Source organism: Kitasatospora aureofaciens, assembly GCF_019192735.1.
In the GTDB taxonomy this organism is placed as follows: domain Bacteria; phylum Actinomycetota; class Actinomycetes; order Streptomycetales; family Streptomycetaceae; genus Kitasatospora; species Kitasatospora aureofaciens_A.
The window spans coordinates 1-51,220 of the sequence record NZ_JAHTKP010000056.1; the positions used below are offsets into that span (position 1 = coordinate 1).

The following is a 51,220-nucleotide window of genomic DNA, read 5'->3' on the forward strand; positions in this document are numbered from 1 at the left end:
TGTGCAGGCGGCGGGCGACCGGTGTCGGCGCCCGGCCGGCGAGGTGGTCGAGTTCGTCGGCGCGTTGGCGGAGCAGGCGGGCGTGGGTGTCGGTGCGGACGGTGTTCGCGCAGCCGGGGCGGCAGTCCTATCCGCGGCGCGGTGACCCCATGAGGTCGGCCAGGGAGTACCCGGACGCCTTGGTCAGCTTGGCCGCGATCATCGGTTCCATTCCGTACCGCTCGGCTTCCGCAGCGATCGCCGTCACCTCGGCCACGGTGACCTCGGTCGCGTACATCTGAGTCAGCTTCTCGACGTGCTGGGCTGGCAGGGTGAGCCTGTGGCCTCCGCCGCTGAGGGTCATGCTGCCGTCGTCGTGGTGCACGACCTTGTCCGCCACGCGCCCGGGCGGGTCGAGGGCCCCAGTGACGATCTCGACCTGCGAGCTGTCCGGCATGGTGGTGACGATCGTGCCCATGTCCGGGTGGAGTGGCTTCCACATCTGGATGACGTGCGCGTCCGCCGGCCGGTGGAGTGCCATGCCCATCGGGTCGAGCACGGCGATCGACTCGCCTGGCCCGCGGACGGTGAAGCCGGCCTGCTGGTAGTACGGCACCAGGTGCTCGAAGGTGCTGGTGGTGAACGTCCCGAGCACGAGACGGTACCCGAGGCCACGGTAATGGTCGCAGGCACGGTCGATCAGACGGTGCCCCAGACGTTCGCCGCGCGCCGACGGCGCCACCGCCGGGGCCGCCAGCTGTTCAGACACCTCCTGTCGGGCGGATTCCGGCCCCTCCGTGCCCGACCAGCGCGGTCTGTGCGGTATCCGTCGTCCCGGGCGGCTGACCAGGCGTCAGGCGGTTCGGACTGCCTGCGGGGGTTGGGCCGGTCTGGTGGGGGTGTTCTCCGTCGGCTGCCTGTGAGTTCTCACCGTGAGGGTGTAGGTGCTGCGGCGTCTGGTGTGCTGTCTCGTCGGTCGAGTGAGAATCCTGTCGGGACGCTGTCACGGGTCCAGGACTGCTGATCGGCACGTGTGACCTGCAGTCCCGGAAGTAGAACGGGAATCCCGGAACTGCCGCGAGAATCCCTATGGATCTGGCGATCAGGTCCTGCCTGCCGGAGACGGCCGTGCACCGACCCGTCGAAGCAGCCCGGTGCGCAACGCCGCGACGTGATCGGGTCGGGTCTACCAGGCGACGCCCAGGGCTTCCAGTTGCCCGAGCTGTTCGGCGCCGAGTTTCGCCCGGCGGGCCTTCGTGTTGTTGAGCCAGGCGCCCAGCGACAGCCCCTCGGGAGTCTTGTGCGCCCGCGGAACGCGGGCGTGGCCCTCCCGCTCGACGAAGGCCGTCAGCGCCGCCAGATGGAGCTGGAACCGGTCCGTGCGGGACACCTTCGGCTTCGCCTCGGCGGCGGCCTTGGCGGCCATCAGCTCCTGGTCCTCCTCGATCCCGATCGCCGCGAGCAAGTCCTGCTGGTCGTCTTCCAAGCCCGGCCAGCCGGCCCGCTGCGTCTGCACCCAGCGTCCGAGCTGCTCGCCCTCGAACACGGTCTCCACGGGCAACACAGTCCAGTCGACGCGGCCGTCGGACTCCAGCCACCACTGCCGGGCGGTCGCGTACGCGCGCTGCCAGGTGATCGGCCAGGCCGGGCACCAGAAGGGGTCGATCTCCTCCAGCGCCTGGCGCCGCTCCGGCACGAGCGCCTACACACCCGAGCTGAACGCGGTCGAGTACCTGTGGGCCCACGTCAAGCACAGCCTCGCGGACCTCGCCAGCGTCGCCTTGGACCGACTCGCCACGCTCGTCCGCAACCGACTCAAACGACTCCAGTACCGCCCCGACGTCCTCGACGGCTTCCTCGCCGGAACCGGACTCTCCCTCGACCTACCACCCTGAAAAGCCGAAGTCAGTATTGCACCCCTTCCGGGGATGGAGCGCGGGGCATCTTAAACTCCGCCCGGGCCAACGACCTGGGCGGCGACCGATACGGCGCGCTGCGCGCCCGCACCGGCAGCGAGTACTGCCGGGCCCCCTCAAGGCCCGGGCCGACGTGGAGCTGCAGCACGCTCACCACGGCGACCCGGCCGGCGTCGAGATGGCCGACCGGGCTGTATGGGCACTGGCGTGGTGGGTTCGCCTCCCGTTACGAGGACCCACCGCTGAACGCGGGCCGCACCGGCCTCCGCACCACAGCTCCTCGTCCGCCTCGACCGTCTCCGGCTCGTCCGGCTCCGGACAGGCCCGTGTGAGGACCCCGGGCGGCGCTGTCGGCCGCCCGGGGTGGGATGGCGCGGGTGGGTTACTTGTCGTACAGGGTCCAGACCTGGTTGGCCGTGCTGGCGGCCGGCACCAGCGTCACGGCCGTGTCGCTTCCGTTGCCCTGGAGGACCTCGGCGGGGTTCTTCGCACTGGCGATGGTGGTCGCCGGCTGGCCGAAATCGACGACCCAGCGCTGTGCGAGATTGGTGCCGTCGCAGGTCTGCTGTTTCACGGCGGAGCCCACGCCGACGTCCTGGAGGCAGGTGCCGTAGGTGGTGCTGCTGATGGTGTAGATGCCGACGCCCGTGAAGGTGGTGCCGACCTGCGTGAAGGTCCATACCTGGAAGTTCATGCTGGAGTCGCGGGTCCACACCTGCTGTCCGTAGTAGGCGTCGAGGTTGGTGTTGTCGGCGTAGTTCTGGACGGACTTGGTGATCGCGGTGCTGGCGTGCGCCGGGGCGGCGAACAGCGCCATGCCGGCCAGCGCGCTGGCCACGGCGGCGAGGGACGCCGCCTTACGTCCGATGGTCATGACTGCACTCCTGTTCAACTCTCAGGGAGAGTGGGTCGATTGACTACGATGACTGCGTGTGTGAGGTTCGGTTGTGATGTCACTGGAATGTTCGGCGGCTCGTGTCATTGAGGTGTAGGTGTGTCAGCGCTGTCCAGGGTTGGTTGGCTGAGTCGATCATGGTGACAACTTCCCGAATATTGCGGTGACATGAGGCCGTGTTGACCGGTGCCGTGTTCGCCGTATCTCCTCTATGTGTTGATCTTGCTTGTTGCTCGGCGGCCGAGGGGGCGGCCTGTCGGTGGTTCGCCTGTGTGTCGGGTACCCGGGTGGTTCCCGCTCCGGTTGCTGTCGGACCGTCACGGGGTTGGGGTGGTTGTTGGTGGGTCGCGGTCCTGGTTGGCTGTGGCGGAAGACTGCGAGCGGTCGGATAGCGCATGTGTACGCCGGACTGGTGGGAACGGCAGGGTGCCACTCGTTCGAGTGAACGGCTGGATGAGATGGCCACTCCCGGCTCGTAGGCTCGCGTCGGGTCTATCCGTCACAGAGGACGGGCCTCTGGCTGAACTGTCCTGCGTGCCAGCGCTGTTCGACGTGGAGGCTGTGCTTGATCGCCGTGTCGTTGTCCGCCTCGCGCGTGCCGTTACCGGTGACGATGCTGGAGGACACCTCGGCGGAGGGGCTGGGTCGGCATCGGGATGAGTTGCGGCCTGCTGCTGTGGCTCAGTTGCTCAGGTTGCGTGGTGTGGGGGAGTTGACCACCGCGCATGTGAGGTTGGTTGCCGAGTCGGCGGGCGTGAGCGTGCGTACGGTTTGGCGCTGGCTGGCGCAGGCCGAGGAGAGCGGTACGCCGGAGAAACCCAGCCGAAAGCGCCTGCGGGTCACCGACGAGATCATCGATGTCCTTGCCGACTACCAGGGCAACGTCAAGCGCGCCCACGAGCATCTGGTGCGCGCCGCCTTGGCAGCGGGGGAGGAGCCGGTGGGGCTGACCACGCTGCACGACGCGATCGCCCGGGACCTCGACCCGGGCTTCATGGCGGGCCTACGCGAGGGCGTTCCGGTCGCACGCGGCTTCGACCCGGCCTTCAAAAGGCCCGCGGTGGCCCGCAACCACGTGTGGGAGGGCGACCACAAGCAGGCGCCGCTGGTGGTGATGATGCCCGATAGGACCGTCTCGAAGGTGTGGGTGACGTGGTTCGAGGACCGCAGCACCAGCCACGTGATGGGCTGGGCGGTCACGGCCGGTTCCGCGCACCGAGGATCGGTTCTGGCGGCGGTGCGCTCGGCGGTGCTGCGCGAGGATCCGTACGGGCCGGCCGGCGGGCTGCCGCACCTGGTGCGCGTCGACGGCGGCGCCGACTTCCTGTCCAAGACGGTCCGGCGGGCCTTCGGACTGCTCGGTGTGCCGGTCCACCGAGTGAGAAGCGCCCGCCACAAGGGCGGAGTGGAGCGGCTGAACCGTACCGGCGTGACCCGCTTCTTCGCCGATCTGCCCCGGTACACCAAGGCGCCTCTGCTCGATCACCGCCGGCGCGTGGGTGAGAAGGACCCGCCGCTGACCTTTGAGGCGTTCGTCGACCTGCTGCGCGAGTGGGTACGCGAGCACAACACCCAGCACGTGGTGGAGCGCACCGGTATGACGCCGCTTCAGGCGTGGCTGTCCGACCCGACCGAGATCCGTCCTGAGCCCAGCGCAGCCGAGCTGCGCGCGTTCATGCTGGAGAGCGACCACCGGGTGCGCAAGATCACCAGCCACGGTGTGGAGTTCGCGGGCCGCTCCTACATGCCCGAGAACGGCGTCGGCCGTATCGGCGTCGAGGTACGGGTGCGGTGGATGCCGCACCACACCCACGAGATCGACCTGTACTCCTTCCGCGGCGACCGCTTCCTCGGCCGGGCGTTCCTCAGCGACGAGGCCACCGAGGAACTGCGCGCCAAGATCCTGGCCGACCGTGACGAGCACAGCGCGGCCCTGCGCCGGGCCCTGAAGCGCTCGGGCGAGCGGAAACGGGAACGCTACCTGCCCTCCACCCAGCCCGAACTCCCCGTCCGGGCCATGCGCATGACCGAGCGCGAGGCCCTGGACGAACTCGCTGGCCCCGATCGAAGAAGCGCTGCCGCGCCGCGCCGCCGTGCGGAGCCGTACACACCCCTGACCCCCGTCCCGGCCGGCTGGGCACGTCCCGGCCAAGCCGCCGCCACCGCCCCCTCGGACTCGTCTTTGGAGGACGCATGACCACCACCGCGCCGCAGCGCCGTCCCGACCTGCGCCCTCAGTTCTTCCTCGGCCTTCAGCAGTCGCAGCTGGTCGCCACCGACACGCTGCTGCAGATCAAGGACACTGTCGTCGACACCGTCGAATCGAGGGCGATGTCGGTGATCTACGGGGATGCCGGGCTCGGCAAGAGCTTCGGCACTCGCGCCACGATCCAGGAGATGAACCCCGACCTGATCCTGCCGCTGGACTTCGCCCGCTCCCGCCCCGGCCCGAAGGACCTGCGCGAGGAGCTGTTCCACCAGATGAACCTGAGCTGCAAGATGCCCGGCACCCCTACCGCGTTCGACAAGCTGCTGCGCGAGACCCTGCCCAGGCGCCCGTACGTGATCGTGTGCGACGAGGCCCAGCAGTACCGACGGGAGAACTTCGAGTTCCTGCGCAAGCTGTGGGACAACTGCGACCCGAAGCCCGCCATCGTGTTCGTCGGCGGCCGGGAGGCGTACGCGACGCTGCAGAGCGACCCGGCACTGGCCTCGCGGATCTACATCCGCCTGGAGATCCTGGCGATGACCGAGGACGAGATCCTCAAGGCCGTGCCCGACTCCCATCCCGTGTGGCGAGGCGTGGACGAGGCACTGCTGAAGCGGGTCGACACCCAGTACGCGCTCGGTTCGTTCCGCGAGTGGGTGAAGGTCACCAAGCACGTGCTGAAGGGCATGGAGCACTTCAAGACCGACAGGGTCGACGACCGCATCGTGGACTGGGCCCTGGCACGGTGCTGACTACCCCGCCGCCGGTCGGCCAGGGTCCGGCCACCACCCAGGAGTTGTTCGCTGTCGTGGAAGACGCCGCCGCGCCAGACCTGCACTTCCTCGCCACCCCGGGCCTGCGGACACTGCTCACCCCGGGCATGCTCGCCGTGGCCGGTGCGCTCGCCGACGGGTATGCCCAGGGCCGGTTCGTGTGCCTGCTCGGCGATGCCGGGGTCGGCAAGACCTTCGCCGTTCACGCTGCCGCCCGCCGTCTCGGTGAGCTGTTGCCGCTGAATGTCGGGGCTCAGCCGGCGCCGGCGGACCTGCGCGCCTGCCTGCACAAGGCGCTGAAGCTCAGCGGCGAGGCACCTGCCGACCCCGGGGCCGCCGACACCCTGATCCGCCGCGCCCTGGCCCAGGGGCCGCGGATCGTCGTGGTCGAGGACGCCGACCGGCTGTCGGCGTCGTGTTTCGAGTACCTGCGTTTCCTGCACGACGACCTCCCCCACGGGCTGTGCGTGGTGCTGACCGCCCAGCCGCGCGGCGAACGGCACCTGCGCGCCCAGCGGATGCTCGCCACCCGCACCGCCGGTTGGCCTTTCATCCGACCGCTCACCCGCGACCAGGTTCCCCAGGCAGTTCCCGCCCTGCACCCGCTGTGGCAAAGCGTCGCGCCCCAGGACCTGCAGGTGCTGGACGCCCGTATGGCGGGCGGGTGCCTGCGCCGCTGGGTCGTGCTCACCCTGCACACCCAGCGGGCCATGGCCGCCACCGGGACGCAGAAGCCCGACCAGAGTCTGCTACAGGCTGTGGCCGACCGGATCGACGGCGGGCGGCGCGCATGACCGCCCCCACCTCGCCCGCCACGCCGCAACAGGCGATCCCCGCAGTGCGGCCGGTGAGGCTGCTACTGGACGCCGACGACGACCGCGCGGTGCACGCCGCCGCCTACCAGTGGGCCGATCCCGTCCGCGGCCGGATCACCGCCGATCCCACCCCGCACACCACCAGCCCGGCCTACCTCGCACTGGACCTGCTGCGGGCCATGGGCCGTGACGGGTTCTCCCGCGCCGGCGCCGAGCGGATGTCTACCGACCCGGCCTGGCGGGCGGTGACCTGCTGGGCACTGGCCTGCGGCCTCGACCAGGCCGTCGTGCTGCGCGCGCACCGGCTGACCACCGAGCGGCTGCGCCGCCTCGCCACCTGGCGCGAGGCCACCGGTATCCGCCTGACCCTGATCGCTCACACCCCGGAGTTGGCCGACGAGCAGCACCTACTGGCGCGCCTGAACGACGTCGGCCTCACCGAGGTGCAGACCGTACGGGGCGCGGCAGCCGTCCTCGACGCGATCGGACCACCAGCCATCGGCCGCCGCCACGGCCCGCCGCCGGGCGACCACGCCCACCCGCTGCCCACCGTGCCCCGCAGCGGCGTTGTCGCGTTCCGAGCGGACTGCTGGCGCCGGCAGAACGACGTCGACTTCACTCACACAGACGGCCAGTACCGCGCCGGCTACACCGCGGCCCGCGCCTGGCTGGCCCGCGCCCTGACCTCCCCACCACCAACTGAGGAAACCACCGACGGGCATCCTGTGGAGCCCACCGCCTTCACTCTCCCAGAGACCGAGGCCGTACGGCTGTTCCTGGCCCGTCTGACCGTCTCCAGCCCCAGCCCCCAGCACACCGTGGCCCGTGTGCGCGGAGCCCAGGCCGGCTTCCTCAGCCGCTCCATCCTGCTCGACGTACCGGACGACCTCACCACCTGCGCAGGGCCCGGCCTCACCACCGTGCCCCTCACCCCGCGTACCGTGCACACGATCACCTGGCGCCTGCCCAACCCGCTGCGCGCCGCCGCGCTGGCTGCCCTGCTGTTCACCGGGACCAGCCGTGGCCTGCTCTCGATGACCCAGATCGAAAGCGTCGACCACCACAACGCCGCGCTGGCCATCGACCGCGACTCACGTATCAACATCGGCCAGGAACCGGGCCCCCGGCACATGTACGCCGTCCCGCCCCGCGCCCGCCCGCTGCTGCACGCCGCCGTCGAGTTCCGCCGCCGCTCTCCGCGCACCGCCGACCACCACGGCCTGTTCGCGAACTGCTTCGGCACCACACCACGCCTCGAAAGCCTCATCGCCGACGCGGGCCTCGCGATTCCCGCGCTGGTCCATCCCCACCCCGGTGACGACTGGCACACCGCCGCCCGCTGCTGGCGCCTGCACACCCCGGCCCCGCCCGCCCCGGACGTCCTGCCGCGCCTTCAGGAGCTGCGCCCGTGACCGCCCCAGCCCCGCCACCAGACGCTGGCCCGCTCGCCTTCGATCTCGCATTCCTGCGCGAGCGCGCCATGGACTGCCGGCTCGGTGACGACGAGCTGACCGCGCTGACCGGCATCCCCACCGCCGACTGGGACACCCACCTCACCCCGCAGACTCTCCCGGCCGCGGCTTTGATCCATCTGGCCCGCGCCCTCGCCACCTCCCCGGAATCCCTCCTGCGCACCCCTGTCCAGGACAACCGCCCCGCCCCGCAGACGGCCACCCACGCCACCGTGCTGCACGCGGCCCTTATGGAGGCCGGCCGCATCCACCCCGACGACCTGGCCGGCGCCCTGGAATGGCCCCCGCACCGTCTTGAACGCGTCGCCACCGCCCTGGCCGCACACCTCGAGCAGCACAACAGCCCCCACCGGCTCGTCCACACCGACACCGGCATCCACCTGACCACCACACCCGGGCTGCTCACCGGCAGACAACGGCAGAACCTGCACGGCGCCGGCCACACGGCCGCCTCCCTCAGCCCACCCGAGGCAGCAGCTGTCACTCGCATGTTGCACCGCACCGCCAGCGGCCTGCCCCTGGACCTGCCATCCGAGCAGATCCCGCGCCTGGCCAACCGTCGCCTGCTCGCTCCCACGGGAGGGAATCCGACCGTCCATCCCGACCTGCTGTTTGCCCTCGGGCTGGCCCGCCATCCCCTCACAGACACTCCAGCTCCAGCCGACAGCCAAGTCCTCGGCCACCGAGCCACCGTGGCAGATCCGCCGGAGCCCGGGCGTGTCGACCACCCGGCCGCGGCACTCGCTGTTCCCGTGGCCGTGCCTGCCGGCACCGTACCGCGGCTATCGGGATCGCGATGACGACGCGTCCGGCCGCCGCGCAGGCCACTGCTGCCGGGCAGTGGCGGCCCACCTGGTCGCCGGGGCCAGGTAATCCGGATCTGCCCGCGCTCACCGTGGTGCACGACGCACACGACGACCACGCGTTCATGTCGGCGGCTCTGACTGCCCACGCACCGGCGCTGGGCCGCATCACCGTCCACCCCACCCCTGTGGCCACCGCTCCCGCATCTCTGGCCCACGATCTCCTGCGCAGTCTGAACAAGCACCTGCTCCCGGGGAACGAGGAGGCCGCCCACTGGGCCGGTGGAACCGACACCGCCTGGCGCGTTGTCGCTGCCTGGACCACCGCTCTGCACATCGGGCACGTCATCGTCACCCGCGCCCACCGCATCAGCTCCCGCCACTTCGAGCACCTCTTCGCCTTGCGGGAACTCACCGGGATCCACCTGACCCTGCTGTGCCATGGTCCCCTCCCGCCCGCACTTGCCTCCGCCCTGGCCTTCCTGCCGCACCACGGCGTGCACACCCTGGATGGCGCCCGCCGTGCCGTCAGCACACCGCTCCCGCCACCGCCGGCCGACCGGTACGCCTGGTGGGAGGCCGCCACGCACATCCCACCCCACGCGGATGAGCCGGGCTTCATCCGGCCCACGTCCAGCCCGCTCGACCACAGCCGCTTGGCCGCCGCAGGCCGCCGCTTGGGCCGCACGCTGCTCGCACTGCCCGCCGGCGGGCGATTTCCACCCGAGCTCGACCATGCGACGGTCCTGCTCGCCCACCGGCTTCACACACGCGTCGCCCACCCTCTGCACGCCGCCGCGCTGGCACAGCGGATTGTCACCGGACGCTCCGACGCGCCGCTTCGGCTGTCCGTCGCCCGCACCGGCGGCGGCGATCTTCCCGCACCGCCCTGGGCAGCCGACCTGATCTCCGCAGCCGGCCGCTTCGCGGAGCTGGACGGGAGACCGCCCGGCCGCCAAAGCATGCAACTCGCCCCGTGGGACAGGAGAGCCGTGGACGAAGCAGCCCACATCTGCGGCCTGTTCGAGCGTCAGGTTCTCAACAGGAGCCAAGCGCGTTCCAACCCGCCGCGTACACGGGCTCACCCGAAAGAATGAACCAACCGGATAGAGCCCAACACACCACCCCGCCTACCCGATGCTGGGGGCATGGCAGAACGTCCCCGGGACTTGTGGGCTCAGCTCAACATGGCGGTCACGCACATCGGCCTGTCAGCGCCTGGCAAGGTGAGCGCCCGAGCCCAAGGCAAGACAACCGTCATCACGGCAAATCAGGTGCGCACCGTCACCCTGGTGCTGTCCGGCCACACATCCGCAACGACCACCGCTGTGCAGGACCACTTCGGCTGGCCCGTGTGGGACGCGCCCGCCGTGCCCGCCCAGGACCACGGCTGGAAGGCCGTCTTCAACTCGGCCAACCGTACCTTCGAAGGCTTCTACGACGAGTCAAAGCACAGCACCGCCCCGGAGATCGTCCGCATCGCAGTACCTGTTCGCCTCACCGACGACATGTGGCACATGCTCGAGAAGACCGGAGCCGTCGTCATGTGTATCGGCCTGACAGGGGATCCAGCACCGCAGGCCATCGCCACTGGAGTCCGGCAGCGTCAGTTCCGCGCAGCCCTGGTCGAAGCACTGTTCCACTGAGCAACCCCAGCCCTGACGTACCCCAGCGGCACTTGTCCAGCACCACGTTGAGCGGGCCGCGTCCCCGAGCCCAACCCCAGCGCGGTTCCAACTCTCGCACCGGCGAACAACAAGGGCTCCCTGGCCCTCAGCGGTACACCGGAACACCAGCGGGATAGCATCACCACCTTGAACCGCGCCGGCCGCATCCCGCCCGGCAGCGAAGGCGGCCAAATCGGCGCTGAGCACGAAGGTTCGGCCCCTGCCGCTGACGGCGCTACCGGCACGGGGCCGCGACACTGTCCGAGTGCCTCTGGTACGGGCGGCTACCCGGCTGCCACAGTGAGCACCGTGCACGAAACAGACACCGAGGCCAGCGATCTGACGGTCCAACAGCTCGTCCGTGACAAGTGGGGGAGCGACCTGCCGGCCACAGGGCTGCAGCAGCGGTTCACCGAGCCGGGCTGGACCTACCAGGAGCAGGTGCCACGCCCATGCCCGCAGTGCGACGGCCTACTGCACTCGCTTCGCCGCCCGTACGAGTCCGCAGGGCGCAAGTACCGGTACGTCGCCATCGTCTGCCCCGCCTGCCCAACTGCGTTCACGCTCGCCGACCTCGGCGTGAAGACCTACGACAAACTCCTGCGCCCCACCACCCCGGCCACACCCGCGGCGGCCGCCGCCCCCGGACCTCGGCGTACAAAAACCCCTCCTGCGGTGACCGCCCGCGCCGCGGCACGGCCGGCGGCCGGGCTCGACATGGGCCCGTGCCCGAGCGGGCCCGGCGTGACCGTCACGGCGATCCGCCTGCCCCACCCCTCCCGCGAACCCGCCCCCGTGGGCCCGGCGTGGCCCGAAGACCTGCCCCTGCCCGCCCAGAAGGAGACGCGGGCCCTGTGGTGGGGAAAGATCACCAACCCCGCCTGGAACGTGCCCGAGCCCGCGCTGCGCGCCGCCACCGACGTGAGGGCCATCACCCCGGCGGGGGAGCGATTCGACACCCTGCGCGACACCCTCACCGGCCTCGGCGCCCAGGTGCGAACCGCTGCGCACTGGGTTGAGGACGAGTTCGTCACGACGGTGTCCGACCTCAGCGCGTCCGTCGAGCTGGCCGCCTGGCCCGGCGGCGTGGCGACACCGGCCGCTGGCCCCGCCGCATACGCGGCCCGGGACGCGTTCGCCGCCCAGTGGGACGCCCTGGACGAGCTCCCCGCCGGCGACACCGAGGCGTTCGTGCCCGTGGAGGACCTCGTCCCCGAGGCGTGGAAGGCGCTGCTGCCGCACCCGGCGTTCAACCCGGTCCAGGCCGCCGCCGTCCCCACCATCACCGACGGCGACGAGCACGCCATGGTCGTTGCTCCGACCGGAGCCGGGAAGACCGCGATCGGCATGGTCGCCGCCCTCACCGCCCGCCAACGCGGCCGCAAAGCCGCCTGGCTCGTCCCCCAGCGCTCCCTCACCGACGAACTCGACCGCGACCTCACCGCCTGGCGCCGCGCCGGGCTGCGCGTGGTCCGCCTGACTGGCGAAGCCGCCGTCGACACCGACCTCATCCGCGAAGCCGATCTGTGGGTCGCCACCACCGAGAAGTTCGAGGCGATCTGCCGCGCCGGCTCCCTGCGCGCCGCGCTCGCCGAAGTCGGCTGCCTGGTCGTGGACGAGATCCACCTGCTCGGCGACCCTGTCCGAGGCCCGGTCCTGGAGGCACTCCTGGCCCGGGTCCGCGAGGACGCCGCCCGGGTACGGATCGTGGGCCTGTCCGCGACCGTCGCCAACGCCGACCAGCTCGCCGAATGGCTCGGCGCCCGCCTCATCCGCTCGCCCTGGCGCCCTACCCGCCTGACCTGGCAGCTGCCGTCCATGCCACCGGACGCCGACGCCACCGACTGGGCGACCCGCAACAACACCCGCACCCGCCGCACCGTCGACCTCGCCCGCCACCACACCCAAGGCGGCGGAAGCGTCCTGGTGTTCTGCGGCAGCAAACGCTCGGTCCGCACCACCGCCCTCGCCCTGGCCCACGACCGCGGCGTCGACACCACCGGCGCCGACGCGGACGACAGCGACCTCGTGGAACGCCTGTGCACCAAGGCCGGCGTGCGCCTGCACTACCGCGACTGGCCCCACAAACGCGAAGCCGAACAGGCCTTCCGCACCCGCCAGGCCGACATCCTCGTCGCCACCTCCACCGTCGCCGCCGGCGTCAACCTCCCCGCCCGCGCCGTCATCGTCCGCGACACCCAGATCGGCATGAGCCGCATCGAAGTGTCCATGGTCCAGCAGATGTTCGGCCGCGCAGGCCGCATCGGCGCCGGCGAACGCGAAGGCCACGCCTACCTGCTCACCGCCCCCAGCGAACGCCACCACTGGCAGGCACGCCTCGCCGCCGGATACACCGTCACCTCCCGCATCCGCGACTGCCTGCCCGACCACCTTCTCGCCGAGGCCGTCCAGAACCGCCTCGCCACCACCACCCAGGCCGAGAACTGGTGGAAGAGCACCCTCGCCTTCCACCAAGGCCACCACCCCCTCGACCCCCTCCACGACGCCACCGACTTCCTCACCGACACCGCCTACCTCACCCGCACCCCCGACCCCGACGGCGGCGACGACCGCATCGAAGCCACCGAACTCGGCCGCCTCACCAGCCGCTTCATGGTCGACGCCGACCTCGCCTCCACCCTCGCCTACGCCACCGCTCACCTCCCCGTCCCCGACAACCCGGACACCGCGGAAGATGCCCTTATCACCGCCCTCGCCACCCGCCTGCCCGCACTCGAACAAGCCCCCTTCACCGACCGCGCCAAAGCCGAGCTCTACAACGTCCTGCGCGCCCTCGGCCAACCCCACGACGCCGCCCCCGACACGGAGCAGGACGAGGAAGACGACTGGCAGCCTGTCGCCGGCGACCTCGCCCGCGCCGTCCTGCTCCTCGTCGCCCGCGCACCCCGAGCCTTCCGCGGCCGGCCCGCCTACATCCGCGGCATCCCGGCGGACTCCATGGCACCCGTCCTCGACGACGCACAGCGCTACCTCGCCTGGCTCGGCGCCCAAGGCCCCCTCGCCACCGTCCACCCCTGGATCGCCATCACCGCCGCCGACCTCGCCCAGCGCATCCGCTGGCGCACCCTTGGCCCGTCCCGCGGGGCCGGCCGACTGCTGTGGATGTGCGAACAGATGGCCACCCCCGCCCACACCCACGCCCTGGTCCCCACCATGTGGCAGGCCGCCCGCGCCCGCGGCATCGACTCACCGGACTGGCCCGGCACCACGGCGCCCAGCACCTGCCGCCTCACTCCGGCCGACTACCGAACTCTCCTCGCCTCCCGTACCACAGGCACCGAGATCACCCTCCACACCGACCGAGCCCACATCCGGGCACCGCGTGGAGCAACCGTGATCACCTGGACCGGAACCTTGACCAGTTGGCACACCAGCACCGGCACTGTTCTCGAGATCCCGTACCTGGCTCCGCAGCACGATGATCCATCAGCAGGGAAAATCGGCGCCGCCGTCTTCACTCGAGGAGACCGCACCGCGGCTGGCTGGCCCAGCACATACAACAGAACCTCGGTTTGACCAGTACGGGAACGCGAACCGGAAGAGACCCAGACTCCCCTGGTCGGCCGTGTTGTCCGGTTCGGGAGCGTGTTGAGTCGAGCCGGAGCGAGTCGGATCTACTGGTCGGTAGCTGACTGACCGGACCCGCGGCACCCGATGGCGCCCATGGCCCGCAACGCCGACGAGGGGACGTGCCGGAATCGGCGGGCTGTACGACGGGTCGCATCTCAGCTGACACCGATCTGGGGTCGGTGCAACGGATGGCTGTTGGGTGAGACAGGCGTCCCGTCAGAGGCGGTCGGCGCGGTGCGATCTCGGCGACCTCTGACGGATGCCCATGGGGTGTCACGTGACAGGACGGTGCTGGGCGAGTTTTGCGAGCATGGCCTGGTTGGCTTCCCAACCGTCGGGGAACTTGGCCGGTACGGACAGGTGGACGGGGTCGGTGGAAGGGTGGCTGTCGAGGAGGTCAGCGACTCCTGCGCGAGTGACGACGATGCAGGCCTGCCGGTGGCGGGAGGCGAGCACGCACAGCCGTCCGGCCTCGAGGTGGAAGGCGGTGGCGTCGCGGCGTCCGGACAGTGGGTGCACGACGATGACGATTTCGAACTCGCGGCCCTGGAGACGGTTCGCGGTGTCGACCGTCACGCGCGGCGCGTGAGGATGGCCGATGCGGGTCAGGGCTTGCCGGACCAGGTCGGCCTGGTCGCGGTGGGCGACGCCGATGGCGATGTCGCCGGCCCCCAGGAGGCGGCCGTCGCTGTGGCGCTCGCAGGTGGCGAACGCTCCGCGGGCGAGGATGCGGGCAGCGAGGTCCGCAGCGGTCTGCAGGGTTTCGGTGTCGGTGCGCGGGACGTGACGGCGCGGCAGCTCGTGCAGGGCCCAGCCGGTGGTGAAGGCCATCGCGAGTGTCTCGTCCAGGTGGGTTCCGCCGAAGCCGGCGGTGGTGAGTTCCAGGGTGCGTGCTCCTTCGCCGGTTCCGGCGGTGAAGCCGGTGAATGGGTAGAAGGCATGGGAGATGGCGGGGGCGGCGGACGCGGGCAGGCGCCAGGACACCGGCAGCTGGTGCACGGGGATGTCCGGGTTGTGCTCCAGCATCACGGTGACGCCGTTCAGCGTCGGGTTGTGCGGCAGGCCGATCCAGCGTTCGGTGCCGACGACCGTGAATGGGTCCAACTGGCCGGGGTCGCCGACGAACAGGCCGCGGTCGAAACGCTCGACGATCCGCAGGAGCAGGTCGGAGCGCATCTGGTAGGACTCGTCCAGGATCGCCCACCGGAACGTGGTGTCGCGGACGGTGGCCCACTTGGCGGCGGTTCCGACGATGATCTGGCAGCCGGAGAGGTCGTTCAAGGTGCGCCCGATGGTTAGGTTCGTCAGGTTGTTCAGGGCCGGTGGGGCGACGTAGGTGCTGGAGCTCAGCCGGCCGATGGGAATGCCGGGGTCGGATTCGGTGAGTCGTTCGATCAGGTCGTCGACCTGGTTGTTGGTCTGGGCGACGATGATGGGGCGTTCGTTGCTGGTGGCGAGTTCGCGGGCCGCGCGGACGACCAGGGTGCTCTTGCCAGCTCCGGGCGGGGAGTCGACGACGATGGCTCGATGTGTGGTGTGGGCGAGGTCGGCCAGGATCTGCGCGGTGGTGGCATTCGCGGTGGCGACCGGATCCGCGATCGGGTCGGGCGTGGTGGTGTCAGTCGTCATGGCCCCATCCCTCTGCGGCGGCGTTCTCGGATTCGGTGGCATCGGCGTCCGGCACCTGGGCGGGGGAGTGGTGCGTCCACGGGGTGCTGTCGGACGCGGGGAACTCCGCTGCCGGACGCCAGCCCGGGTCCGGCAGGTAGGCGATGTGCCGGTCCAACGCCGGCACGCCGTCCGCCTTCGGGGTACGAGGGGTACCCATGCCGCCGGTAACTTCCACGGTGACCAGCATCGTGCCGCCCTCGGGCAGGACGGAGACGATCCTGGCCTTGTGACTGTCCGGCATGTGCGGGCTGACCAGTTTGGTGCCGGCGGCCAGACGCACGGGGTCGTCGGTGCGGATAGTGACGCGCGGCCGCAGCACCCGCCGGTTGCTGTCGCTGAGGACGACCCTGCCGGGATCGGCGTCCACCACCGTCCCGGCGAACGCCTCCCCCACACTACGCCGGTCCGCCAGCACGAACGGGTCGTCGAAGGCCATGTCGGACTCGAAGTCGACCAACGCCTGCTCGAGCCGGTCCAGGCGCCGTGCCGCGCCGATCGCGGTGTCCCGCTTGCGCTGCGGGAGGCCGCCGCCGTCCCGGTAGTCGGAGTAGGAGGTGAAGGCGGCGCAGTCACGCCCGAAGCGAGCGGCGGCCCTCGGCGCCTCCGGGACCGAGCGCAGCAGCGAGATGGCGTCCCACATCAAGCGCCAGGTGGGCTGGATCTGTTCGGCGATCAGCTCCCGCAGTTCCGCCTGGGCGGCGGCCAAGGCCACAGTGTCGCCGGCAGTGTGCGCGGCGTCGAAGCGCTTGATCGCCGGCGCCAAGTCACGGTTGTCGAACTGGGGGGATGTCGTCGGGCCCGCAGGCGGGCAGATGTCCGGGCTCTCCGCGTCGGCCATGGCCTGCGCGACGTCCGTTCCGGGAGGCGGGGAGATCCAGGCCATGAGGGAGGCGAGGTTCTGGTCCTCCAGGGTGCTCTGGCCGGTGGCCCAGTGCTCGGTGAGCATCCCGGTGACGGGGAGCAGCAGGCAGGTGCCAGCCTGTTCGGCCCGCTCGACCAGGAACGTCAGCCACATGCCGAACTCGGGCACGACGTCCGCGACCGCGTATGGGCCGGTGGTCGAACGGAAGCGGCACATGCGCGCGAGGTCGGCCAACGCCTTGATCCCGCCGGTGTTCGGGACCAGGAGCTGAGGCGCGTCGCTGTACCGGGACTTCTCGCCCTCCCCGCGGCGGTCCTGCCGGAAGGAGTTGAGGTACTCCGTCACGAGCTCGCCCAGGTCGGCGGCGAATGCGAACCGCTGGTCGCGGTTGCGGGGCTGTGCCACGACCAGCAGGGTCGCGTTCCTCTTGGAGGAACCGACCATCGCCGCCAACGGCGCTCCGGCCTCCCCGGCCATCGTCAGTGGGATCACGACCAGCGGCCGGTCCGACAGGCGCCGGTGGCGAAACGCGGTCACCTTGACTGCCGTCATCGACTCCATTGCCTGCACCCGCGCCAACGCCGACACCATGCTCATGCCGCACCCCTGTATGCCTGGTCCAGCTCGGCCCGAAGCCGGGCAGCGTGCCGCAACGCGATAGCCATCTCGCTCTGGTCGGCGGTCGGCGTCAGCTCCCCGCGGGCTAGCCCCATGACCATGGTCGCGGTGTCGACGCCGCCGAACTGCTCGCGCGCCTCCGGTCCCAGGATGTCCAGCGAGGCATCCTCGCGGGCGCGGGCGCGGCAGTAGAACGCCATCTCGCAGTGGTTCAGGCAGTCCGGACGGTACGTCGCATCCACCTGGTCCAGGGCGTCGGTCAGCTCCTCGACGGGACGCTGCGCCTGCCCCCCGTCGGGGGCGAGGTCGAAGGTGAGCCCTTCCGGCAGCAGCTCCACCAAGTCCTTGATGCGCTCGAGGCGGGCCAGCTGTCGGGTCAGGGCGGCGACCTGCTTGCGGGCGTCGACGAACGCCGCCGTGGGGCGGTTGGTGAAGTCCTTCGGCGCGACCAGCACGATCTGGTCCGACACGGCGGCTTCGGGATCGATGCCAGCCTGCCTGAGCATGTCGCGCAGGGCGATGACATACGCGCAGGCCTGCGTGGTCGCTGACTTCACCTGCACCGGGTCGGCCTGGCCGTCGATGATCGGGAAGCTCTTGATCTCCACGATGTAGAAGCGATCGTCCGCACGGAAGGCCACCAGGTCCGGCTCCAGGAACACCGCGTACCCGCCGACCGTCAGGCGCAGCATGGGGTGGTCGTACAGGGTGCTGTCGCCGCTTCCCTGGGCGGCTTTCACCAGCAACCGCGTGGTGTGGGTGTGGCGGATCTCCTGTCGGCTGTCGCCGCCGACGTCGTTCAGGTCCCTGTTGCCCACCTCCGGCACGGTCAGCCCCAGGGTCTCGCGTAGGACGCGAAGGAGTTCGGCGTAGCCGTTGGCCTTGACCAGCGCCTCGAAGGCGTTGCCGCGGGCGAGGGCGAAGGTGGACTGGCCGAAGGCGGACGGGTAGCCGGCGTGCTCGGCGATCGCGGCCTTGTCGGAGCCGGAGGCGTCCAACAGGGCCCGCAGTGTGCAGCGCGGGTTGTTCTCCAAAGCGGCCAGGGACCTGGCGTTGTAAGCCCGGCGCTGTGCGGAGCCCCGCAGCGCTGTCAGGCGGTCATCGACTGGTGCGTTCACGGTGCCGGAAATCCTTGCGGGGGAGATGAGATGAAGGACGGCCGTCAGGCCCGCTGGGCCTGCAACCGCATGACGTTGTGCAACTGGCTGCCGAACAACTGCTGGTCATCACTGAGCGACTTGCGGGCCCGCCGCGCAGCCTCGGCCCGGGTGGCGCGGTCGGCATCGGTATGTACGTCCAGCTCCGCCTGTGCCGCCTCGATCACCCGCTGCGGATCAGGTGCGCTCTCAAGGCCGGAGGCGCTCCTCACTATCGCGTCTGGGATGGTCGCGGCCAAGCGCCACAGCAGCCGCACGGCCGCCGGGGTGGCTGCTTCGCCCGAGGAGCCCACCGCCTGGGCCACGCCGACAGTGCCGGTGAGGAAGTCGGTGCGCTGGGACAGCGGGCCGATGATGCGCTGCTCCAAGGGCCACGTGCTGATCGTCACCAGTGCGCGCACCGGTGACAACAGGTCGTGTGCCAGCGCCGGGCACAGGTAGTACGGGCGGGCTCCGGGGCTGGAGCGGTAGGAGCGTTCCTCATCCCGGCGCAGGCTGGACAGCTTGGAGGCCGACAGCTCCCCGGAGAAGAACGCCTCGTGCACGCTGACGATCAGCTTCGGTGCCGCCGGGGTTCCCAGCAGCATCAAGGCCCGGTGGACGTGCTCGCGAGCCGGGAGCCGGGAACCGTGGACGACCGGGGCTGCCTGCGGTTCCGGCCAAAGAGGCGGGGTGGCCGGCTCGCCGGTGTCGATGAGGGTGTCCCATGCCTTCTCGGCGCGGCGCAACTGCGCCCGTAGCTCGCCGGCCCGTTCGGTGTCACCGGCGGTGGCCGCGTCGCGGATCGCGCGGCGCAGGGTGCTGATGCTCTTCTCCAGTGCGTCCAGCGGATCAGTCATGCTTCACAGGTTACCAGAGTTCCAGAGTTTTCCAGACTTCTTCCTGAGAGTCGGTGTACAGTCGGCAACGCCGGACTCATTCGACCGCTGCGGCGCGGCCCACACCGCCCCGCGCCACCATCTCCGGGAGGCGCCCCGTGACAGGACGCGTATTCCACACTTCCGACTGGCACCTGGGCCGCCAGATCGGCCGCTTCCGGCGCGACCCCGAAGTCGACGCCGTCCTCGACGAGATCATCGAGATCGCCGCCGACTGCGCCCCAGACCTGATCGTGCACAGCGGCGACCTCTTCGACAGTTCCCGGCCGGGCCTGGAGGACATGCGCCGCGCAGCACACGCGCTGCGCCGTCTCGGCACGATCGCCCCGGTGGTCGTCGTTGCCGGCAACCACGACACCCCCCACGTCCTGACATTCCTGGAATTCGTCCTCAACGACATGGGCACCCGCGCAGGAGACCAGGCCAGGGTCCGCTTCGCCACCGACGCCCGCCCCGACCGACTGCTGGTGGCCGAATACCCCACCAAGAACAGCGAGTCGACCCTGCGCATCGGAGCACTGCCCTACCTGCACCCGAACCGCTTCACCTACGACTTCACCGACCCGGCCCTGATGACCGCGGCCTACGCCGAGCGGATGCGTGCCGTCCAGGCCGACGTCTACCGCCGCCTGGCCACCGGGCACCGCGCCCAGGACATCCTCGTCTTCGCCGCCCACCTGTTCGTCGAAGGGGCCACCCCCTCCTACTCGGAACGGCAGATCTCCATCGCCTCCGACTACGCGGCCGCACCCGTGGACCTGCCCGCCGTCGCCTACGGCGCCCTCGGCCACATCCACAAGCCGCAATCCGTCGGCCGGGCCGGATTCCCCGCCCGCTACGCCGGCAGCCCGCTGCAGATGGACTTCGGCGAGGCCGGCGACACCAAGAGCGTTGTGTTGGCCGAGATCGGCCCCGGTACCGAACCGAGCATCGAAGTCGTACCGCTGACCTCCGGCCGCCGCCTGATCCGACTGGAAGGCACCTTGGAAGAGATCGCACAACGTGCCGGTCGCGTCGGAGACGCCTGGGTGAAGGCGGTAGTGACCGTGGAAGCCTTCAACCCGGCCCTGCCCGACACCCTCGCCAAGATGCTGCCCAAAGCGACGATCGTCGCCATCGACGAGCGCCGCGCCGCAGCACCCGACCGCGTCCTGGACCGGAAGACCTCCGCGCAGGAACTGCCCGACATCGAGGATCTGCTGCGCGACTACTTGTCCGGCCACGGCACCACCGGCCCGGCCCTGGACCGCGCCATGGCCGCCTTCGCGCACCTGCAAGCCGAACCCGACCCCGACGACCCCGCACCGTGCTGCGAAGAGACCCTGCTGGCCGCGGCCATCGCAGGCCGGCCCCTCGACGCCATCGACCGCTCAAGTCTGCTGACCGGAACTGACACCACCGTGACCAAGGTGACGGCATGAAGCCACTGACGCTCGACCTCACCGGATTCCGCAGCTACCCCAGCCGGACAACCATCGACTTCACCGGCAAAAGCCTGGTCGCCGCCCTCGGCGACACCGGCGCCGGCAAGAGCAGCCTGCTCGACGCCATCACCTACGCGCTCTTCCGCAAGAGCACCTGGGCCGCCAAGGAATCCCGCCAGCTCATCGCCGACGGAGCCAAGGCCATGAGCGTCGACCTCACCTTCCTCCACGACGGACAACACTGGCACGTCCACCGCACCATGCACGCCACCAACCCGAACGCCGGCCGCCACCACCTGACGAACCTCGACACCGGCGAGGAAACCGACGGCGCCACCGCCGTGGACACCCGCATCCAGACCACGCTGCAGATGGGATACGACACCTTCCTGCGTGTCGGGCTGCTCCCACAGGGCAAGTTCGACCAACTCCTCACCGCTGCCCCCAAGGAGCGGAGTGAGCGGCTGCGCGAACTGTTCGGCGCCGATTCGCTGGAGTCAGTCCACCGGATGGCCGACCGCCACACCCGCACGCTCCAGACACTTCTGGGTGATGCGAAAGCCAAGCGTGCCGGGATGCCGGACAGCCCCGCACAGGACGCCCACCAGGCCGCTTCGGCCGCCGCCGTTGCCGCAGCCCGCGCCGATCGCCTGGGCACCGCCATCGACGGCATCACCGCGTTGCGGAACGAAACCGCCGAAGCCCGCCGCGTCGCGGCCAGCGCCGCCGCCGCCGCCCAAAGCCTTTCGACGCGCACGGTGGCTGACGTCAACACCGTCCTCGACGCACTCGAGCCCGTCGCCGCCGACATCGCCGCGCGGCACGACACCCTGAACCGAAGGGTGGCTCGAGCAGAAGCTCTGGAAGCCGAGCTGACCACAGCGATCACCGCGGCAGACACGCAAGGAGAAGGCAGGGACGCCCTCACCAAGGCCGCCATGCTCCTGGAGACCCTCGCGGCGGACGCCGAGGAACACCGCGGCGAGCGCGACCGACTCGCCACGCTCACCGACCAGATCGCCGACGAACACACCGCCATCGCCACAGCTGAAACGGATCTGGCCGAACGCACCAAGCACGGTGAACCGCTGGCAGAAGCAGCCCGCGCCGCGGCGGTGACGAGCAGGCAGATCCGCACGAGCGCTACCACTGCCCGCACCCGAGTGGCAGAAGCCCTCTCGGTGGCCCGCCGCGTTACCGACACCGCCAGCGCACACACCACCGCAGTAGCCAAACGCGAATCCGCCCGGGAGGCCCTCGGCCCGCTGGAAGAGGAAACAGCCACAGCGAACAGCGACCTCATGGCCGCCCAGACGGTTCTGGAGGCACTCCAACTACGCGACAAGGCCGCCGCGATCGCCGCCGAACTGAGCCCCGAGGGAGACTGCCCCGTATGCCACCGGCAACTCCCGATCGACTTCGAACCCGAAGCCGCGGCCGACACGGCCGAGCTGGCCGCAGCGAGAGAGCAACTGAGCCAGGCGCGCACCACACGTGACGCGACTGCCAACCGACTCGCCAAGGCCCGCGCCGCTGCGGCCGCAGCCGAAGAAACGGTGCGCGAACGCGAGCGGGACCACCAGATCGCTCAGCAGAAGGCGCAAGACGCAACTGCAGAAGCGGTACACGCCTTCGTGCAGTTCGCAGCTCTCGCCGCCGAAACCGGTACCGGATTCGACACCGAGTCAGCTTCGGCGACGCTGGCTACGGCCACCGCTCTCCTGGCTAACCGCACCGCCACCGGTGCCACACAGCCTGACCGCTCCGAGCGAGAAGCGACGCCGGTCACGGACATGATCAGCGCATGCGAAAAGGCAGCCGACAACCACGCTGAGGAACTGCAGGCCGAAGTGCACCGCCACACCGCCAAGATCGAGGCAGACGGCAAGACCCTGGCAGCGCGCAAGAACGCCCACCAGCGCCACACCGACGACACCACGAAAGCCACCGAACGGCACACCCGCGCCGTGGCCAAGACCGCCGCCGAGGTCCGCGCGCTTCCTCTCCGCATCCAAACGATGCTGGCGCACGAGGCAATCGACGTGGCCGCCGACCAGGTCGCCGCTGCCGCCACCACCGTCGCTGCTCGTCAAGCCGAAGTCCAAGAGTTGTTCGACCAGCGGGAAGCCGAACGGACGAAGAAAGCCGGGGCGCTCGCCGACCAGCGCGCCCTCGACCAGGAGACCCGCACCAGACTCGAGCGCCCGCTGACCGAACTGCGCGGCAACCTGGACGCATGGGCCCAGGCCGCTACCGACGCCCTCACGCATCTCGAAGCGGCCGACCGGCACCAGGTGCCGAGAATCTCGGCCGATCCGACGATCGCCGAGGTCCGCCAGTATGCCGCCGAACTGTCGACGACCACCTCGACCCTGAGCGACAAGCTCACCGAACGCGCCAACACCGCCACCGACCGCGTAGCCGCCGCACAGAGCAGCCTTGACCAACACGCCCACGCGCTCGCCGACATCGAAGGGTTCAATCCTGCAGCCGACCTGACGGCACCCCAAGCACTCCACCCCCTCGTCGCCGCAGCGGCACAGGCAACCAAAGAAGCCGAACACCAGCGCCAGAAGAGCCAGGAAGCACAGAACCTGATCAAGCCGGCCGCTGACCTGGACTTTGCCATCACCGCGGGCACCGCCCGCTACGAAGCATCGGAGGTCCTGCGCCGCGAACTGGTCGACGCCAAGTTCCTGGGCCACCTCACCGCACTGCGCACCCACGCGCTGCTCGGCGTGGCCAGCGACCTGCTCGGGCAAATGTCCGACAACCGATTCGGCTTCGCCGACAACCTCGACATCATCAGCCGCAGCTCCGGAGTCGTCCACCACCCGAATCGACTGTCCGGCGGAGAGAAGTTCCTCGCCTCGCTCGCCCTGGCGCTGGCACTGGCCGAGCTGCACTCCCACAGCGGCCCTACCCTCGGCTCCCTGTTCCTTGACGAAGGCTTCGCCGCCCTCGACACCGCCGCCCTTGACGCGGCTCTCGAGGTGCTGCGCACCCAGGTTGGCAGTGACCGGCTCGTCATGGTGATCAGCCACCTGCACGCCGTCGCCGAAGCCGTCGACGACGTGCTCTGGGTGGAACGGTCCCCTGCCGGGTCATCCGCTCGCTGGCTGACACCGGCCGAGCGCGACGAACTGGTGCAGACCGACCTGGCAAGCGGCCTACAGACACTGACTCAGTAGCGCGGAGCGATGCCAAGCCTGACTGCGGTGATATCCGGACGGCGGGAGCCCCCGCACGTGCGGAGCAGACGTCCCAGTCGCCCGGATGTCCGGTCAGCAGTCGGCTTGCTGCCAGTAGGAAGGGGCAGGCCGATTGGCCGTGGTTGGAGCTCTCGATTCGGTCCCGGCTCGACTTGACCCTGGGGCCGGCAGTTGGCGCAACGCCAGCGTGACTCCAGGGCAGAGCGGGGGCAAGCATGGCGGTTGTCAGACTCGGGTTCTCGGCGCAGCCGTCGAACTGGGCGGCGAGGGCCGGGTACTCGGTCTGCAGCGATCGCCCTTGGCGTACGCGGCCCGGTGCATTGGGTAGCTTGGGTGTGATGGGGCTGCATTATTGATATAGAACGCACTATCGAATTCATGGCATGTTTCTCTGCGTGCTAGCCGCTGTCGAGGCCCTCGCGGGAATGGCCGAATTCGATGAGGTGGCACTGCGGCGCCGTGTGCCGAAGTGCCGCTCCGGCTTCGGATGTTGGTGCGTTCAAGTTGGGTAAGCACAGCTCATGAACAGGTCTGAGGCATCCCCGGCGCAGGTGCGGCCCGGTCGCAGTCCTGTTTCCCATTCCGAGCGTCGAGCAGCACATTCCAGCCATGCATAGCGGCGGAGATCTGTGTGAATTGACGGGAACCCCGGTGCGCTGTCAGGGGAGGGGGCTACTTTTCCGTCGGGAGATCGGGCATGCGCTTGTCGGCGCGGCTGGGGGAGTGGTGACAGTAGACGAACTGAGTCCCGAAGCGGCCGGCGGTGCGGGCGACGCGCGCCAGGTCGTGGGATACCTGGTACGGCAGGAGTCCGGCGACTACATCGCGATCATGGATGTGTTGGAGGGGTCGGTCACCGACCTGACGGTCGCTGAGGTCACGGCTGCGCTGGCGGCGACAGGATTGCGCATGGAGGCGCGTCTCGTCGAGGTACGCCTGGGCGCGCTCAAAGCCATGGGGGCGGTCTCCGTGCGGTCCGACACCACCCGGGCCCGCCATTACGTCGAGATCCTCGCCCGGAACTGGCGCTACACCGCCAGTCCCGCAGGCCGACACGTCCAGCGCTTCTACCGGCAGGTCCTGGCGGGGACCGCGACCGTGCGGGAAATCCCGATCGTGTCACTGAGCCGCATCGTCACTCACCTCGAGCAGCTCGCCGCAGCCCTGGGCACAGGGGAGCCGGCCACCACTCGCCTCGACACCGCGATGCTGGACGCGGTCAGCACGGTATTCACCAGCCACGACGACCTCGACGCCGCTCTGGTCGGCGCGGAGGACGCGCTGGTGGGCCTCGCCGACCGGTTCGACCTGGACGAAGAGCGCACCAACGACCTCAAGGGCCTGCTCGTCGACTACGCCACCCGCGTCGCCTCCGAGCTCGACTCCGGCTCCGCACGGGCGGCCGCAGCGCTGGCGGTGCTCCGCCCGTGGTTCGGCCTGCTGGCCCAAGCCGCCGTGGACGCCTCCCAGGCCCGCGACCTCATCGCCGCCGGTGCTCTCAGCGCCTCCCGAGGAGGCCGCGCGGAAGACTGGCAGGGACTGTGTGCCTGGTTCGACGTCCGCGGCGGACGAGCGGCACGGTTCTCGCTGCGCCTGATCCGGGCGCTGCCGAGCATGCACGCCAACCTGCGCCGGCTCCACTCGTCGTCAGGGGTTGTCTCCACCCGTACCCGCGCTCTGAGCCTCGCCCGGGCGGTGCTGACACCGGAGATCGGCGTGCAGATCTTCCAAGCCGCAGTAGGCGACCACTCCTGGCGCAAGCTTTACGGGCAGGCCGACGAGGACGACGCTGGCCGCAACCCTTCCTGGCGCGGCGGGCCGCAAGTCCCGGTACCGACCTTGCTGCGCACTACCGGCCGCTCGGGCCCGCGAGGCGGGGGCGCCAAGCCGCGTGACGACGCGGCGGCCAGGGCGCAGGTCGCCCAGGCGCGGGCACGGCGGCAAGCCGAGCACACGGATGCCGTCGCCAGGGTCCTGGCCTCGATTCCAGGACAGCACCTGGACGAGGCCGCCGCCCGCGCCGCACTGGCGGCTCTCATGGCCGCCGCCCGAACCACCGCAACAGGCCCCCGGCGCACCGGGGCCAGCGACGGGCTCGCCTGCACCCTCGTCCACACCGGCCGTGGTACCGGGGCTCTGACCGCCCCCACCTGGCGCGTCCTGCTGCCCGGCCGCATCGCCCTGTTCCACCAGCCCGGCCGCCGTCCCTCGGCCGCTGCCCTCGCCGCTGTCGCGGGCACCGCGACGACACACGACACCGCCGCGCACGTCACGCTGAGCCTCACTCCGCGCCCCGGCCCATTGATTCCCGTTGCGGATGGGGCCCACGACACCGTGACTCGGCAGGAAGGTGCAGCATGAGCGAGAAGACGGATTCCGGGCCACTCGAGCCCGGACCAGGGCCGGATGCCAGTCCCGCCCGCCAGCCGCTGCGCAGGCGAAAAGCCTGGCGACCCGAGGCCGACACCGAGGTCGCCACGCTTCTGCGTCGCCTGGCCGCCACGCCGTGGCTGGTCGGCGGCCGCCACGACGACCTGATCGCCGCAGTACGCCGCAACGCGCCCGCCCTGCGCTCTGTGGTGGCCCGCATGGGCTGGGTCCTGATCATCGAACGCGACCTGGTGCGGCTGCGGAAGAGTCCGCCCCCGCGTCCGCGGGAATGGGCGACCCAAGGGCCGAGCCCCGCCGTCTGCTCCTGGTTCTTCCTGCTGATGGCGGCCGCCGAGTCGATGCTGCCGCGCATCGCCGTCGGACACCTCGTCACCCAGGCCCGCGCAGCTGCCGCAGAAGCCGGACTTCCCGTCGCCTACGACATGGCCGAACGCCGCGCGATCCTCGCCGGCCTGCGCATGCTCGACGAACGCGGCGTCATCGAGCGCCTCGACGGAGATCTCGACAGCTACCTGTACGACGAGCAGGCCCCCGTGCTGCTCGCCGTCCACCACACCCGGCTGGCCTACGTCATCGCCAACCCCGGCACCCTCGATCCGGCTTCCGACCCGCACGCATGGCTTGAGCAGGTGCAGCGCGAACCGGACGCGGCCCGCCGGATGCGCCGCGCGCTCGTCGACGACACCTGCGTGCACGCCGCGCTCCTGGACGACGCCGAGGCACAGTGGCTGAGCCAGCGGGTACGCGGCGACGACGGCGGCCCCCTGGCCGATGCTTTCGGGCTCGCCCTGGAGCGCCGTGCTGAAGGCGCCGCGTTCGTCGTCCCGGACGACGCTTTCCGGCACTTTCGCGAACTCGGCCCCATCCCCTTCCCTGCACCGGGCACCATCGCGCATGCCGCACTGCTGCTGCTCGACCACGCCGCCCTGGGCGGCACCACCGACGGCGGCCCCGGACCAGGTTGGCGCGGACTGGCCGAGGACCAGGTGCTGGCCGCACTGGCAGGCTTCGCGGACAACAACGCCTCCGGGAAGGGCGGTTGGGGAGCCGAGTACGCGCAGGACCCGGCCCTGCTGGCCGGGAAAGTCCGCGACCTGCTGACCGGCGCCAACCTCGCCCGACTCACTCCGTCGCAGCCTGCAGCCAGCGAACAGGCCAGCCCCACCTGGTGGTTCGCCCCCACTGCTGGCCGCTGGGCGGCGGAGGGCACCGCGGTCCACAAGACCGCGCGGTCCCGCAATACCCCGACCCGTCGCCGAACCGCCACGAAGAACAGCGGGCCCGTCCAAGTCCAGCAGGGACTGTTCAGCGAATCCGCAGCCGACGAGACCCCGGAGAAGCACCTCCTGTGAGCGACATCCTCGACCTTGACTTCAACACCCCCCTGACACCCCCGCCGGCCGGAGACGCAACCCGCTTCGGCGGCCGCTGGCGCCTGACCGGCGCAGGGCTGTCGAACGTATGGCGCTACGGCGATCTGGACCTTCCGGCCGCCTCAGGACGGCTGCTGCTGCGTGGCCCCAACGGGACCGGCAAGACCACCGCACTGGAGGCCCTGTGGCCGTACCTGCTCGATCTGAACGCGGCCAAGCTCGCGGCCGGCAAGGCACGTCCCACCACACTGAAGGGGCTGATGAGCGAAGGAGCGCTCACCAAGGGCCGCCGCTACGGATACCTGTGGCTGACCTTCGCCACCCCGGACGACGAGCCAGCCGCGAGCGCCGCGCAGGCGACCACCGACCCCGTGGTGAGCTTCGGCGTCCGCCTCCAATACTCGCCGAGCTCCACACCTGCCGTGAACGTCGTCCCCTTCACCGTGCCAGGCCGCCCGCTCAAGGAACTGGCGCTGCGCGGCCCCAACGGAGGCGCACTCGAAATCGACGAGTTCACCGCCCGCATCCAGGCCGCCGGCGGACACGTGTTTCCCGACCCCGAGTCCTACGTCGAGCACCTCGCCGCCCGGATCTGGTCCACCACCGCCGACGAACTGCGCCTCCTCGCCTCACGCCTGCGCGAGGTCCGCAACCCGACACTGCTGGGCGACGTCTCCCCGGCCGCGGCCGCCGACGCGCTGCGCCAGTCCCTCCCCGGTGTGGCCGGCGACGTCCTCTCGGCCACCGCCGAGGCCCTCGCCGAATCAAACACCACCCGCGACGCGTTCGAACGTGACGAACACGCCGCCACCCACCTGCAGGACTTCGCCCGCGTGTGGACCGGGCACGTCGTCGACGTCACCCGTGCCGCCTACACCGCCGCCCGCCAGTCGGACACCGACACCCGGGCACGCGAAAAGCGCGTCAAACAGCGCGGCGGTGAACTCTCCGAAGCGCAGTCTGCCGCCGGACGGGCCGCCGCCGAGGTCCAACGACTCGACGACTCCCACACCGCAGCCCAGGCCGCAGCCCGTGCCATCGAAACCAGCGACGCCTACCGGTCCCACGGGCGCGCCATGGACCTCCGCAAGCGACTCAAAGCCGAACAGGGCGCCGCAGCCAGCAGCTACGCCAGCCTGCGCGCCGCAGCCGAGCAGGCCCGCACGCAGACCGCGACAGGCCGAGACGCCCTCGACGACGTCATCGGCGACATCGAAGAGATCGCGGCGACCGCGCAGGAAGCAGGTGCCCGGCCCGTCGCGCTCGAAACCCTCATCGCCCACTACCCCCGGGCCCGCGCCACCCGGACCGTCGCCGACCAAGCCGTCGACCCGGGGCCGGGAATCACCCTCACCCACGACGACGCGAGCCTGCGAAACCTCGCCACCGACTGGACGGCTGCAGCCCAGGAACGTCGCGCCACAGCGGACAAGGCCGCACTCGTCCTGCGGGACCACGAGCGCGTCGCCGCCGCCGACACGGAAGCCCGAACCGCGCATCGCAAGGCGACCGACGCCGAGAACGCCTACGACGAAGCCGACCAGGCCCACGAGCACGCCACCGCGGCCGCCCGCTCGGCCGCCCATCAGACACTCGCCGACGTCGCCCGGTGGGCGCTCGCACACCCACATCTGCGCGGCCTGACCGACGAGCCGGCCACCCACCGCGACGCGCAGCAGATCTGGGACACCGACGACGTCGAAGCCCTCGCCCACGCCGAACCCTCCGCCGTACGCGACCAGCTCAACACCTGGGCCGAGCAGGCCCTGCACACCGGCGAGAGTGCCGCAGCCGCCCACGACAACCAAGCCAAGCAGCACCTCGAAGCCGCAGCCGCCCATGACCACGCGGCTCGACAGAACCGCGACGACGCCCGCCGCCTGCGCGCCGGAAAGCTGCTCCCGCTGCCGCGCCCGGACTGGGCCGGCCCCGGAGACGACGACACCGCGCTCGGCGCGCTGCTCGAATGGCGCCCCGAAGCCGACCACAAGGACGACCAGAAAGCACTCATCGAGCTGGCGCTCGCCAACTCGGGAATCCTCGGAGCCCATCTACACGCGGACGGCGCCGCCACTCACGCCTGGCGAGTCAGCCCTGCGGGCGCCAGCCCGTGCGAGGGCAATCTGACCGCCGTCCTCACCGTCGTCCCCAGCCATCCGCAGGCGGAACTCGCCCGGGCAGTCCTGGAACGCATCGCCCTGGCCGACAGCGCCACCGGCCACCGCGGTACCGCTGCCCCGGTCATCGGGCGCGACGGCACCTTCGCGATCGGCCCCCTCATCGCAGACCCGCGAGTCGCCGTCGCCGAGATCCCCCCTGCCTCGCACATCGGCGCCCGCACGCGCCTGGCAACCGCACGAGCCAGAGCCGACGAACTCGACGCGGCCGCCGAGGAACTCGAAATCCTCGCCGACCACGAGCGCGACACCGCCGCCGATCGAGGACGGCAGCGCGACGCGGTCCGCCGTCAGGCGCGGGCTTTCCCTCCACGAGGCGAGCTGACCAACGCCGAGGCGGAACGGGCCCGCACCGCCAAGGAAGCACACCGACGCCACGACACGGCCCAGGCCCTGCGCCAGCACGCCGCCGACGCCGCGGCCGAGCACAAACGCCGGAACACCGCTTGGACGGCCCGCGCACGGAGCCTGGACCTGCCCGCCGACCCCGACAGCCTGGCCGAACTGATCGAGGACGGCCGCACACGCACCCGGATACTCACCGACTGCTCACAGCAGATGACCTCGCGGCTACTGCCGAGACTTGAGCGCGCCCTTCGGATACTCCCGGACGAAACCGCTCTCGCCGAGCACCTCGCCGAACTTCAGCACACTGCCCGGACTGCACACACCACGGTGCTCCAGACCCAGGCCGAGCTCACCGAGACACAGTCCCACGGCGACTCCGACGACGCGGCACGCCGCTACGAGCAGGCCGTCGCCCAGGCGACGAGCCTTGACTCCGAACTCTCATCAGCCCGCGAACACGCCGTCGAAGCCGAGAAACACCTCACCGCCTGCGAACTCGCGCTCGCCTCCGCCCGGGAACGGCTGGACGATGCGCGCCCCCAGCAGAAGACCACCCGGGCTCGTCTAGCCGCCCTGCTCGCCTGGCCCCCTGCAGCTCAGGCCCTCGGAGCCGACACCGACTGGGCCGGTTTCCGCGAAGACGCCGCCGGGCTCGACCTCCTCGACGCCGTCGAAGAGCACCTCGCCCGACGTCCCACGGCCTCCAAGAAGACCCTCGGCGAACGCTACGACACCCTGCGCGCGGAACTGGCCCAGACCTGGACCGTCGCCCGCGACGAGCCGCCCGCCGGCCTCGAGCAGCTCGAAGCCTTCGTCCTCACCCACGAGGACACCCCCTACAACCCCCTGAGTGCCGCCACCCGCGCGCAGGCCCTCGCCGACAGAGCCCGAGCCGCCCTCGACGCCGCCGAAGCGGCGGCACTACGCGACTTCGTCATCGGACGACTGCCCGCCGCGCTCGGGACCGCATGGGCAACCCTGACGGAGTGGAGGAAGACCGTCAACCGCAAGATGCGTGCAGCCCAGGCATCCTCCGGAGTCGGAGTCCAGGTCCAGATCGCCCTGCGGGACGACCTCGACGCCGCCACCCGCACCGTCTACCACCTGTCATGCGAAGTCGGCGACGCGATCCGCACCGAAGAACAGAAAGAACAGGTCGGCCAAGCACTCCAGGCACTGCTGGCCGCCGCAGACGGCTCCACCATGGAAGAACGCCTCGCCGCCGCCGTCGACATCCGTACCTGGGTCACCGTCCGCTACCTCGTCGAGCGCCCCGGACCCGACGGCACACCCGTCACCGGTCAATGGGGCTCACGCACCGGCCTGTCCGGCGGCGAACGGCGCCTCGTCGTCCTGGCCCCCATGCTCGCCGCCATCGCCGCCAACTACGACCGCCACACACCCACCGGACTGCGCCTGGTCCCGCTCGACGAAGTGCCCGCCGAAGTCGACGAACGCGGACGCGAAGGCCTCGCCCGCTACCTCGCCGAACTCGACCTGGACATCCTGTGCACCTCCTACCTGTGGGACGGCGCCCCCGGCGCATGGGACGGAATCGACGCCCACGACCTCGAAGCAGGCAGCGACGGCACCGTCGTCGCCTTCCCCATGCTGATCCGGACGAACCAGGTCCTGCCTGGCGACCCCGGACAGGACGACGGCCAGGCGGGAGGACCGGCATGAGCTGCCAGCTGTGCAGCGGGGCATGCATGGACGCCGACCTCACCCCGTTGCTGCGGCCCGAACTCGCCTGGCTGTGGCAGGCCCTCGCCGCGACAGCCGACCGCCGCGGCGACGAACACCTCACCACCGGGCCCGCCGTGACGGTGACCGTCCCTGCCGACCCGGCGCAGCGCGCCGCCGCAGCCGGCCTCATCCGGGGAAGACCGCTGGAGCCCGGCCAGCGTCGCCGCATTACCCTCGAGGAACTCACCACAGCGCTCGCCGCCCGCGGGCCCCGGATCACCCCAGGCGCCGTCGCAGCCCACGCCTGCAACCGGCGCCTGGCAGAAAAGGCCCGCGGCCACGCCGAGAAGAACGCGGCAAGCGACCGAATCCGCGCCCAGCTCGATAGTTCTCTGACAACCCTGCCCGGCCACGTCCGCGAACTCCTCGGCCCTGCAACCCTCTTCAGCCGGCTACGCGGCCTCGGCTGGATCACCCGACTCGCCCACGCTCAGGACGCGGCCGAACTCCTCGACCAGGCACTGCAGGTGGCATCCCGCCTGCCCTTGCCCGGCCAACGCATCGACCGCCGTCTCCTGGTGCCCGGAAACCCGCACGCACTCGACGCAGGAGCACTGCCGGCGCTCGTCCTCGCCCTCACTGGATCACCCGGCTCGGGCGCGCGGTCGAGCTGGGCACGCCTCGGTGTGGACTACGACGACCTGCTCGGCGGGCTCATCGTCACCGGGGTCCACCCCACGGGCTGGCACATCCCGGCCGGGGCGACCGTCACCATCCCGCCGAGAGAACTGGCCCCGATCACGTGGGAGCCGCCACCGGCCACCAGCGAGTGGGTGTTCGTGACGGAGAACCCCTCCGTCCTGGCCGCCGCAGCGAACCGCCATGCCCTGGCGGGGGCCACAGCCGAAGCACCCAGGGTGATCTGCACCGCCGGTACGCCGTCACAACTGGAATGCGATGCGATCGCGCTCCTCGCGGATGCCGGCTGGCGCATCGCCGTCAGGGCCGACTTCGACCCGCCAGGCCTGGCACACGTGCGCGCACTCCTCGCAGCAGCCCCGGACGCGATCCCGTGGCGGATGGGGGCGGCTGACTACCTCGCGGCCGCCCCCGAAGGCACCGACGGCGCCGACACCATGCGACTGCAGGACACAGACTCGCCCTGGGATCCCGACCTGGTGTCCGCGATGGTGAAGCGCTCCGTCCCGGTGTACGAGGAGGACCTCCTTCACCAGCTACTCGGTGACATCGCGGGCGGTACGCCCGGAGACTCTTGATCCAAGCCAATCCAAGCCGGTGACGTGCCACGCTCGGCGACTGTGGGCCATGAATCCGAGATTCAGGAGTGAACTTGTCTGGCCGTCAGGTGGCTGGCGCTTGGAATCTACGACGGCCACCTCGGCGACGATGAACCACGGTTTGTGGCCGTCTCGCCGGCACTCGATTTTGAGCCGGAGCGGCTTGCCTTCCCACTGCCGTTCCCAGGATCCTGTGTTCCAACGCGGCGCGGGGCTCGGCTCCATCGCAAGCGGCTGGTGATCCCCGGCCTCCAGCGCGAACGTCCCCGAGACCCGGCCGAGCCGATCGGCCTCATTGACACCCGGCTTCAAGCGCAGCGGCGACCACACGACCGCGGCGAGATCATCCTTGGATGGTGATCCGCCGAGATGGGAATGCCCGGCGTGGTCGACGCCGGCCTCGTTCTGCACAGTGACGATGACCGGGTCCAGGCGGTCCAGGCTGACGGGGCCGGTCAGGTTCACCTGAAGGGTGCTCGTGTCGGGCACGAAGGCGAGTCGGATCTGCGGGGTGAGTTCGCGGTGCCAGCGGTCGTGCTCGATCGCGGCCAGCGAGTCGGCGGTGCGGTTCGCGGCTCACGACGCCTCGTTCGATCGACGGGACGACAGCAGGGCGAGCCCTGCGGCTATCGCGCTGCCGATTGCGGCAGTGGTGCCCAGGAAGGTGGCCAGCGGAGAAGTCATGGCGGGGGCTACCAACCCCTGCTGACAAAGCGCCCGCCTGCGTCAGAGCGGGACTGGCGTGCTCGGCAAGGCGGATGACGGGGACCAAGGGCGTGCAGCAGGTGCCGCGCGCCCTTTCCTCTTGGGATCCAAGAGTGGACGAGCGTAGCATTTGGTTATGTCGTACTGTTTGGGTGTTGAATCGTGAGGATCAGTATCGGCGGGGAGCGGGTCGAGGTGCCCGATGACCTGGGCCGGGCGCTGCTCGCGGCGCTGCGCGACGAGCAGCCCGTGAAGCCACCACAGGCCTCCACCTTCGATGACCTGACCGCCTTGGTCTACTGCATCAGCCGGGTCACCCAGCGCCTGACCGTGGTCAAGGAGCTGGCGATGTCCCGCGCGGACGCGACCGGTGGCTACTCCAACCGGCGTGCCCTGGGCCTGGCGGCGGGTATGGCGCCCTCGCAGCTGGGCCGGGTCCTTCAGGGCCACGGGCTGCCGCGCGACCGCCGCGCCGGCGGCGTGGACCTGGCCGTCGCCTTCCGCACCGCCGACGACGGTGTGCTGCACCTGGCTGCCGAGGAGGATGTGGTCGGCCTGCCCTCGTTCACTTTGCCGTTCAACCCCGCGCAGATAGTGGTGGAGCCGACGGAGTTCGCCGGACGGGAGCTCGTCTTCTACTACCGGCCCCAGGTGCCGATCGCGGTGGCCGGCCTCGGGCGCACCGCCGGCTACACCCTGCGACCCGAGCGGGGCCTGATCGCCTGCGTCACCGAGCAGGTCTTCGACAAATTGTTCGGCGACCCGCGTCTCGACCCGACCCGACCCAACGGACGCTGAGGAGCACCGCCCGATGTCCGACGAGCTGTTCGACTCCGTCGATGCCCTGCTGGCGGCCGTGAACACCGGCCTGCCGCTTCCGGCCGAGCGGGCGAGGCTGCGCCTGGCGGCCGGTCTGACGCCTGCGCAGATCGCGGCGGCTCTGCGGGTGGACTCGTCCTTGGTGCGGGGCTGGGAGGATGGCAGCGCCGTTCCGGGCCCGGACATTGCCCCAGCCTACGCGCGGCTGCTGGCGGGCCTGGCGGAGCGCTTCCCCGCCCCCGCGCAGCCCGCGGCCGCTCCTGCCCCGGTCGTGCCGCAGGCGTTCACCGCCCCGGCGCCCCCCCAGGACACCGCTGACGGCCTGGCGGTCCCGATGCTCGACCAGAACCCGGACGGCTCGCTGGTGATGGGCGAGGCGGCGCCGTGTGTGCAGTGTGGTCAGCCCTCCGTCTACCGCGCCCAGGGCCGCCCGATGCACCTGGGCGGGTTCTGCCGCCCCGCCGCCCCGGCGCCCGAGCCGGCCATCGCTCAGCAGCCGGCCGCCACCTCGGCCCCGGCCGAGCAGCCCCCGGCCACACCCGCGCCCGCTGCTCCCGTCGCCTCCGGGCCGGTCGCCCCCGCTGCTGCTGCTCCTGCCTCCTCGGCGCCGGTCCGGCCCGTGCCCACCGCGGCCACCGCGTCGCCGGCCCCGGTGGCCGGGCCGCGCCCGGCGACGACCCGCACGACGGGTCGGCCCGCCGCTGCCCGTCCGGCCGCGGCGCGGCCTGCCAGCTCGGCCGCCACGGCTGCTGCCGCGCGCTGGTGGCCGGCGGTCGCGCTGGACGTCGCCGAGGACGGCGGCTGGGTGCTGGATGTCCCGCAGGTCCCGGCCCCGGCCGGGGCCAATCTCGGCGACTGGTTCGCGTGGCTGGGCACCGGGCTGCCGCTGCGCGTCGAGCGCGCCCACCCGGCCGGACGCGGCGGCGACGGCATGGTCTGCCTGACCGCCGCCGCGCTCAAGCAGCTCGGCCTGCCCGCCGCGCTGCCGACGACCGAGAAGGCCCTGACCGCGCTCCAAGCCAAGCTCGCGAAGGCCGCCGCCGCGGTGGGCATGGAGATCAGCGACCAGATCGGCCCGTCCTTCCACGCCTTCCGCCGCGCCGGGTCGGCCGGCGGCCCGAAGACCTCGGTCCGAGTCACGGTGGCGCCGTGGCTGGGTCAGGGCGACGGCCGCCAGCAGGCCACCAGCGCCCTCGCCGGCCCGCTGGCCACCACCCCCGACGGCACCAGGGACGGGCTTGTCCTGGCGCGTCGCTACCGGGCGTTCACCGCGGACCTGGGCGTCGCGCCGGGGGCGACGACCGCCTCGACCGCGATGCTGCTCCTGGACGCGGTGCGCCCGCGCGTGGAGTGGGTCAAGGACCAGGCGACGGGGGAGTGGTCCTCGCACCTGCGCGAGGGCGCACTGCCCACGGGTGACCTGTGCGTGCCGCCGGCCGCCGGGGCCCGCCACCCGCTGACCCGCGAACTTCTCAGCAAGGGAGAGGCGGTGTGCGAGGAGGAGGACTACAAGTGGTGGGCCCGCCCCCTCACCGATGACGAGGCCCGGCGTCCGTGGGCGGTCGCGGTCGACGTCTGCGCCTCCTACCTGTCCGTCACCGACTCCCTGCGCCTGCCCATCGGCCCGTACGCGTACGTGGAGCACCCGGCCTGGGACGGCGGCAAGAGGGCCGGCCTGTGGTGGTGCGACTTCACCGGCATCGCGGTGGACGAGCTGCTGCCGCACCCGGCCACCTTCCACGGCCAGCCGCCCACCGGCCCGAGCTGGTACGCCACCGTGACGGTCGCCTACATGGCCACCACCTACGGCTTCGACCCGGCCACCATCACCGCCGCCTACCTGGCCGCCCACACCGCCCCGCTGCTCAAGGAGTGGACCACCCGCATCCGCTCCGGCTACAAGCGGACCTACGCCGACCTCGGCCTGGTCGACGGCCAGAGCCCGACCGAGTTCCTGGCCGCCTACGCCGTACACAAGGACGCCAGCACCGATCCGGTCCGCGCGGACGCCCTGGTCCTCGCCGGGGCCTACAAGAACATCTACAAGGGCGGCATCGGCAAGTGGGCCGACTCCGCCCGCCACCTGGACGACCAGACGTGGCTGGAGAAGGTCGCCACCGCGTGGTCCTACGACCCCGCGCTGCGCTTCCACGTCATCGCCGCCGCCCGCATCGCCGCCCACCGCCGCCTGCGCAAAACCCTGCTGCTCACCGGCCGCGCCCCCTTCGCGGTCAACGTCGACAGCTACCTGTACGCCACCGACGCCCCGTCCCCGCTGGAGCTGCTCCCGGTCAAGGACGACGGCACCCCGGTCCCCGGCGCGCTGCGCCTGGGCATCGCCCCGGGCAGCCACAAGCACGAGGCCTCGATCCCGCTTGAGGCCGTGGTCGAGGCGATGGGCCGCCAGGAGCACCCCTCCAAGCTGGTCCACCACTACACCATCGACGGCACCCCGATCGGCCACCAGCAGCCCGGCACCGACGCGGCCGGCACCGGCAACGACGATGAGGAAGGCGGTAACTGATGGCGGGCGGCAAGGGGTTGTTCGGCCGGGTACGCGAGGCCATGTTCCCCTCCCGGAAGGCGCCGGTGCAGTCCACGACGCAGGCCGGTCAGGTGCGGGAGCGCAAGTACGGCGGCAGCACCAAGGCCATGGCCGCCGCCTACGGCGTCGCGCCGCGCACCGTGCTGCGCTGGATCGACGGCACCCGCCACCCCAAGGGGGCGGACGCCGAGCGGCTGCAGCGCGAGGCGGTCGACGTGCAGACCACCGAGCGCGGCCGGGAGCGCAGGGCCAAGCAGCTGGCTCAGCGCGGCACGGTCTCCGGGATCGGGGCCCGGGTCGGCCGCGCCGTGTCGTTCGAGATCCGCGGCTCGGACGCGGTTCGGGCCCGCGACATCCACCTGAACCTCTCGGGCGAGCAGGCGGCTGCCCTGGCCCTCGCCGAGGACGAGGACGAGCTACGACAGATCGTCGGCCAAGCCCTCGCGGACTACTTCAACGGAGGCGCCGGCTACGGAGGCTTCTCGGCTGACGACTTCGACTTCGACCCAAGCGACTTCGACCTGAGCTGAACGTCTTACCGGTGTCGGCCAGGGGTGCGCCAGCGGGCCAGTGCCGCCGCTTGCTGCGTTGACTGCGAACCCCGGTCTACCGCCATCCGCCGCGGTGGACCAGGATTCACGCTGAACCCGGCCGCTGCCCGGTAGGGGGCGGAGACAAGCCGCCCTGTTGTCAGGGTAGTTGCGGACTGCTGTACCCATTGCCACGGTCAGTCACCGAGTGGTCTACTTGGCCAGTCCTCGACGGATGATCTAGGGGGTGGTGCTGGTGCTGGTGCGTCAGCGGCCAGCGGGACCATCGGCCGTCCCTGCGCGCCCGCCCGCGTCAGATCGGGGTGCAGGTGTCTGCAGCGCCGGCTGACGGAGGACGCCGAAGCCGCCGCGGCTTCGCGTACCAGGATGTGATCACCCTCCTCGACTGCCTTGACATGCACGAGGGTATGTGGACGCAGGTCTCCTGGGAGGACCTGGAAGACATCGTCTGCATCAACGGGGACGCCCCGGTCTACCGCCAGGTGAAGACGATCGAGGAAGCCGGCAAGCGCCACAGCGTCGCCGACGTCTGCCGCCCGGACATCGTCAAGAAGCCCGAGAGCAGCTACCTGGGGAAGCTGTTCCTCGGCAAGCCCCTCCCGGCCGGCACGCGCTTCACGTTCATCGTCAACGAGAGCCCACAGGCCGACTTCCACGCGTTCGTCACGGAACGCGGCAAGCCCCGCGGTCCCGTCCCACCGGAGACCCGGGCCGACATCGTCCGGCGGCTAAACGGCGTCGTCCTTCCGGACGAGCGTGACGTGGGCTGGTGCGTGGACCGTCTCGAAGTCCTGGTCGAGGGCAGAACCATCGAGCAGGTCGAGGACAGGGCGATACGGCGGCTCGGACCCATCGTGGGCAAGAGCCTGGGGCAGCCAGCTCTGACCACCGAGGTAGAGGACGTCATGGTCTGGCTGGGAGTGCGCATCGCCCGCGACGCGATGGCTCCTCGGCCGCGCGTTGTGCCGGCTGCGGACTTCCACGACATGCTCCAGGCGGCCATCGCCAAGGTCACCGGCCGACGCCAGGACGGCAGCACCGCGCCCCTGACGAAGCTGGCCGACAAGCTCGCGGCCGCAGGCATCCCCGGGGTGGAAGCGGAGGTCCATCAGGAGAACGCCTTCAAGTACCGCCGCACCTGGCGGGGCAGCCTCGGCCCGGCGCGCGAGCAGATGGATGTCTTCGCGGACGAGGTCTACGCGGTCTGCTCCCGCGTCATGGCCGAGCGCCGCGCCGGACGCATCCCGGCAGGGTCGGAGGCCTACCTCGAAACCCTCTCGCGGATTGAGAACCTCCCCGCGGTGAGCACCGGGGCCGTGCCCCTGGCCCGCGCCCATGCCGTCCTCGCGGACATCACTGCCCGCTGCCAGAATCGGTACGCCGATGCGTCCTAGCATCGCAGCGAGCGCCGTCCCGCCCCTCCACCGGCCCTGGGACCCGGACGACTCACCGGACTTCCACGCCTCCCGGCTGCTCCTCCTGCTCGCCGAGTGCGGCAGCCAGCCCGGACCGCACATCGCCGGCCGGACCAAGCTGGCGAAGCTCGACTTCTTCCTCCGCTACCCGGCCTTCCTAGAACGCGCTCACGAGGCACTCGCAGACGCAATCCAGGACGACGCGGCATTCCGAGCATCCATGCCCGAAGAAGTCGAGGCTCCGATGATCCGCTACCGCTTCGGGCCCTGGGACCCCCGCTACCGGCAGTTCCTGGCCTTCCTCGCGGCCCGCGACCTCATCACCATCACGACGAGCCACAAACCCGAGCGCGTCCGCCTGACCGCCAGGGGCAAGAAGACCGCTGCCACCCTCGCAGCGATGGAGCAGTTCCGGCCCATCGTCGCCCGCTGCCACGCCATGCGCGGCAACCTCGCCGAGTGGTCCGGTACCGACCTGAAGAACCTCGTCTATCAGCTCTTCCCTGAAGAGGTTGCAGACCTCGCCTACCACCAGGAGATCAGGCCATGACCGAGCCCACGGCACCCTCCCGGCCCGGGCTCCGGGTCGAGGCGATCACACTGGTCCACGCGTCGGGCGAGATCGACAAGTACACGTTCAACACGGCCGGCCTGAACATCATCCAAGGTGTCAGGAACAGCTCGAAGACCACCACCCTCAAGGCCATCGACTACTGCCTTGGGAAGAGCGGGAGCCCTGCCGACGCGCTGAAGGCAGCGGTCGCCGACGAGTACATCGAGATCCTCGCCGACCTGACCGTCAACGGAAGTCCGGCCGAGATCCGGCGAAGCCTGCAGCACGGGCGCCAGAACAAGGTCGTCGTGAACGGCAACGAGTTCCCCGTCGCCGAGTTCTCCAGCCGTATCCTGCGCGAGCTCGGCTGGCCGGACCTCAGCATCCCCAAAGGACTTCACGCCGCGACCGCAACCGAGCTTGTGCCCCTCAGCTTCCGCAGCGTGCTGCGCCATATGTACCGCAACGAGGACTCCTGGACCCAGTTCGCCGACAAGGAGCAGGAGTACCTCCGGCGTGCGGTGATCAGCTTCCTGCTCGGATTCGCCCCGGCCCGATACAACAACAACGACTTTGCCCTCGCGGCCGCGCAGCGCAACCTCACCCAGGCCCAAGCGACGGAGCGGGAAGTCCACGACAGCACAGATCGAGCCATCGCCGCCGTGTGCGAGAACCTGCAGCTCCCGATCGCCCGGACACAACAGCAGGTCGACCTGGTGCGGGAAGACCTCCAGGCCGAGCTCGACTCCGTCCACGAACAGCGCCGCCGGCTGACCCAGGAGGTCGAGCTCCTCGTTGTCGAAGGCCCCAGCGGTACCACTCCGGGCTACGACAGGACGCTCTCCGGGCAGTACGAGCGGGCCACCCAGGAACTGACCCAGGCAGCCGAGACGGTCGCCGACCTCGAGCAGGTCCTCGCGGCCCACGTCCAGTCCCAGAACACCGTCAAGGCCGAGATCGCCCGCATGGACCGGCTGATCGCCTCGGTGGACGTGTTCGGCAGCCTCCCGGTACGACTCTGCCCCGCCTGTGAGCAGAAGATCGACGTCCACCGTGACCACCCCGAGGGCTCCTGCTATGTGTGCATGCAGCCGGTCACTGACGACCAGCGCCGGCGCCGCGGAGAACTGGAACAGCGATCGCTGACCGCTGAGGACGAAGACCTTGAAGAGGTCATCACCCGCACACGCCGCGACCTCGACCAGGCCAAGGCCGATCACCAGCAGGCCCAAAGCCACCACCACGACCTCGCCGCTCGGCTGAACACCGATCGGGCCGCCAGCCTCGCGCCGTTCATGAGCACGCTCGAAGAGATAGCAGCCCGACTTGCCCAACTGCAGCAGAAGCTCATGGCCTTGCCGGCTGTTGACGAAATGATCGCCCGCAAAGCAGCCGCCACGGAAGCGACCGAGCAGGCTGCTCGGCGCCTGGCCCATCTGCAGCGGCAGATTGACGAGGGACCCCGTCCCGGTAAGACCCCCCTCGACCGCTGCGCAGTGTTCGCCGAGCGGATGAACGAGTTCCTGGACCGCCACCGTGAGGACGTGTGGGTGACCAGCAACGTGACGATCAGCGCCGACGACCTGACCTTCTACGTCGGCACCCGGCCCTGGCACCAGGCTCTCGGGGCCGAAGCCACGGTCCTATTCTTTCTCGCCTATAGCCGGGCTCTGCTCTTCCTCGCCAAGGACATGGACGGCGACTGCCCCTATCCCGGACTACTGATGCTCGACAACCCGTTCCAGCAGGGCATTGCCGACGAGGTCGTGCACGGCGTCTTGCGCGACATTGCCGAAGCCGCCCGGGAGACCGGGTCCCAGGTAATTTCCACCCAGGCGGTGCCGGTGCCCGGCCCAGCAGCCTCGATCAGACAAATCCGGATGCAGAAGACCTACATCGGAGAATCCGCCAGCTGAACGAGCCAAGCCCGATGGGACCAGTCCAGCGCCCACGACGCAGGCCGGTCAGGTGCGGGAGCGCAAGTACGGCGGGAACACCAAGGCCATGGCCGCCGCTGACGGCGTCGCGCCGCGCACCGTGCTGCGCTGGATCGATGGCACCCGCCACCCCAAGGGGGCGGACGCCGAGCGGCTGCAGCGCGAGGCGGTCGATGTGCAGACCACGGAGCGGGGCCGGGAGCGCAGGGCCAGGCAGCTGGCTCAGCGCGGCACGGTCTCCGGGATCGGGGCCCGGGTTGGCCGCGCCGTCAGTTTCGAGATCCGCGGCTCGGACGCGGTTCGGGCCCGTGACCTCCACCTGAACCTCTCGGGCGAGCAGGCCGCCGCCCTGGCGCTCGCCGAGGACGAGGTCGAGGTGCGGCAGATCGTCGGCCAGGCCCTCGCCGACTACTTCAACGGCGGCGTCGGCTACGGAGGCTTCTCGGCTGGCGACTTCGACTTCGACCCAACGACTTCGACCTCAACTGACCGCCAAGACTGGGCCAGCACACGAGACTGCCGACTGGGCTCCCAGCGGCTGTCAATCTCCGCGGCGGGGATACTGGGTACGTGGAATTCTTCGACTCCGAGGGCATGTGGTGGCTGCCCGATACACCTGACTCGAAGGTGCCAGGGACGCTCAGCTATAGCCCCGACGGGCTTAAATTGACTGTCTATGGAAGGGGGCTGCAACCGGTCTTGATGCCGGCGGCTGCAGGAGCGCCGTCGGTGTTCACCAAGTGGGAGGTGAACCCTCTCGCGCACGGGGAGCTGCGGGACGGTCGCCCAGTGACCTTGATTTCCGCTGCGGGTTTGTGGCCATGCCCGAGCTAGCGGTGCAAGAGCAGTCGTACCGAGTCGCGCTCGCGTTGGTCGGCGAACTCGCCCCAGGCGCTGCCTTCACGGGGATCCGAGCCAAGTTCGACCACCTGGCAGCCTGGGCGGGTGCACCTGAGCTGGTTAGCGGCCTTTCGTCGGACCCCATCAAGGTTCATGCGGCACCGAAAGACTTGATGACGACTAGGTGGGGCGATGCACGCCTGACGCTTCAATGCTGGGCGATCGGTAGCAGGAGCTGGACAGCCATCCACTTGGATAGGTCGTGCTCCTACTCCGCTGAGGTGACCTCAGCCCAAGAGTGGAGGGAACTGCTTGGAACCTACCTTCGACCCTTCCAAGACCTCTTGGTCCTCTGTCTCGGTCGAGCCATTGGCATGCACCGACTTGAATTGCTGCCCGAAGGATCCGATGCCTGGTGCGAGGCCTTCTTCGCCATAACTCCGGTGGCCACGGTTTCGAGCGAGTCGGTCCGAAGTCCAAGAATGCCTACGATGCTTACGGCCACTACGAGTCCAATGCCGCTGGCCGATCTGCTGCCCAGGTGGCTTGACCTGCGAGATGAGCTTGAAGGCGTGCTTGTAACGCTGCTCGCACCGTTCTATGCGCCATTCACCTATGCCGAGCACCAGTTCGCAAACTTGGTGCAGAGTGCAGAGGCCTACCACGACGCCCGCAAGAAGGAGTTCGGCACCACCGATGTCTCCAAGCCGGACCACAAGGAGCGGGTCAAGCAGGTGGTAGCGGCGCTCGACAGTGCTGGTCTGGACGCCGACACCACTACCTGGGTGCGAAACGTCATCCAGGCGCGTAATGACAAACCAATGTGGAGGAAGCTCAACGACGTGGTAGCTGCAACCGGTGCCCTGGGCGAAGAAGTCGTCGACTGGGCTCCTGACTTCGTCGGCAACTTGACGCAGACCCGCAACAAGGTCTCCCATGGCAGCGCGACACGGCAACACGTCCTCACGGCGGAAGAGCGCCACTGGCATGGCCAGGTACTCCTGTGGGTCATGCGGACCCGCCTGCTGCAGGACCTCGGTTGCGCAGACGCCGATACCAGAGCGTTGGAGAACGACGTGTTCCAGTTCGCCCTGGAACAGCTCATCGGGATTGACACTCTGTGAGTCGGCTGGCGATGTGTACGGCGGTTAGCGCCTTGCTCGAGCCGGCGTGGCGCCAAGCTGGGCGAGGGGCTTCTGACGGAGACGGACGGGGCGGCGGGTTTGCCGGCGGGCGGCGTGGTGGTGTCCTGGCTGACAGCTGCCCACGGGTCGTCCTCGTCGCAGCGGACTCACCGAGCTCTACCCGGTGAAAGACCGTGCTGCCTGAGCCGGCCACCATGGGGCTGTCGCGGCCCCCTGTCGCGCCCTGTGACCTGACCCTATGAGGGCCGGGCCCCCTTCCGTGCTCAGCCCGGCGATGCCTATCGTCCGGGTGTGTACGAGCTCGGGAAGGAGGCCCGACATGTCTGTTTACGTCGGAATCGACGTGCACCGCAAGAGGTCGCAGATCGCGATTCTCGACGAGGAGGGCACGGTCCGGGTCAACCGGAATGTACCCAACGGCGTCGAGACGGTTCTCGGCGTGATCGGGGATCTGCCGATCGGTACCCCCGTGGCGTTCGAGGCCGCGTACGGCTGGGGCTGGCTGGTGGAACTGCTGGAGGACTACGGCTACGAACCCCACCTTGTCCACCCCCTGCGCTGCAAGGCGATCGCCTCGGCGCGGCTGAAGAACGACAAGGTCGACGCGGCGATCCTGGGCCGGCTACTGCGCGCCGACCTGCTGCCGGAGGCGTGGATCGCCCCACTCGACGTCCGTCAGTAGCGGGCCCTGCTCCGCCACCGCTTCCAGCTGGTTCGCCTGCGGACGCTCCTGCGCAACCGCGTTCACGCCGTCCTGGCCGACCTCGGCCACGACCGGGTCGGCGGCGGCTGCTTCACCGGACCCGGCCGGGACTGGCTCGCGTCCCTCGACCTGCCGGACGCCTCACGCCGCGTGGTGGACGACCTGCTGCACGTCATGGACGCCCTGCAGGTCCCGATCGACGCCCTCGACAAGCAGCTCACCGCGTGCGCCCGGGGCGACCCCGCGGTCAAGGCCCTCACCACACTGCCGGGGGTGGGCACGCTCACCGCCCTGGTGATCATCACCGAGGTCGGCGACATCACCCGGTTCCCCTCCGCCCGCAAGCTCGCCGCCTGGGCCGGCCTCACCCCCACCGTCCGCGCCTCGGACCTCACCGTCCACCAAGGACACATCTCCAAACAGGGCTCCGCCTGGCTGCGTTGGATCCTGTGCGAGGCCGCCCAGACCGCCAAACGCAGCCCCGCCTTCGCCGACACCTACCAGGCCATCGCCGCCCGGCGCGGGAAGCCGATCGCCACCACCGCCATCGCCCGCAAACTCCTCACCCGCGCCTTCCACCTCCTACGCGCCCTGCGCGCCGACCAGGACCAGCGCAAGCGACCACCGCGATGACACGCTGCGGCGCGGATCCCCCACAGACCCCGGGTGCGCTCGCATTCCTCGCATGAGACGGCTCCGCCGCGCTCGATGACCTGACTGAGCAGCCCGGCCCCCGGACCACGGTCATGGCGCCGGCCATACCGGCCAGACGCCGAATGGGTGCATGTGACACCACACGCGGACCACTTGCCGGGGACGCCAACGATCCACGCCCCACAGCAACTTCACGCTTCCTCAGCTGCCCATCGTCCGCCGCCGCGTCTCGGTGTCCAGCTCGTTCGTCCTCGCCCGCTCGTCCCTCGCCGGGCTCCGGGCGCTCCAACTGGACTCCTCCACACAGCGGCGGAAACAGCGACTGCGAGGAAGCCCCGAAGACCACGCAGCCCCGGCAGCAGCAGGAAAGAACCCGAGGCCAGGCACCTACGCGTGCTTGACAGGCCCGGCCCTCATGGGTGCGCGGATGGGCGTCTACCCTCGTGCGGGGTCGGGCGCGACAGGTTGGCCCGACAGAGGCAGAAGACGTCGTCGGACGGTGCTGCGGAGGCGCTCGCGGACTCGTCGTAGAAGACGTCGACCCGCTCGGCGTTCTGCTGCTTGCTGGCCCGCGATGTCGGTGATGGACACTACGGTGACTGCATCGTCGGGGTGGCTCGACGGACATCAACGTCTTTGCAACGTCGGTTGTTTGGAGTGAAGTGCCCCGTCATCTCGATCCCAGGGTCGCTAAGGCGAACATGATCGGCAAGGGTGTCTGGCCGATATCGGCGTGGCCCACTAGCTCCAAGCGGTGGCTGAGTGTCTGCATGGAGTGCGGTGAGTTCGTTACACCGATCTACCGCAACGTCATGCAGCCGGGCCGTGGTGGCTGTGACCCGTGCGGCCGCGCGCGTGCCGCCGCGCAGCGCAAGGTTCCAGCTCACGTGGCTGTCGAGGAGATGCGTGCCGCTGGGGTAGAACCGCTGGAGGAGTACCCGGGAGTGGACATCCCCTGGCGAAGCCGGTGCCTGAGCGCCCTGTGCCCCGGTCTGTGGGAAGGAGAGCCGGCCGACATCCGCCCACGTCTGTCGGACGCCCGCCTCGCGAGGATCTCGGCCTGCAAATACTGCGCCAGGGTCGCGGTCCGGCCTGAACGCGCGGTCTACGAGATGATCCAGCGCGGTGTCCAGCCGCTCGAACCGTACCAGAAGGCATTGCAACCGTGGCCCTGTAAGTGCCTGGCCTGCGAGGCGGACGACATTACCCCCACCTACGCCAGCGTTGTTCTCAGCGGGAACGGCGGGTGTAAATGGTGCGGCGGGCGTATGCGCGTACCCGAGGAGCAGGCCGTCACTGAGATGCTCGCGGTCGGCGCCAGGCCGCTCGACCCCTACAAGGGGGTGAACGAGCGCTGGCGCAGCATGTGCCTTGCCACCGACTGCCCAGGGCCGAGCGACCGCATCATCTACCCTCGGCTCACCTGGATCCGGCGTGGCGCGCAGGCCTGCAAATGGTGCGCTGGAGTGGTGATCGATCCGGAAGCTGCGCGCGACACCATGATCGAGGCCGGACTGCTGCCGCTGGTTCCGTATCCAGGAGTGCGCGAGCGCTGGAAGTGTGAGTGCACGAACCCGGATTGCCGGGCCGTCGTCTATCCGACTCTTGGCAGCGTGAACAGCCGCGGTAGCGGCTGTTCGGAGTGTGCCGAGCATGGCTTCAAGCGAAGCCAGCCGGCCCTGGTGTACCTGCTGTTCCACGAACGTCTTCAGGCGGCGAAGGTCGGGATCTGCAACCTGGGTACCGGCCGGATCCAGAAGCATGAACGTCGGGGGTGGAACAGCAGGTACACCATGGACTTCCTCGTGGGGCGCGATGCCGAGCGGCTTGAGAGGGAGGTGATCGCGGAGTGGCGGGCCCAGGACTGGAGGCCTGTACGCGATGGGAAGAACAGCTACGACGGGTGGACCGAGACGACGCCCGTCACCGCCGACGTCACCATCGAGTCGTTGTGGGAAGGAGCCGTGCAGTTGCGGGACCTACTCGGCCTGTAGCCCGAAACGTCTCGTCCTCGCGCAGGGAAGCCACGAGATGGACGTTTGGTTTCCCTCGGAGCGCGTCACTCCAACGCGGCTGACTTGGTGGTGGCGCCGTGGGGCGAGACAGCCGGGCGCGTCAGGGGTGCATGCGCTGCCACGCGAAAGGCCCGTGTTGCACCCCTGAGCTGGGCATTTGCTTCTTCCGGAGGGGCCCGAGCCGTGTTGCTGCGGCGGGTGTGTTGCATCCGTGGCGGCCGGGCCCAGCCTGTCAGCGGCTAGCCTCCGGCGCTCTGTCTACTCCCAGCGCATGCCCAGTTCGGTGAGTCGTGCGGCGCGTTCGGTGGGGATGTGGGCTCGTCTGTTGCGGGTGTTGGTGATGAACAGGCCCAGGCTGATCTGGATGGTGGTGCCGTCGTCGAGGGTCAGGGGTTCTTTGTGTGTGCGGGGGACGTTGAGGTGTCCTTCGCGGTTCCGGTATTGGGTGGCGGCGGCGAGGTTGCGGCGTTCCTTCTCCGCGTGCGAGACCTTCCCCGCCGGTTTCTGTTCGGCGGGCAGGGGTTCGAGTCCGAGGACGTGCTCGATCGCCCACTGCTGGGCGGGGCTGAGCTTGTCCCAGCCGACCTGCTGCGCGCGCCCCCACCCGGCCAGATCCTCACCCTGCACCACCACGGAACCCGGCTCCGCGCCTGCCAACTGCCCGCCCTCCTTCACGTGGCGCCAGGCCAGGGCGAAGGAGCGCTGCCACTCCACCGACCAGGTGGGGCACCACGCCGGGTCGATGGCGTCGAGTGCGGCTTTGCGGTCGGCGGTCAGCGCTCCCGTCCAGTCCAGGTCCTGCTCGCCGGCCTCGGCTCGGCGCTGGAGGGCTTCGGTGCGCCGCTGGGCGGTGCGCAGGTTCTTCATGATGGTGCCGACCGGCCGCCCGCCCCACACCGCTTCGTTGGGCGGGCAGGCGTGGCCGTGCTTGGCCGCGTACCCGGCGACCGCGGTGAGGTTGTCGGTGAAGGCGGTGTCGAACGCCGACCACACCATCCCGAGCGCGTTCAGCTCCTTCACGCGCTCCGGGTCCAGGACGTCGGCGGCCTTGTAGCGGCGCTGGTCGGCTACCCACGCCCCGAGGCGGTGTCCGGACGGCGCCCGGTAGGCGTAGGGCACCTTCACGTCGCCGAACTTCTCGCGGTAGGCGAGCAGCTCTTCCAGGCCGCGCCGGAACTCGGCCCGTTCCGGCTCCAGCACCCGGGTGCGCACGAACGCGGCGATCACGGCCGGGTCGCGCTGGGTGGAGAACTGGAGCAGCTGCGCCTGGCCGGCGGCGGAGCGGAACTCCTCCGGCTCTCCGGCGTGCTTCGGCTTCCTCGGCGGCCGCGTCTCGGACTGCGGCATCGCCAGCCGTTCCACGGCGGCCGCGTCGTGCGCCCGCAACGCCATCAGCAGCTTGGACAGCCCGTCGTAGGCCGGGGAGGTCAGCAACTGGCTGCCGTTCTCGCTGGCACCCAGCAGGACGGGCACCACGATGGTGGCGACCTTCCCGCTGCCCGGCTTCATCCGCAGCGCCCGCCCCACGGCCTGGACCAGGTCGACCATCGAGCCGCGCACGTCGGCGAAGAACACCGCGTCGCAGTCGAACGTGTCCACGCCCTCGGACAACACCTTCACCGAGGCGAGGATGTACCGCAGCAGCCGCCACCCGTCATCCCGGACCAGCGAGGCGAACGTGCCCAGCACGGCCCGGCGCTCGGCGGAGGTGTGCTCGGCCTCCAGCCAGCTCGTGCCGATCAGCTCAGGGTCCGGGTGCAGCGCCGGGTCCTGCTCCCACAGCACCCGCGCCACCTCCGGCAGGCCGGCACTCAGCGCCCGCGCCTCGGTCACCAGGTGATGGAAGGACAGCACCCGAGAGAGGTCCCACTCCGCACAGGCGGTCAGCAGAGCGGTCTGCAGGGCCGCCAGCCGGGCTCCCCGGTACTCCACCGACCGGTCACTCGCGCCGCGCTGCTCCAGGCCCTGGAGGACCGGGTCCGAGACGTCGACGCAGACGATGCGGTAGGGGGCGATCACGCCGTCGGAGATCGCCTGCCCGAGCGGATAGTCATGGGCGATGGGGCCGAAGGCGGACAGGCTCTCGTCGTCCATGCTCGCGATCAGTTCGGCCGACCCGATGCCGGCCGCCGCCGCCCGCTCCCGATCCCGCTCCTTGACGGCCCATAGCCTCGGCGTGGCCGTCATGAACAACCTGCGGTCACACGGGATTTGGGTGTTGTTCAGGATCGCCGCCCACGGCCGGCCAGTCTGGCCACTGACCCGGTGGGCTTCGTCCACGATCGCGAGCGAGAAGGGTTCCAAACCCGCCTGGTGGGCCTTCTCCAGGTGGCCCAGGCCCAGGCTGGCGTATGTGGCGAACACCGTCACCTTCCCCGGGCCGGCCGTCCACTTCACCAGCTGCGCCGGGTCGGTGGTGCAGCGCAGGCCCACGGGTTGCTCGTTGCCCACCAGCGAGCAGAGCCCGACCATCAGCCCGCTGTGGCCCTCGCGCTGCCAGACCTCGACCGTCTGCTCCAGCAGAGGCAGTGAGGGCACGATCACCAGTGTTCGCTCCGAGCGGAGCCGCCCGGCGACGTGAACGGCCGTCAGCGACTTGCCCGCGCCCGTCGCGGCCCGGATCTGGCACCGCAGCCCCTGCGGCGGCACCAGACCCGACGCCGGAGGCGTCAGAAGTCGTACTGCCGCGTCGCACGCCTCTTCCTGATTAAGGCGGAGCTTCTTGGGCATGACAGGCAATTCCTTTCCAGGAAATTCGCGAGAACGGCGACGTGGCAGCTTTTGAAGCTCTTCGAATTGTCAAGCTATTCAGTGAGGATGCCCCGAACCTGTGAGCACCTGCATGGCAGGTGCGCTGGCCGTCGACCGTGGGGCTGTGTGCAGGGAGGGTGGAGCGCACCATGTCATCATTTGCAGACTGGCTTCTTCGGAGGGTGGGGGTATGAGCCGGGGCGCTGGACAGCAGGAGATCGAGCGGGAACTGCGTCGAAGGGCGATCGACGGGGCGTCCACGCTGGAGATGCTCACCTGGTTGAAGGGCGACCTGGAGGCCCGGATCACCAATCCGGTTGATCGCGACGGCGCGATCGCCTTCTGCATGATCTCGACGTTCACATCAGTCTTCGACCTTGGGCTCACCCCCGGACGGTTCATCGCAAGCTGGGACCGGTTCGGAGGACACCTGAACGATGAGGAACTGGTGACGAGACTGGGATCGCTGACCCTGGCACCGGACGAGCCCTAGCCCGGTCTCCCGCTCCCACACCTGCGCCTCCCAGTGGCCGGCCCCGATCGGGCGACGTCCCCTGAGCCCGCCGCTGCACCAGCCACCGCGCGAATTCAATTCCGTCAGTATCGCCGCCCGCCACACCCGGCCTCCACGCATCCAATCCTCGAATTTGAGAATAATTCGACAGAGCCGACCCGGAGCGACCAACCCCGTGAGCGCGGGCCGTCGAGAATCTCCCGGGGCCCTTCCACTAGTCCAGAGTCTAGCGGGCTACTGTCTTTGATGCATGAGAACGGGCGAAGCCCGCCCCTCCACCACTCCAACGAGTGACCTCACCCCATGACCACCCATCACCCAACCACCCCCCAAGGCGCGAAGCGCCCACCACCCCAGTCAGCCCGGGCGAAGCCCGGCATCCACCCACCACCCCACCAAGGGCCGAAGGCCCCACCCTGACACCCACCCAACTCCGCAGCGAAGCGCGGAGTTGACCCCCACTACCCCAGGGCGCGCAGCGCCCGCCGCCCCTTTCTGATCGGGCGCAGCCGGATCCGGCCCGCGCTGCCCGCGCTGCGCGCGGGCCAGCTCTCGCCCGAATACAGCACGGGTCTCACCTGTCTAGGGGCCGCAGGCCCCCGCACTTCACACCACCTCAGCTCCGAAGCGAAGCGTAGGAGCTGACCCACCGCCAAGGGCGCGTAGCGCCCCGCCCCACCGATCGGGCAAAGCCCGATCCGCCGGCGAAGCCGGCCGCCCGCACGAAGTGCGGGCCAGCCACGGGCGAAGCCCGAGGCCCCCGGCCGAAGGCCGGGGCGGCGGCGAAGCCGCCGCGCAGCGCCGAAGGCGCAAGCAACCCGGGCCGAAGGCCCGTGGTTACCCGGCTACGCCGGGTAA

General features: G+C 70.2%; 36 protein-coding genes and 2 pseudogenes. 29 read left to right on the forward strand and 9 right to left on the reverse strand.

All coding sequences use genetic code 11. The features are described from left to right. Positions 1-127: 127 nt before the first annotated feature. Positions 128-748 (reverse strand): GNAT family N-acetyltransferase, encoded by a 621-nt coding sequence (locus KV557_RS33220; RefSeq protein WP_218205282.1) that lies wholly within the window; start codon positions 746-748, stop codon positions 128-130. Positions 749-1,165: 417 nt separating this feature from the next. Next, positions 1,166-1,675, reverse strand: a complete 510-nt coding sequence (locus KV557_RS33225; RefSeq protein ID WP_218205283.1) for a helicase associated domain-containing protein — start codon at positions 1,673-1,675, stop codon at positions 1,166-1,168. Between the two features lie 4 nt (positions 1,676-1,679). Here KV557_RS33225 and KV557_RS33230 point away from each other — a divergent pair. After that, a pseudogene (locus KV557_RS33230) lies at positions 1,680-1,874 on the forward strand (IS630 family transposase); the annotation flags it as partial. A 403-nt stretch (positions 1,875-2,277) separates the two neighbouring features. Here the strand turns inward: KV557_RS33230 and KV557_RS33235 are convergent. Continuing rightward, a complete protein-coding gene (locus tag KV557_RS33235) occupies positions 2,278-2,769 on the reverse strand; it encodes an RICIN domain-containing protein (RefSeq protein WP_218205284.1) in 492 nt (163 codons plus the stop codon). 775 nt (positions 2,770-3,544) lie between these two features. On the opposite strand from KV557_RS33235, the gene KV557_RS33240 reads away from it, so the two are divergent. The 8 genes from KV557_RS33240 (at position 3,545) to KV557_RS33275 (ending at position 14,066) form a co-directional block, all read left to right on the forward strand. Continuing rightward, positions 3,545-4,987: a Mu transposase C-terminal domain-containing protein gene (locus KV557_RS33240; protein WP_308130190.1), complete on the forward strand. Its 1,443-nt coding sequence runs from the start codon at positions 3,545-3,547 to the stop codon at positions 4,985-4,987. Beyond that, the gene (locus KV557_RS33245; RefSeq protein WP_218205285.1) at positions 4,984-5,751 is read left to right on the forward strand and encodes an ATP-binding protein; all 768 of its coding nucleotides are present in this window, start codon (positions 4,984-4,986) and stop codon (positions 5,749-5,751) included. The genes KV557_RS33240 and KV557_RS33245 overlap by 4 nt, the downstream gene beginning before the upstream one ends. Beyond that, positions 5,745-6,566 carry an ATP-binding protein gene (locus KV557_RS33250; RefSeq protein WP_308130191.1) on the forward strand — a complete coding sequence of 274 codons (822 nt, stop codon included), beginning with the start codon at positions 5,745-5,747 and terminating at the stop codon, positions 6,564-6,566. The genes KV557_RS33245 and KV557_RS33250 overlap by 7 nt, the downstream gene beginning before the upstream one ends. Then, positions 6,563-7,999: a hypothetical protein gene (locus KV557_RS44225; RefSeq protein ID WP_218205286.1), complete on the forward strand. Its 1,437-nt coding sequence runs from the start codon at positions 6,563-6,565 to the stop codon at positions 7,997-7,999. The genes KV557_RS33250 and KV557_RS44225 overlap by 4 nt, the downstream gene beginning before the upstream one ends. Continuing rightward, positions 7,996-8,859, forward strand: a complete 864-nt coding sequence (locus KV557_RS33260) for a hypothetical protein (protein WP_308130192.1) — start codon at positions 7,996-7,998, stop codon at positions 8,857-8,859. Before KV557_RS44225 ends, KV557_RS33260 begins: the two co-directional genes overlap by 4 nt. After that, a complete protein-coding gene (locus KV557_RS33265) occupies positions 8,856-9,959 on the forward strand; it encodes a hypothetical protein (RefSeq protein ID WP_218205287.1) in 1,104 nt (367 codons plus the stop codon). Before KV557_RS33260 ends, KV557_RS33265 begins: the two co-directional genes overlap by 4 nt. Positions 9,960-10,010: 51 nt before the next feature. Then, positions 10,011-10,508, forward strand: coding sequence for a hypothetical protein (locus KV557_RS33270; RefSeq protein WP_218205288.1), 498 nt, complete (start codon positions 10,011-10,013; stop codon positions 10,506-10,508). Between the two features lie 330 nt (positions 10,509-10,838). Beyond that, positions 10,839-14,066, forward strand: a complete 3,228-nt coding sequence (locus KV557_RS33275; RefSeq protein WP_308130193.1) for a DEAD/DEAH box helicase — start codon at positions 10,839-10,841, stop codon at positions 14,064-14,066. A 327-nt stretch (positions 14,067-14,393) separates the two neighbouring features. On the opposite strand, the gene KV557_RS33280 is transcribed toward KV557_RS33275, so the two are convergent. From KV557_RS33280 to KV557_RS33295, 4 genes are read right to left on the reverse strand one after another with little or no spacing between them, the layout of a single operon-like run. After that, complete coding sequence (locus KV557_RS33280; protein ID WP_218205289.1) at positions 14,394-15,749, reverse strand: AAA domain-containing protein; 1,356 nt, start codon at positions 15,747-15,749, stop codon at positions 14,394-14,396. Further along, positions 15,739-17,250 carry a hypothetical protein gene (locus tag KV557_RS33285; RefSeq protein ID WP_218205290.1) on the reverse strand — a complete coding sequence of 504 codons (1,512 nt, stop codon included), beginning with the start codon at positions 17,248-17,250 and terminating at the stop codon, positions 15,739-15,741. Before KV557_RS33285 ends, KV557_RS33280 begins: the two co-directional genes overlap by 11 nt. Then, on the reverse strand, positions 17,247-18,389 hold the full coding sequence (locus tag KV557_RS33290) for a hypothetical protein (RefSeq protein ID WP_218205291.1): 1,143 nt from the start codon (positions 18,387-18,389) through the stop codon (positions 17,247-17,249). The genes KV557_RS33285 and KV557_RS33290 overlap by 4 nt, the downstream gene beginning before the upstream one ends. A gap of 44 nt (positions 18,390-18,433) precedes the next feature. Continuing rightward, positions 18,434-19,267, reverse strand: a complete 834-nt coding sequence (locus tag KV557_RS33295) for a hypothetical protein (protein ID WP_218205292.1) — start codon at positions 19,265-19,267, stop codon at positions 18,434-18,436. Positions 19,268-19,404: 137 nt separating this feature from the next. Here KV557_RS33295 and KV557_RS44610 point away from each other — a divergent pair, with 137 nt between their 5' ends. The 6 genes from KV557_RS44610 (at position 19,405) to KV557_RS33325 (ending at position 33,194) form a co-directional block, all read left to right on the forward strand. Beyond that, positions 19,405-20,727: a metallophosphoesterase family protein gene (locus tag KV557_RS44610; protein WP_218205293.1), complete on the forward strand. Its 1,323-nt coding sequence runs from the start codon at positions 19,405-19,407 to the stop codon at positions 20,725-20,727. Then, positions 20,724-23,921, forward strand: coding sequence for an AAA family ATPase (locus KV557_RS33305; protein ID WP_218205294.1), 3,198 nt, complete (start codon positions 20,724-20,726; stop codon positions 23,919-23,921). The genes KV557_RS44610 and KV557_RS33305 overlap by 4 nt, the downstream gene beginning before the upstream one ends. 747 nt (positions 23,922-24,668) lie before the next feature. Beyond that, positions 24,669-26,303 carry a DUF2397 family protein gene (locus KV557_RS33310; protein WP_308130194.1) on the forward strand — a complete coding sequence of 545 codons (1,635 nt, stop codon included), beginning with the start codon at positions 24,669-24,671 and terminating at the stop codon, positions 26,301-26,303. Beyond that, entirely contained in the window at positions 26,300-27,685 is a 1,386-nt protein-coding gene (locus KV557_RS33315) for a DUF2398 family protein (RefSeq protein WP_256178325.1), read from the forward strand. Before KV557_RS33310 ends, KV557_RS33315 begins: the two co-directional genes overlap by 4 nt. Beyond that, positions 27,682-31,914, forward strand: a complete 4,233-nt coding sequence (locus tag KV557_RS44615; protein WP_218205296.1) for an SbcC/MukB-like Walker B domain-containing protein — start codon at positions 27,682-27,684, stop codon at positions 31,912-31,914. Before KV557_RS33315 ends, KV557_RS44615 begins: the two co-directional genes overlap by 4 nt. After that, entirely contained in the window at positions 31,911-33,194 is a 1,284-nt protein-coding gene (locus tag KV557_RS33325; protein WP_218205297.1) for a DUF2399 domain-containing protein, read from the forward strand. The genes KV557_RS44615 and KV557_RS33325 overlap by 4 nt, the downstream gene beginning before the upstream one ends. Here KV557_RS33325 and KV557_RS33330 read toward each other — a convergent pair. Beyond that, positions 33,153-33,704 carry a hypothetical protein gene (locus KV557_RS33330; RefSeq protein ID WP_218205298.1) on the reverse strand — a complete coding sequence of 184 codons (552 nt, stop codon included), beginning with the start codon at positions 33,702-33,704 and terminating at the stop codon, positions 33,153-33,155. The genes KV557_RS33325 and KV557_RS33330 overlap by 42 nt on opposite strands. Positions 33,705-34,082: 378 nt before the next feature. Here KV557_RS33330 and KV557_RS33335 point away from each other — a divergent pair, with 378 nt between their 5' ends. The 13 genes and pseudogenes from KV557_RS33335 (at position 34,083) to KV557_RS33390 (ending at position 47,076) form a co-directional block, all read left to right on the forward strand. Next, complete coding sequence (locus KV557_RS33335; RefSeq protein WP_218205299.1) at positions 34,083-34,718, forward strand: hypothetical protein; 636 nt, start codon at positions 34,083-34,085, stop codon at positions 34,716-34,718. A gap of 13 nt (positions 34,719-34,731) precedes the next feature. Then, positions 34,732-37,263: a helix-turn-helix domain-containing protein gene (locus KV557_RS33340; protein WP_218205300.1), complete on the forward strand. Its 2,532-nt coding sequence runs from the start codon at positions 34,732-34,734 to the stop codon at positions 37,261-37,263. Next, positions 37,263-37,814 (forward strand): hypothetical protein, encoded by a 552-nt coding sequence (locus KV557_RS33345; protein ID WP_218205301.1) that lies wholly within the window; start codon positions 37,263-37,265, stop codon positions 37,812-37,814. Before KV557_RS33340 ends, KV557_RS33345 begins: the two co-directional genes overlap by 1 nt. Positions 37,815-38,143: 329 nt before the next feature. Next, positions 38,144-39,229 carry a dsDNA nuclease domain-containing protein gene (locus KV557_RS33350; protein ID WP_218205302.1) on the forward strand — a complete coding sequence of 362 codons (1,086 nt, stop codon included), beginning with the start codon at positions 38,144-38,146 and terminating at the stop codon, positions 39,227-39,229. Then, entirely contained in the window at positions 39,219-39,800 is a 582-nt protein-coding gene (locus KV557_RS33355; protein ID WP_218205303.1) for a hypothetical protein, read from the forward strand. Before KV557_RS33350 ends, KV557_RS33355 begins: the two co-directional genes overlap by 11 nt. Continuing rightward, a complete protein-coding gene (locus KV557_RS33360; protein ID WP_218205304.1) occupies positions 39,797-41,719 on the forward strand; it encodes a hypothetical protein in 1,923 nt (640 codons plus the stop codon). The genes KV557_RS33355 and KV557_RS33360 overlap by 4 nt, the downstream gene beginning before the upstream one ends. Positions 41,720-41,771: 52 nt before the next feature. Then, positions 41,772-42,410: a hypothetical protein gene (locus KV557_RS33365; protein WP_218205317.1), complete on the forward strand. Its 639-nt coding sequence runs from the start codon at positions 41,772-41,774 to the stop codon at positions 42,408-42,410. Beyond that, positions 42,335-42,574 (forward strand): ApeA N-terminal domain 1-containing protein, encoded by a 240-nt coding sequence (locus KV557_RS45015; RefSeq protein WP_374106706.1) that lies wholly within the window; start codon positions 42,335-42,337, stop codon positions 42,572-42,574. Before KV557_RS33365 ends, KV557_RS45015 begins: the two co-directional genes overlap by 76 nt. After that, a pseudogene (locus KV557_RS45020) lies at positions 42,562-43,053 on the forward strand (ApeA N-terminal domain 1-containing protein); the annotation flags it as partial. The gene KV557_RS45015 and the pseudogene KV557_RS45020, both read left to right, overlap by 13 nt. A 42-nt stretch (positions 43,054-43,095) precedes the next feature. Further along, the gene (locus KV557_RS45025; protein ID WP_218205306.1) at positions 43,096-43,704 is read left to right on the forward strand and encodes a HEPN domain-containing protein; all 609 of its coding nucleotides are present in this window, start codon (positions 43,096-43,098) and stop codon (positions 43,702-43,704) included. A gap of 340 nt (positions 43,705-44,044) precedes the next feature. Next, complete coding sequence (locus KV557_RS33380) at positions 44,045-44,407, forward strand: IS110 family transposase (protein WP_218205307.1); 363 nt, start codon at positions 44,045-44,047, stop codon at positions 44,405-44,407. 6 nt (positions 44,408-44,413) lie between these two features. Continuing rightward, positions 44,414-45,061: an IS110 family transposase gene (locus KV557_RS33385; protein WP_218205316.1), complete on the forward strand. Its 648-nt coding sequence runs from the start codon at positions 44,414-44,416 to the stop codon at positions 45,059-45,061. 908 nt (positions 45,062-45,969) lie between these two features. Beyond that, entirely contained in the window at positions 45,970-47,076 is a 1,107-nt protein-coding gene (locus KV557_RS33390; RefSeq protein WP_218205308.1) for a hypothetical protein, read from the forward strand. A 279-nt stretch (positions 47,077-47,355) separates the two neighbouring features. Here KV557_RS33390 and KV557_RS33395 read toward each other — a convergent pair whose 3' ends face one another. Beyond that, positions 47,356-49,827, reverse strand: a complete 2,472-nt coding sequence (locus KV557_RS33395; protein WP_218205309.1) for a DEAD/DEAH box helicase — start codon at positions 49,825-49,827, stop codon at positions 47,356-47,358. A gap of 211 nt (positions 49,828-50,038) precedes the next feature. On the opposite strand from KV557_RS33395, the gene KV557_RS33400 reads away from it, so the two are divergent. Further along, positions 50,039-50,341: a hypothetical protein gene (locus KV557_RS33400; RefSeq protein ID WP_218205310.1), complete on the forward strand. Its 303-nt coding sequence runs from the start codon at positions 50,039-50,041 to the stop codon at positions 50,339-50,341. Positions 50,342-51,220: the final 879 nt, after the last annotated feature.

Bases quoted from the DNA above. Each gene is read 5' to 3' on its own strand.
- KV557_RS33235 (WP_218205284.1), bottom strand. From the start codon at position 2,769: ATGACCATCGGACGTAAGGCGGCGTCCCTCGCCGCCGTGGCCAGCGCG.
- KV557_RS33245 (WP_218205285.1), top strand. From the start codon at position 4,984: ATGACCACCACCGCGCCGCAGCGCCGTCCCGACCTGCGCCCTCAGTTC.
- KV557_RS44225 (WP_218205286.1), top strand. From the start codon at position 6,563: ATGACCGCCCCCACCTCGCCCGCCACGCCGCAACAGGCGATCCCCGCA.
- KV557_RS33265 (WP_218205287.1), top strand. From the start codon at position 8,856: ATGACGACGCGTCCGGCCGCCGCGCAGGCCACTGCTGCCGGGCAGTGG.
- KV557_RS33270 (WP_218205288.1), top strand. From the start codon at position 10,011: ATGGCAGAACGTCCCCGGGACTTGTGGGCTCAGCTCAACATGGCGGTC.
- KV557_RS33280 (WP_218205289.1), bottom strand. From the start codon at position 15,749: ATGACGACTGACACCACCACGCCCGACCCGATCGCGGATCCGGTCGCC.
- KV557_RS33285 (WP_218205290.1), bottom strand. From the start codon at position 17,250: ATGAGCATGGTGTCGGCGTTGGCGCGGGTGCAGGCAATGGAGTCGATG.
- KV557_RS33295 (WP_218205292.1), bottom strand. From the start codon at position 19,267: ATGACTGATCCGCTGGACGCACTGGAGAAGAGCATCAGCACCCTGCGC.
- KV557_RS33305 (WP_218205294.1), top strand. From the start codon at position 20,724: ATGAAGCCACTGACGCTCGACCTCACCGGATTCCGCAGCTACCCCAGC.
- KV557_RS33315 (WP_256178325.1), top strand. From the start codon at position 26,300: ATGAGCGAGAAGACGGATTCCGGGCCACTCGAGCCCGGACCAGGGCCG.
- KV557_RS33325 (WP_218205297.1), top strand. From the start codon at position 31,911: ATGAGCTGCCAGCTGTGCAGCGGGGCATGCATGGACGCCGACCTCACC.
- KV557_RS33340 (WP_218205300.1), top strand. From the start codon at position 34,732: ATGTCCGACGAGCTGTTCGACTCCGTCGATGCCCTGCTGGCGGCCGTG.
- KV557_RS33345 (WP_218205301.1), top strand. From the start codon at position 37,263: ATGGCGGGCGGCAAGGGGTTGTTCGGCCGGGTACGCGAGGCCATGTTC.
- KV557_RS33355 (WP_218205303.1), top strand. From the start codon at position 39,219: ATGCGTCCTAGCATCGCAGCGAGCGCCGTCCCGCCCCTCCACCGGCCC.
- KV557_RS33360 (WP_218205304.1), top strand. From the start codon at position 39,797: ATGACCGAGCCCACGGCACCCTCCCGGCCCGGGCTCCGGGTCGAGGCG.
- KV557_RS45015 (WP_374106706.1), top strand. From the start codon at position 42,335: ATGTGGTGGCTGCCCGATACACCTGACTCGAAGGTGCCAGGGACGCTC.
- KV557_RS45025 (WP_218205306.1), top strand. From the start codon at position 43,096: ATGCCGCTGGCCGATCTGCTGCCCAGGTGGCTTGACCTGCGAGATGAG.
- KV557_RS33380 (WP_218205307.1), top strand. From the start codon at position 44,045: ATGTCTGTTTACGTCGGAATCGACGTGCACCGCAAGAGGTCGCAGATC.
- KV557_RS33395 (WP_218205309.1), bottom strand. From the start codon at position 49,827: ATGCCCAAGAAGCTCCGCCTTAATCAGGAAGAGGCGTGCGACGCGGCA.
- KV557_RS33400 (WP_218205310.1), top strand. From the start codon at position 50,039: ATGAGCCGGGGCGCTGGACAGCAGGAGATCGAGCGGGAACTGCGTCGA.